Origin of the sequence: Actinoplanes sp. NPDC049598 (assembly GCF_040675435.1) — a bacterium.
Classification (GTDB): domain Bacteria; phylum Actinomycetota; class Actinomycetes; order Mycobacteriales; family Micromonosporaceae; genus Actinoplanes.
Window position 1 is genome coordinate 32870 of the sequence record NZ_JBFAOX010000016.1, and the last position, 57671, is coordinate 90540.

At 69.8% G+C, this 57671-nt stretch carries 50 protein-coding genes and 2 tRNA genes (1 of these 52 cut by a window edge); 34 read left to right on the top strand and 18 right to left on the bottom strand.

Features of this window, described 5'->3' with window-relative positions:
- Nucleotides 1-1712: 1712 nt before the first annotated feature.
- The 8 genes from AB0J66_RS31495 to rpmH form a co-directional block, all read right to left on the bottom strand.
- Complete coding sequence (locus AB0J66_RS31495) at nt 1713-2747, bottom strand: ParB/RepB/Spo0J family partition protein (RefSeq protein WP_364668340.1); 1035 nt, start codon at nt 2745-2747, stop codon at nt 1713-1715.
- Entirely contained in the window at nt 2744-3691 is a 948-nt protein-coding gene (locus AB0J66_RS31500) for a ParA family protein (protein ID WP_364668715.1), read from the bottom strand. The genes AB0J66_RS31495 and AB0J66_RS31500 overlap by 4 nt, the downstream gene beginning before the upstream one ends.
- Before the next feature lie 1587 nt (nt 3692-5278).
- Complete coding sequence (gene rsmG / locus AB0J66_RS31505; RefSeq protein WP_364668343.1) at nt 5279-6013, bottom strand: 16S rRNA (guanine(527)-N(7))-methyltransferase RsmG; 735 nt, start codon at nt 6011-6013, stop codon at nt 5279-5281.
- 318 nt (nt 6014-6331) lie between these two features.
- Nucleotides 6332-6892 carry a R3H domain-containing nucleic acid-binding protein gene (locus AB0J66_RS31510; protein ID WP_364668345.1) on the bottom strand — a complete coding sequence of 187 codons (561 nt, stop codon included), beginning with the start codon at nt 6890-6892 and terminating at the stop codon, nt 6332-6334.
- 144 nt (nt 6893-7036) lie between these two features.
- A complete protein-coding gene (gene yidC, locus AB0J66_RS31515) occupies nt 7037-8083 on the bottom strand; it encodes a membrane protein insertase YidC (RefSeq protein ID WP_364668348.1) in 1047 nt (348 codons plus the stop codon).
- Between the two features lies 1 nt (nt 8084).
- Entirely contained in the window at nt 8085-8342 is a 258-nt protein-coding gene (gene yidD, locus AB0J66_RS31520; protein ID WP_097329387.1) for a membrane protein insertion efficiency factor YidD, read from the bottom strand.
- Nucleotides 8339-8695 (bottom strand): ribonuclease P protein component, encoded by a 357-nt coding sequence (gene rnpA, locus AB0J66_RS31525; RefSeq protein WP_364668351.1) that lies wholly within the window; start codon nt 8693-8695, stop codon nt 8339-8341. Before rnpA ends, yidD begins: the two co-directional genes overlap by 4 nt.
- 38 nt (nt 8696-8733) lie before the next feature.
- Complete coding sequence (gene rpmH / locus AB0J66_RS31530; protein WP_097329385.1) at nt 8734-8871, bottom strand: 50S ribosomal protein L34; 138 nt, start codon at nt 8869-8871, stop codon at nt 8734-8736.
- 586 nt (nt 8872-9457) lie between these two features.
- On the opposite strand from rpmH, the gene dnaA reads away from it, so the two are divergent.
- The 5 genes from dnaA to AB0J66_RS31555 all read left to right on the top strand — a co-directional run bounded on the left by dnaA (nt 9458) and on the right by AB0J66_RS31555 (nt 16493).
- Nucleotides 9458-11215 (top strand): chromosomal replication initiator protein DnaA, encoded by a 1758-nt coding sequence (dnaA, locus tag AB0J66_RS31535; RefSeq protein ID WP_364668354.1) that lies wholly within the window; start codon nt 9458-9460, stop codon nt 11213-11215.
- 1174 nt (nt 11216-12389) lie between these two features.
- A complete protein-coding gene (gene dnaN, locus AB0J66_RS31540; protein WP_364668356.1) occupies nt 12390-13523 on the top strand; it encodes a DNA polymerase III subunit beta in 1134 nt (377 codons plus the stop codon).
- A gap of 40 nt (nt 13524-13563) precedes the next feature.
- Nucleotides 13564-14439 (top strand): phosphogluconate dehydrogenase (NAD(+)-dependent, decarboxylating), encoded by an 876-nt coding sequence (gene gnd / locus AB0J66_RS31545; protein WP_364668358.1) that lies wholly within the window; start codon nt 13564-13566, stop codon nt 14437-14439.
- 7 nt (nt 14440-14446) lie between these two features.
- Nucleotides 14447-15577 carry a DNA replication/repair protein RecF gene (gene recF, locus AB0J66_RS31550; protein WP_364668361.1) on the top strand — a complete coding sequence of 377 codons (1131 nt, stop codon included), beginning with the start codon at nt 14447-14449 and terminating at the stop codon, nt 15575-15577.
- Between the two features lie 430 nt (nt 15578-16007).
- Nucleotides 16008-16493 (top strand): DciA family protein, encoded by a 486-nt coding sequence (locus AB0J66_RS31555; RefSeq protein WP_364668717.1) that lies wholly within the window; start codon nt 16008-16010, stop codon nt 16491-16493.
- A 15-nt stretch (nt 16494-16508) separates the two neighbouring features.
- Here AB0J66_RS31555 and AB0J66_RS31560 read toward each other — a convergent pair whose 3' ends face one another.
- The gene (locus tag AB0J66_RS31560) at nt 16509-17075 is read right to left on the bottom strand and encodes a hypothetical protein (protein ID WP_364668363.1); all 567 of its coding nucleotides are present in this window, start codon (nt 17073-17075) and stop codon (nt 16509-16511) included.
- A gap of 539 nt (nt 17076-17614) precedes the next feature.
- On the opposite strand from AB0J66_RS31560, the gene gyrB reads away from it, so the two are divergent.
- The 10 genes from gyrB to AB0J66_RS31610 all read left to right on the top strand — a co-directional run bounded on the left by gyrB (nt 17615) and on the right by AB0J66_RS31610 (nt 27378).
- Entirely contained in the window at nt 17615-19561 is a 1947-nt protein-coding gene (gene gyrB, locus AB0J66_RS31565) for a DNA topoisomerase (ATP-hydrolyzing) subunit B (protein WP_364668366.1), read from the top strand.
- Nucleotides 19562-19666: 105 nt separating this feature from the next.
- A complete protein-coding gene (gene gyrA / locus AB0J66_RS31570) occupies nt 19667-22174 on the top strand; it encodes a DNA gyrase subunit A (protein WP_364668368.1) in 2508 nt (835 codons plus the stop codon).
- 3 nt (nt 22175-22177) lie between these two features.
- The gene (locus AB0J66_RS31575; RefSeq protein ID WP_364668371.1) at nt 22178-23077 is read left to right on the top strand and encodes a DUF3566 domain-containing protein; all 900 of its coding nucleotides are present in this window, start codon (nt 22178-22180) and stop codon (nt 23075-23077) included.
- An 80-nt stretch (nt 23078-23157) separates the two neighbouring features.
- A tRNA-Ile gene (locus AB0J66_RS31580) sits at nt 23158-23231 on the top strand.
- 173 nt (nt 23232-23404) lie between these two features.
- Nucleotides 23405-23533, top strand: coding sequence for a DLW-39 family protein (locus AB0J66_RS31585; RefSeq protein ID WP_364668720.1), 129 nt, complete (start codon nt 23405-23407; stop codon nt 23531-23533).
- A gap of 37 nt (nt 23534-23570) precedes the next feature.
- Nucleotides 23571-23646, top strand: a tRNA-Ala gene (locus AB0J66_RS31590).
- 537 nt (nt 23647-24183) lie between these two features.
- Nucleotides 24184-24861, top strand: a complete 678-nt coding sequence (locus tag AB0J66_RS31595) for a DUF6461 domain-containing protein (protein WP_364668374.1) — start codon at nt 24184-24186, stop codon at nt 24859-24861.
- 64 nt (nt 24862-24925) lie between these two features.
- Nucleotides 24926-25462 (top strand): helix-turn-helix domain-containing protein, encoded by a 537-nt coding sequence (locus tag AB0J66_RS31600; RefSeq protein WP_364668722.1) that lies wholly within the window; start codon nt 24926-24928, stop codon nt 25460-25462.
- Between the two features lie 89 nt (nt 25463-25551).
- A complete protein-coding gene (locus AB0J66_RS31605) occupies nt 25552-26844 on the top strand; it encodes a cyclopropane-fatty-acyl-phospholipid synthase family protein (protein WP_364668377.1) in 1293 nt (430 codons plus the stop codon).
- A 132-nt stretch (nt 26845-26976) separates the two neighbouring features.
- Nucleotides 26977-27378, top strand: a complete 402-nt coding sequence (locus AB0J66_RS31610; protein ID WP_364668379.1) for an NUDIX hydrolase — start codon at nt 26977-26979, stop codon at nt 27376-27378.
- A 5-nt stretch (nt 27379-27383) separates the two neighbouring features.
- On the opposite strand, the gene AB0J66_RS31615 is transcribed toward AB0J66_RS31610, so the two are convergent.
- Entirely contained in the window at nt 27384-27848 is a 465-nt protein-coding gene (locus AB0J66_RS31615; protein WP_364668381.1) for a hypothetical protein, read from the bottom strand.
- Between the two features lie 129 nt (nt 27849-27977).
- On the opposite strand from AB0J66_RS31615, the gene AB0J66_RS31620 reads away from it, so the two are divergent.
- Nucleotides 27978-28529, top strand: a complete 552-nt coding sequence (locus tag AB0J66_RS31620) for a YbaK/EbsC family protein (protein ID WP_364668724.1) — start codon at nt 27978-27980, stop codon at nt 28527-28529.
- A gap of 25 nt (nt 28530-28554) precedes the next feature.
- On the opposite strand, the gene AB0J66_RS31625 is transcribed toward AB0J66_RS31620, so the two are convergent.
- The 4 genes from AB0J66_RS31625 to AB0J66_RS31640 are packed head-to-tail and all read right to left on the bottom strand — an operon-like array spanning nt 28555 to nt 31810.
- Complete coding sequence (locus AB0J66_RS31625; RefSeq protein WP_364668384.1) at nt 28555-29187, bottom strand: DsbA family oxidoreductase; 633 nt, start codon at nt 29185-29187, stop codon at nt 28555-28557.
- Nucleotides 29188-29198: 11 nt separating this feature from the next.
- On the bottom strand, nt 29199-29633 hold the full coding sequence (locus tag AB0J66_RS31630) for a SufE family protein (protein ID WP_364668386.1): 435 nt from the start codon (nt 29631-29633) through the stop codon (nt 29199-29201).
- A gap of 22 nt (nt 29634-29655) precedes the next feature.
- Nucleotides 29656-30048 (bottom strand): CBS domain-containing protein, encoded by a 393-nt coding sequence (locus AB0J66_RS31635; RefSeq protein WP_364668389.1) that lies wholly within the window; start codon nt 30046-30048, stop codon nt 29656-29658.
- A 28-nt stretch (nt 30049-30076) separates the two neighbouring features.
- Nucleotides 30077-31810, bottom strand: coding sequence for a proline--tRNA ligase (locus AB0J66_RS31640; protein WP_364668391.1), 1734 nt, complete (start codon nt 31808-31810; stop codon nt 30077-30079).
- A gap of 137 nt (nt 31811-31947) precedes the next feature.
- Here AB0J66_RS31640 and AB0J66_RS31645 point away from each other — a divergent pair, with 137 nt between their 5' ends.
- From AB0J66_RS31645 to AB0J66_RS31700, 12 genes are all read left to right on the top strand, one after another.
- Nucleotides 31948-32721 carry an SGNH/GDSL hydrolase family protein gene (locus tag AB0J66_RS31645; protein WP_364668394.1) on the top strand — a complete coding sequence of 258 codons (774 nt, stop codon included), beginning with the start codon at nt 31948-31950 and terminating at the stop codon, nt 32719-32721.
- A gap of 36 nt (nt 32722-32757) precedes the next feature.
- Nucleotides 32758-33657, top strand: coding sequence for a sulfurtransferase (locus tag AB0J66_RS31650; RefSeq protein ID WP_364668397.1), 900 nt, complete (start codon nt 32758-32760; stop codon nt 33655-33657).
- Nucleotides 33658-33723: 66 nt separating this feature from the next.
- Entirely contained in the window at nt 33724-35463 is a 1740-nt protein-coding gene (locus tag AB0J66_RS31655) for an HSP90 family protein (protein ID WP_364668400.1), read from the top strand.
- On the top strand, nt 35460-38114 hold the full coding sequence (locus tag AB0J66_RS31660; protein ID WP_364668403.1) for a tetratricopeptide repeat protein: 2655 nt from the start codon (nt 35460-35462) through the stop codon (nt 38112-38114). Before AB0J66_RS31655 ends, AB0J66_RS31660 begins: the two co-directional genes overlap by 4 nt.
- Nucleotides 38115-38187: 73 nt before the next feature.
- Nucleotides 38188-38793: a TetR/AcrR family transcriptional regulator gene (locus AB0J66_RS31665; RefSeq protein ID WP_364668406.1), complete on the top strand. Its 606-nt coding sequence runs from the start codon at nt 38188-38190 to the stop codon at nt 38791-38793.
- Between the two features lie 5 nt (nt 38794-38798).
- Nucleotides 38799-40127 (top strand): biotin carboxylase N-terminal domain-containing protein, encoded by a 1329-nt coding sequence (locus tag AB0J66_RS31670; RefSeq protein WP_364668409.1) that lies wholly within the window; start codon nt 38799-38801, stop codon nt 40125-40127.
- Nucleotides 40128-40134: 7 nt separating this feature from the next.
- Nucleotides 40135-41013 carry a hydroxymethylglutaryl-CoA lyase gene (locus AB0J66_RS31675; RefSeq protein WP_364668412.1) on the top strand — a complete coding sequence of 293 codons (879 nt, stop codon included), beginning with the start codon at nt 40135-40137 and terminating at the stop codon, nt 41011-41013.
- Between the two features lie 143 nt (nt 41014-41156).
- Nucleotides 41157-42203 carry a hypothetical protein gene (locus tag AB0J66_RS31680; protein ID WP_364668415.1) on the top strand — a complete coding sequence of 349 codons (1047 nt, stop codon included), beginning with the start codon at nt 41157-41159 and terminating at the stop codon, nt 42201-42203.
- A gap of 253 nt (nt 42204-42456) precedes the next feature.
- The gene (locus tag AB0J66_RS31685) at nt 42457-43839 is read left to right on the top strand and encodes a chaplin family protein (protein WP_364668418.1); all 1383 of its coding nucleotides are present in this window, start codon (nt 42457-42459) and stop codon (nt 43837-43839) included.
- 232 nt (nt 43840-44071) lie between these two features.
- On the top strand, nt 44072-45592 hold the full coding sequence (locus AB0J66_RS31690) for an acyl-CoA carboxylase subunit beta (protein ID WP_364668420.1): 1521 nt from the start codon (nt 44072-44074) through the stop codon (nt 45590-45592).
- Between the two features lie 21 nt (nt 45593-45613).
- A complete protein-coding gene (locus tag AB0J66_RS31695) occupies nt 45614-46768 on the top strand; it encodes an acyl-CoA dehydrogenase family protein (RefSeq protein WP_364668726.1) in 1155 nt (384 codons plus the stop codon).
- A gap of 88 nt (nt 46769-46856) precedes the next feature.
- Nucleotides 46857-49280: a helix-turn-helix domain-containing protein gene (locus tag AB0J66_RS31700; RefSeq protein WP_364668423.1), complete on the top strand. Its 2424-nt coding sequence runs from the start codon at nt 46857-46859 to the stop codon at nt 49278-49280.
- Between the two features lie 374 nt (nt 49281-49654).
- Here the strand turns inward: AB0J66_RS31700 and AB0J66_RS31705 are convergent, their stop codons facing one another.
- Nucleotides 49655-50149, bottom strand: a complete 495-nt coding sequence (locus AB0J66_RS31705; protein WP_364668426.1) for a MarR family transcriptional regulator — start codon at nt 50147-50149, stop codon at nt 49655-49657.
- 102 nt (nt 50150-50251) lie between these two features.
- Here AB0J66_RS31705 and AB0J66_RS31710 point away from each other — a divergent pair, with 102 nt between their 5' ends.
- Both AB0J66_RS31710 and AB0J66_RS31715 read left to right on the top strand, forming a co-directional pair.
- Nucleotides 50252-50830 (top strand): YceI family protein, encoded by a 579-nt coding sequence (locus AB0J66_RS31710; RefSeq protein WP_364668428.1) that lies wholly within the window; start codon nt 50252-50254, stop codon nt 50828-50830.
- Between the two features lie 157 nt (nt 50831-50987).
- Nucleotides 50988-52442, top strand: a complete 1455-nt coding sequence (locus AB0J66_RS31715; protein ID WP_364668431.1) for a glutamate--cysteine ligase — start codon at nt 50988-50990, stop codon at nt 52440-52442.
- Between the two features lie 161 nt (nt 52443-52603).
- On the opposite strand, the gene AB0J66_RS31720 is transcribed toward AB0J66_RS31715, so the two are convergent.
- On the bottom strand, nt 52604-54001 hold the full coding sequence (locus AB0J66_RS31720; RefSeq protein WP_364668434.1) for a Hansenula MRAKII killer toxin-resistant protein 1: 1398 nt from the start codon (nt 53999-54001) through the stop codon (nt 52604-52606).
- Between the two features lie 167 nt (nt 54002-54168).
- Between AB0J66_RS31720 and AB0J66_RS31725 the strand changes: the two genes are divergently transcribed.
- Nucleotides 54169-55065, top strand: a complete 897-nt coding sequence (locus tag AB0J66_RS31725) for a PASTA domain-containing protein (protein WP_364668436.1) — start codon at nt 54169-54171, stop codon at nt 55063-55065.
- Here the strand turns inward: AB0J66_RS31725 and AB0J66_RS31730 are convergent.
- Entirely contained in the window at nt 55062-55361 is a 300-nt protein-coding gene (locus AB0J66_RS31730; RefSeq protein ID WP_364668439.1) for a hypothetical protein, read from the bottom strand. The two genes, AB0J66_RS31725 and AB0J66_RS31730, sit on opposite strands and share 4 nt — an antisense overlap.
- Before the next feature lie 386 nt (nt 55362-55747).
- Here AB0J66_RS31730 and AB0J66_RS31735 point away from each other — a divergent pair, with 386 nt between their 5' ends.
- The 3 genes from AB0J66_RS31735 (at nt 55748) to AB0J66_RS31745 (ending at nt 57407) form a co-directional block, all read left to right on the top strand.
- Complete coding sequence (locus AB0J66_RS31735; RefSeq protein ID WP_364668441.1) at nt 55748-56629, top strand: helix-turn-helix transcriptional regulator; 882 nt, start codon at nt 55748-55750, stop codon at nt 56627-56629.
- Nucleotides 56593-56817 (top strand): DUF397 domain-containing protein, encoded by a 225-nt coding sequence (locus AB0J66_RS31740; protein WP_364668443.1) that lies wholly within the window; start codon nt 56593-56595, stop codon nt 56815-56817. The genes AB0J66_RS31735 and AB0J66_RS31740 overlap by 37 nt, the downstream gene beginning before the upstream one ends.
- Before the next feature lie 116 nt (nt 56818-56933).
- Nucleotides 56934-57407: a hypothetical protein gene (locus AB0J66_RS31745; protein ID WP_364668446.1), complete on the top strand. Its 474-nt coding sequence runs from the start codon at nt 56934-56936 to the stop codon at nt 57405-57407.
- Here AB0J66_RS31745 and AB0J66_RS31750 read toward each other — a convergent pair.
- On the bottom strand, nt 57404-57671 hold the 3' end of the coding sequence (locus AB0J66_RS31750) for a hypothetical protein (protein ID WP_364668449.1). Its footprint extends 329 nt past the window's final position; only the last 268 of its 597 coding nucleotides appear in the window; the start codon falls outside the window, past its right edge; it ends in the stop codon at nt 57404-57406. The genes AB0J66_RS31745 and AB0J66_RS31750 overlap by 4 nt on opposite strands.

The following is a 57671-nucleotide window of genomic DNA, read 5'->3' on the forward strand; positions in this document are numbered from 1 at the left end:
CGCTCCCGGCTCCCGGCTCCCGGCTCCCGGCTCCCGGCTCCCGGCTCCCGGCTCCCGGCTCCCGGCTCCCGGCTCCCGGCTCCCGGCTCCCGGCTCCCGGCTCCGAAGGAGGATACGTCCATCCCTTCATCGGTTTCACGTGAAACGAAGGGCCGGCCAGAAGACTCGTCCAAAGGGGTCGTCATTAGGGAATGGAGTCGGCGGGGGACGGGAAGCCACTCAGATTGTGGCGCTCGCCGCCAGCGCCAGGCGACCCAGTCGAACGCGTGGGGAAGCCAAGGCGTTGCGCCGCAAATGATTAACAAGACGGACCGAGCAACAGGCCGTGTCTCTCCCGCCGCGGCGTTGTAAGAGCCGGTCGTTTCACGTGGAACCAGGCCACCCGGATACCGCCACTGCGTCTGATCCCTCAGCAGGACGGAGCATCGCAAGTCATCGTCGAGCGCTCCACGACACCGTCATCGCGATGCTCTAGCGCTCCAACAACTCCGCTATAGCGGCACATGCATCTGGACCCGACCCGTCCCCGCTGTCACCTTGAGGCCGCCAAGTTGAGTCGGCCACTCCGTAGCTCTGCCTAGAGGCCGCAGCTACATCATGCCGAATGAGCGAGAAGCGCCCCGACGGCAAAAACCGACCACCGCCCGAGCCGACACATAAATCCTCGAACCCCGCGTTGTTGACCAGACTGCTGACGTCGACGGGATGGCTCAGACAACGACGGCAAATATTCAGCAGAGGGATGATCTCTCGTTTCACGTGAAACCGAAGCGCCAGAACCGGCTGATCATGGTCTGATCGTTCGTGTGGGCGAAGTCGACCCCATGCTGCTTCCCCATGCCGTCCCCGTGGACGGCGACTCGGATAGGCCTCTCGGCGATCTTGCCGGGAGGCAGGCTGACGCAACCGCCGCGAACTCTAGGAAGTGGACCGCAATACCGAGGCGTCCGCGCTTGACTGGGCCGTAGATTCAGATCGGCATGAGGGCCAGTCAGGAATCCTCTGCCCCCGTCGGCAGCGAAGGCCATCCGGCTTGGATCGGCCAGGCACGGCACCCGGAGCCTTCATCGGTAAGCGAACCGCCGGATGCTTCTTGGCATCGGCCTGCACAGCTGTCCTTCGCCCAAGGGAGGGGCCATCCGGACCAGGGTGAGACGCTCGAAAAGGCCCGCCGGGGCAGGGTGAAGTGCGCCGGCGTGATCCCGACCGCCTCAACCGACACGTTCGGGCTCGGCGATCGCACACACCTACGAGTCCACTCGGACGCTGCGACCTCTATGACCAGATGCGAGAGACCGCGAATCGCGAACCGCCTCAAGGATGTACGACCCGGAATCGCGACGCCTCGTTCTAGTCGGCAGCGTATCGCCACTCATGCCGACGACCGCCTAGAAGATAAGAACCTGGATACACCATCCTCATCCCGGACGCCGCCTCAAACTAGCTTTCTGCATCAATACCTACATACCTACATTGTGATATAAATCTGTTTGCCCTTAGCAAAACACTTAAGTCGGACGTCAGAAACCGGGCAGCCGCCCGCTCACCCGAGGTTCGAAATCCCAGGAGAATGGCTCTGACAGAACCGGATCTGAGCCGATTCGGAGGCACTCTCCGGAAGAGATCGCCGCCCATCAACAACAAACGTCGGAAAAAGAAATCGGGGCGCTCGACCGCCGTCGCGCACCCCGATAGACGATCCAGTCGGCGGTCTACTCCTCGCCGCCCGCGCCTTCCTCGTCAACGCCGATCATGCCGACGATCCGCTCCAGGTCGTCGACCGTGGCGAACTCGATCGTGATCTTGCCTTTGTTGCGGCCGATGTCGACCTTCACTCGGGTGTCGAAGCGGTCGCTCAACCGATCGGCTAGATCGTTCAGCGCGGGCGCGTGCACCTTGGCCCGACGCGTAGGCGCCGCCTTTTTGGCCGGCCCGTCCGCAATCGCCAGCGACACCAATTCCTCGGTAGCCCGCACCGAGAGACCTTCGGCGACGATCCGCAGCGCCAACTTCTCCTGCGCCTCCGTGTCGTCCAACCCCAGCAGCGCCCGCGCGTGCCCGGCCGACAGGACTCCCGCAGCCACTCGGCGCTGCACTGGCGCCGGCAGGTTCAGCAGCCGGATCGTGTTGGAGATCTGCGGCCGGCTGCGCCCGATGCGCTTGGCCAGTTCCTCGTGCGTGGCGCCGAACTCCTCGAGCAACTGCTGGTACGCCGCCGCCTCTTCCAGCGGGTTCAGGTTGGCCCGGTGGATGTTCTCGAGCAGCGCGTCCCGCAGCATCGCGTCGTCGCGGGTCTCCCGGATGATCGCCGGGATGTTTTCGCGCCCAATAGCCTGTGCCGCTCGCCAGCGCCGCTCACCCATGACGAGCTCGTACCGGCCGTTGCCGAGCTCTCGCACCACGATCGGCTGGAGGAAACCGACCTCCTGAATGGAGGTCTTCAGCTCATCCAGCGCCTCGTCGTCGAAGACGTGCCGCGGCTGTTTGGCGTTCGGCTCGATCGAGCCGACGGGAAGCTCGGTGAATCGAGCCCCCGGCACCGGCGCCAGCTCAGAATCCGATGGTTCCGGAGAAGCGGATGCCGCAGGGGAGGGGGCCGGCGGAGCAAAAGCGGGCGGCGCCGAGACAGGCGACGCCGCAGGCTCAACCGAGGCCGGTGCCGACGCCGGAACCGCAGCCGGCGCCGGAGCCGTCGGAATCAACGCGCCCAGGCCGCGGCCCAGCCCGCCCCGCGGACGGTTCTTCATGCCGTGCCTCCCGTATTGACGCCACGCATCGCGATCTCCAGGGCGGCCTCGAAGTAGCTGGTAGCGCCCCTTGATCCCGGATCGTAGGTCATCACGGACTGCCCGTAGCTCGGAGCCTCCGAGACACGCACGTTACGGGGAATGACAGCGTTGAGCACCTTGCTGCCGAAGTGGTTCCGAACGTCCTGCTCAACCGCGTCGGCGAGACGGGTCCGCCGGTCGTACATGGTCAGCAGAATGGTCGAGACATCGAGCGTCGGGTTCAGGTGCTGCCGTACGAGATTGATGTTGTTGATCAGCTGGTTCAGCCCTTCCAGCGCGTAGTACTCGCACTGGATGGGGATCAGAACCTCCTGCGCCGCACAAAGCGCATTGACCGTCAACAGGCCCAGCGACGGCGGGCAGTCGATGAAGACGTAATCGAACTTCTCCGGGTGGGCCGCGATGGCCCGAGCCAGACGGGACTCGCGCGCGACCACCGAGACCAGCTCGATCTCCGCACCGGCCAGGTCGATGGTCGCCGGCACGCACCACAAATTCGGGATGCCCTCGACGCCTTGTGCCACCTCCGACAGTGGCACATTGTCGATCAAGCAGTCGTACACGTCAGGGACGCCAGCATGATGAGGGACATTGAGACCCGTAGAGGCGTTCCCCTGTGGGTCGAGGTCGACGACGAGGACACGGTTGCCATGCAGCGCCAGGGCGACCGCCAGGTTCACGGTCGTGGTGGTCTTGCCGACGCCACCCTTCTGGTTCGCGACGCAGAGCACCCTCGGGTGGTCCGGGCGCGGCATGGTGATCTCGCCGCTCGGGTTGAGGATCTGCACAGCTCGCAACGCTTCCATGGCTAGAGGTGGATCGTCTTCATCCCGGCTCGGCGTTTCACGTGAAACATGCTCGTCCGAGGCGATGGGGCCACCCGAAGAAGGAGCAGCCGACACCGGAGAGGCCGAAACCGGGGCAGCGGACACCGGCGACGAGGCGGTAGACGGCACATCGGCCGGAGGTGACGCCGGCCTTCCGTAGATCTGCCCGGGGTATCCACCACCGGCCCGAGGAGCCGGAACGCCGTCTGAAGTGTTGTAGGCGCCACGCTGACTCATGTCGGGCGTCCGATCGCAATCGAGAGGTGACTCGGTTTCACGTGAAACACCGTACTCATGCACCGTTTTATCCCTGTTAGTGAGGAACGGGTCGGTCGGCGACACGTGCGTTCCGGTGGCAGAAGACCGGACCACACTATCGACGCCCGGCCAGCCTACGGCCGTCGGGCGAGCCTCGCCACGGCCATCCGTCCGATGAGGCACCGGCGACGATCCCTCCGGTGCCGCATAGACCATCACCCCGGGAACGAGCCGCAACGCCGCCCCCATCCCGTCCCCACTTCGGAACTCAACGGCCGACCCCGCGCCTCCAGCGATCTCGCTGCCGACACGGCCCTCTGCCGCCTCTCGCGCTCCTCGCGAGTCCCCCTCTTCGGCTGTACGCCGGGAAGCCGCACCCGGCCGGGCCGTCTCATCGTCTGCGTCCCGATCGAGGCCGTGATCTAGCACCTCCGAGATGCTCGCTGCCGCGTCTTGCTCGCCGCCCCCCACACCGGTCGGCCCCATCCGGACACCATCGCGAGAAGGGGCTCTCAGCCCCTCGAACAGAACAACCGACGAGGGAGATGCCACCCGCTGATCAGTCGGACCGATCAACACAGAGACGACCATGCCACCCACCGACGCCCCAGAGGCTTCAACCTCGGTCTGCGGCCCGGTGGACGACATCGGCACCGACGCAGCCACGTCCGAGCCGAGAGAGCCGAGAGAGCCGGGAGCACCGGGAGAACCGGAACGAACGGGAGCGCCGGAGAAGCCGGAAGAACCGGGAGGCCCAGACGGACCGGGAGAACCGGGAGACCCAGACGGACCGGGAGAACCGGGAGACCCAGACGGACCGGGAGAACCGGGAGACCCAGACGGACCGGGAGAACCGGGAGACCCGGACGGACCACGAAAGCTGGAAGAGCCGGAAGGACCGAAAGGAACTGCCTCACGCCCCTTCTTCCCACGCCGCCGCTTCCGCTGAGCCGGCGCTACCGAAGCCCCGTTGCCGCGCCCATCCTGCTCAGCAAGCACGGGCGGAGCCGAGGGTTCGTCCGCGAACGCCGTACCCCGTCCAGACGAAGGCCCCGATCCAGAGGATAAGGAGGGGCCATTCGGCGAAGTTCGTCCAGACGCAGACGAAGGACTCCGCCCGGGGGAAGAACCAACCACGGCCGAGGGTGCCGACCCAGACGACGAAGCGGAGCCACCCGACGGATCCGCCTCAGACCCGGAGCCAGACCAAGAAGCCAACCCCGGCTGAGGGACGGCCGTGGGCGAGGGAGCCGGCCCCGACCGAGGCGTAGTTCCAGCGGATCCAGCCGCCCCGGGCTGGGAGCCACGGCCGGGTTGGGCGGCGGATTCGGGCTTCGGATCAGGGGATGGCTGGTCGGGACGCTTCGGTTTCGGGTTTCGGTTGCGTGCGCCCCGCCTGGACATCTATCCCCTCCGTGGTCTCCCACGCCCGGTCTTGCGGTCGCCGGAACGGCCGCGGGCCGGGCTCGCCGCCCGGCTGGGCGGCTTCGGCCTCGACTGCACGACGACCTCCACCACCGTGGTGGGCGGCTCGATCAGGCCCTCCCCACAGAGGTGGATCTCCGGTTCGGCTCCGCCCAGATCGGCGATCGCCTGCCGGTGCTCCGCGGCCTCCTCGGCGGCCGAAGCGCCCTTCAGCGCCAGCAACCTGCCACCGACGCGAGCCAGCGGAAGGCACCAGCCGGCCAACCGGTCGAGCGGGGCGACCGCCCGCGCGGTGACGATGTCGGCGCCGGCGGGGGGCCCGTCGACGACATCCTCGGCGCGGCCCCGGACGACCGTGACGGCCGCGTCGAGACCCAGTGCGGTCACCGCCTCCGACAGGAACGCGGTGCGTCGTGCCAGCGGCTCGACCAGGGTGATGCGCAGGTCCGGCCGGGCCACTGCCAGCACGATACCGGGCAAACCGGCACCGGACCCCACGTCGACCACCGAAGCCCCGATTGGGATGATCTCGGACACCACGGCACAATTCACCAGGTGCCGCTCCCAGATCCGCGGCGCCTCCCGCGGCCCGATCAGCCCTCGAACCACCCCGTCGGTGACCAGCAGCCGCGCGTACTCCGTCGCCAGCCCCAGCCGATCCCCGAACACCCGCGCCGCCGCCTCGGCAACTTCCGCCGGCGGCTCGTAAGCCACCGGGCGCGAGATCGGCGCGGAAGGAGAGGCCGCCGCGGAGGGGGACGGAGAGTCCGCAACGGCAGGGGACGACGCCGCGGAAGTCCCAGGCGAGGCCGGAGCAGAAGCCGACCCCGAAGACAAAGAACGGGCATCCCCGCTACCCGAAGAGGCACGCTTCCCCGGAAACGCGACCGGCCGTCGCGGCCCTAACCGCGCCGGCGCCGACCTCGAGGACGACGCCGCGGAAGAGGAAGAAGAAGCCGGGAACGAAACCGGCCCGGGCGATCCCTCACCCGGGCCGGTTTCCCCCGCGCTGGCGCGTGGGTCAGTCATTCGTCAGTCCGCCACCCGCACCACGATGCGCCGGTTGGGCTCCACGCCCTCGGACTCGCTCTGCACCCCGGAGATCGCGTTGACCACGTCGTGCACGCACTTGCGCTCGAAGGCCGACATCGGCTCGAGCCGCACCGGGTCGCCGTGCTCCTTCACCTTCTCCACCGCGTTGCGGGCCACCGCCGCGAGCTCCTTGCGGCGCGACGCCCGGTACCCGCCGATGTCGAGCAGCAGGCGCGACGGCGAGCCGGTCGCCCGGAAGATCGCCAGCCGGGTCAGTTCCTGCAGCGCCTCGAGCGTCGCCCCGCGCTGGCCGACGAGCGGCTGCAGCCGGCCGCCCACCACCTCGACCATCGGGCGCCCGGCCGACACGAGCTCGTCGATGTCGCCGTCGTAGTCGAGGATGTCGAGCAGCCCCTCGACGTAGTCGGCCGCGATCTCGCTCTGGCGGAACAGGTCGCCGTCCGAGGCCACGCTCTCTGACGTCTTGGTCTCTTCGGTGGAGGCGGCGTCCGCGGGCGCGTCGCCGGAGACTGACGATTCGGGCGTGCTGGTGTCGGTCACGGTCTCATCTCCGTAGTCAATCGGGCCGGACCTGCTCGGTCCGCTGTTTCCGCGGCGAGTAATTGAGGGTGCCGCGGGGAGGTCGAGGTAAGGGGAGCGCTCGGGCGCCGTTCCGAAGGACCACGGAACAGCCCCGAGCCGCGATCATCCCTTGGGTTTGCTCGCCGGTCGGGCGCCCTTCTTGGGATTCACCGGTTTGGCGCCCGGCTTCGGGGCCACCGCCTTGGTCTCCACGACGGGCGGCTGCGGTTCGGGCTGGTTCTTCTTGCCGAACAGGCCACCGCTGCGGCCGGGCTGGACCGGGCTCTTCGGGGCGGTGCCGCCACCGGCGGGCTTCTTGGCCGGCGGGCCGGTGGGGCGGGTCGGGCGGGCCGGGGCCGAGGCGTTCTTCTTGGCCATCTGCGGCGGCGGGAACTTGCGGAGCACCCACTGCTGCTGGCCGAGGGTGAACAGGTTGTTCGTGACCCAGTAGATGATGACACCGATCGGGAACAGCGAACCCGAGACGAGCAGCGAGAGCGGGATGCCGTAGAGCATCAGCCGCTGGATCATCTTCTGCTGCGGGTCCTCGGCCCAGCCGGTCTTGAGGATCATCTGACGGCTGGTCAGGTACGTCGTCGTCATCATGATCAGCACCAGGATGCCGGCGATGATCTTGACGGTGGTGCCGTTGGCCTCCAGCGCCGCCAGCTCCGACGCGCTGGAACCGAACTTGGCCGGCAGCGGCGCCGTGAACAGCGAGGCGTGGGTCGCGCTCTCGAACTGCTCGACCGTCCACCCGTACAGCGTCTTGCCCTGGTTCTCGGGGTTGAGCCGGCGCAGGGTGTGGAACAGGCCCAGGAAGACGGGGATCTGCAAGAACATCGGAAGGCAGCCCATGAGCGGGTTGGCCTTCTCCGTCTTGTAGAGCTCCATCATTTCTTTCTGGAGCGTCTCGCGGTCACCCTTGTGCTTCTCCTGCAGCTCCTTGACCTTGGGCTGCAGCGCCTGCATGGCCCGCTGGCTCTTGATCTGCTTGACGAAGACCGGGAAGAGGATGACCCGGACGGTCACCACCAGGAAGACGATGGCCAGGACCCACGACCAGTTCGTGCCGAGGAACCGGCCGTCCGGGACTCCGATGAAGTCCCAGAGAGCATGCCAGCGCAGGAGGATCCACGAGATGGCGTAGTAGATCCAGTCGAGACTCAATTCAGGCTCCAGTCACATCGGCAGGACGGTGACGGATCGGGTCAGGTACCGGGTCGTACCCGCCAGGATGGAAGGGGTGGCAGCGCAGGAGCCGCCAGACCGTCAACCCCGTCCCTCGCACGGCGCCGTGCTTGTGGAGCGCCTCCAGGGAGTACGCGCTGCACGAGGGATAGAACCGACAGCGGGCCGGCAGCACCGGACTCACATAACGACGGTACGCGACCACCAGCGCCGTCAGCACACGGGCGAGCACGCTCATCGCGGCCGCCGGGGCTTGCGCGCCGACGCCAGCGCGCCGTCGAGATCGGCCGCCAGGGTCGCGAAGGACGCCTCGGCGGCCGGGGGCAGAGCCCTCACCACCAGCGTCGATCCGCCGGGCAGCCCGTCCAACCGGGGCCGGACCAGATGCCGGAGCCGGCGGCGGACCTTGTTACGGACCACCGCATTCCCGACAGCTTTGGATACGACGAAGCCGGCGCGCGCCGCGGAGGCTTGCACCGGCTCCTCGATAAGCAGATGGACGACAACCGTCCCGCGACCAGCCCGGCGACCGCCGCGGATAGCGGCGGCGAAGTCGGAACTACGCCGCAGTCGCTGCGCCGCGGCCAGCACGACTACCTGGCCATTTCCGGGCCCGACAGGCGGTCGGCTCAGGCCGACAGCTTGTCGCGGCCCTTGCCACGGCGAGCAGCCAGAATGGCCCGGCCGGCACGGGTGCGCATGCGCAGCCGGAAGCCGTGGGTCTTGGCGCGCCGGCGGTTGTTCGGCTGGTAGGTGCGCTTGCTCACGTCAGAACTCCGTCTTCGTACAACACTGAAGGGGGCATCAAAGCTGCAAGACGCCACTTTAGCAGAACGCGGCGGAGCAACCGCTCGACCCTACGCAGGGCGACCGCGCCGGTCAACCATATCCTTGATCGGCACGCCGACCGGGAGATCAACGCCCCTGACCGGGGATGGGAGTCTGCGCGCGTTGTGAATCTTTTCCTGCGGTCGGGCCCTTGCCCGCCGATCCGGGAGTTGATGCTGCAGCGACCTCGCTGTTAGCGTGCCCGTTTGCTGGTCATCAGCGGTGTACGCATACCACGACGAGTCGGCCAAAACCAGACAAGCAGGTGAATCGTTCGGCACGGTGAGCCTGCGAAACCGCGCCGTTTCAGGCTCCGGGGTCTGCCGACCATCCGGCCGGGGAAGCGACCACCGACGCGTACACAGGGGTTGTGGATAACCTGTGGACAGCCGGTGGCGCCGAGCGTCTTCAGCACGTTAAATGTTGTGCTGGGTTGGGGGAGACGTCGAGTGCCTGGGGGCAGCGACGAGCGGTAGAGCCGGACAAGGTCCACCGGGGGTCGGTGGCGATGGGGGTGGCGCGGCGGTGGCCGATCAGGTCGACCTGAGCGGTGTGTGGAAGGCGACGCTGGATGAACTGGCCGACGAGATCTCGTCGCGTCAGCAGCGCGCCTATCTGCAGCTGACTCAGTTGCGCGCCATCGTCGAGGACACGGCGCTGCTGGCCGTCCCGGACGCCTTCACCCGCGACGTCATCGAGTCCCGCCTGCGCCCGGCGATCACCGAGGCGCTGAGCCGCCGGCTGAACCGGCCGATCCAGGTCGCCGTCACTGTCAAGCCCCCGGAGGACGGAACCGGTCTGCCCGGCAAGGTTTATGGCACACCGGTCGAGCAGGCGCCGGACGAGCCCGGTGAGGCCCAGCCCCGGCACTACGCCGAGCCGCCCCGCCCGCCCGACCCCCCGGCCTACGACCCTTATCCGCCGGGTTCCGCTCAGCGGCCCGCGGCCACCGGTCCGTACGGCGTCCCCACCGCCCGCGGCGGCCAGGAGGCGCTGTTCGCCGACCCGATGCCCCAGCCGCCGGCGATGACCCGGCCGCCGGCGCCCGAGAAGCCGGAGTCGAACGAGCCGCCCGTGCACCGGATGGCCGCCGACCCGGCCCAGCTGCGCGACAACCAGCGCCGCCCGGACGACCGCCAGCCCCAGTTCGGCCCCGAGCGCGACGACACGCTCCCGATGCGCGGCGGCGACAACGGCCCCGGCCGCTCGCCGCACGACATCCGCCCGTCGAGCAACCCGCGCGGCACCAACGACGGCAACCGGCTCAATCCGAAGTACATGTTCGAGACGTTCGTCATCGGCTCGTCCAACCGCTTCGCGCACGCGGCCGCCGTCGCCGTCGCCGAGTCACCCGCGAAGGCGTACAACCCGCTGTTCATCTATGGCAGCTCCGGGCTCGGCAAGACCCACCTGCTGCACGCGATCGGTCATTACGCGACCACCCTCGGTCATGCGCGGAGCGTCCGCTACGTCTCGACCGAGGAATTCACCAACGACTTCATCAACAGCCTTCGCGACGACAAGACGCAGGCGTTCCAGCGGCGCTACCGCGACGTCGACATCCTGCTGATCGACGACATCCAGTTCCTGGAGAACCGCGAGCGCACGCAGGAGGAGTTCTTCCACACCTTCAACACGCTGCACAACGCGAACAAGCAGATCGTGATCAGCTCGGACCGCTCACCTCGCCAGCTGGCCACGCTCGAGGACCGCATGCGCACCCGCTTCGAGTGGGGCCTGCTGGCCGACATCCAGCCGCCCGACCTCGAGACCCGCATCGCGATTCTGCAGAAGAAGGCCGCTCAGGAGCGCATGTACGCGCCCGACGACGTCCTCGAGTTCATCGCCTCCCGCGTCTCCAACTCCATCCGGGAGCTCGAGGGCGCCCTCATCCGGGTCACCGCCTTCGCCAGCCTCACGCGCAGCGCGGTCCAGCTGGCCCTGGCCGAGGAGGTCCTGCGCGACTTCATGCCCGACGGGGCCGGCCCGGAGATCACCGCCGACCAGATCATGGTCTCCACCGCCGACTACTTCGGCGTCAGCCTCGAGGATCTGCGCGGCCACTCCCGCAGCCGGGTGCTGGTCAACGCCCGCCAGGTCGCCATGTACCTGTGCCGCGAGCTCACCGATCTCTCGCTGCCGCGCATCGGGCAGGCCTTCGGCGGCCGCGACCACACGACGGTCATGCACGCCGACCGCAAGATCCGTCAGCACATGGCCGAGCGGCGCTCGCTCTACAACCAGATCGCCGAGCTCACCAACCGGATCAAGCAGAACACCTGATCGTCCCGGCCTGAGCGGCCTCTCTCGCGCTTTCCCCCGGCGGTACGCATCCGCCTGTCCACAACCGCAACCACGACCACCCGCCTGCGCCAGCCCGGCCAGTCGGTGGTCCGGCTCCGCGCTGCGCCGCCGGGTTGCGCTGCCGTCCCCGGCCTATACCCACAACCCCACAGGCGCACCCCGACCAGGCCAAACGCGCCTCATCCACCGGTTGTCCACAGGCACCCACAAGCCGACGCCCACCGCCGGCGCGGCCCCCAGATTCCCCACGACGTCGCCCGCAGGTGGCAAGGCGGCCGACTGAGTGCGCGCCGCCGCCCGACCCACGTTTGTCCACACCCGATCGGGGTTATCCACACCCATTCGTGTCGCCCAGAGGGGCGATTTCCCCGTATTCCTCAGCCTTTGTCCCCAGCCTGTGCATAACTCCGCGACCCCTCGGCCCCGGTTTCCCACAGGCCACCCGTCGATGCGCCCGACAACCCGTCGCCGCCCTCACCCATCCCCGGGCCCGATTGTCAACGCCGGAACGCAACCGTTTCGTGCCAACGTTGTCCACACTAATCCACAGCCGTCCACAGGGGTTTATCCCCAGCGGTGGAGAACTCCCCGATCCGTTCTCCACAGATGTGGACCAGCCCTGGGGAAATCGATGTGGACAGACACGAAGAGTCACAGTTGATCACACAGCCTGTGGACGGCTGTGGATTTCCTGTTGAAGGTTCTGGGGACGACGAGCCGGTAGCGTTGCTACGCCGTCCACAGGCCGGGGGATAAAACCCGTGGATATCCGGTGGATAACCGGTGGACAGCGGTGGACAACCGCCCGTCGGGTCCGCGACTGTGGATGAGGACCGGGGTTTGTACCCTGGTTTCCCACCTGTGAACCACAGGTGGATAACCCTCTGACCAGCAGCAACGCGGGTTTTCCACACTATGCACAGGCCCTATGAAGACGACTAGATATCTCTTCTAAGAGAACAAAAAGCAATGAACGGCGTTGTGGATGTTGTGGGTGATCCGCTTCGAGCCGTCGTTCGTCAGCTTGATCGAGAAACCCGCACCGGGGCCGGAGCGACGCCGCTCCGTCGCCCGCAATAAGGTTCGTGGGGGTCTCAAGCCCTGCCACATGGTCGAAGCTCCACCAACATGAGGAAGCGACGCGGAGGACAGCATGAAGTTCCGGGTGGAGCGAGACGCACTCGCCGATGCCGTGGCCTGGACAGCCAAGAGCCTGCCCAGCCGCCCGTCGGTGCCGGTTCTCGCCGGCGTCATGCTGCGCGTCACCGACAGCAGGTTGCAGGTCTCCGGCTTCGACTACGAAGTCTCCAGCCAGGTGACCGTCGAGGTGCAGGCCGACGCCGACGGCGCCGCCCTGGTCTCCGGCCGTCTGCTCGCCGAGATCACCAAGGCCCTGCCGGCCAAGCCGGTCGACATCGCCGCCGTCGGCGCGCATCTGGAGCTGGTCTGCGGCAGCGCCCGCTTCACGCTCCCGACCATGCCGGTCGAGGACTACCCGAGCCTGCCCGAGATGCCCTCGAGCACCGGCACGGTCGACGCGGCCGCCTTCGCCGCCGCCGTGGCCCAGGTCGCCATCGCGGCCGGGCGGGACGAGACGCTGCCGATGATGACCGGCGTGCGCATCGAGCTGAACGGCTCGACGATGGCCATGCTCGCCACCGACCGCTACCGGCTGGCCATGCGCGAGATGGAGTGGAACCCGGACGACTCCGAGATCAGCCTCAACTCGCTGGTGCCGGCCAAGACCCTCAACGACACGGCCAAGACGCTCGGCCCCCTGGGCGGCTCGGTCACGCTGGCGCTGGCCCAGGGCAACGCGGGCGAGGGCATGATCGGTTTCGCCGGTGGCACCCGCCGCACCACGAGCCGCCTGCTCGACGGGGCCAACTACCCGCCGGTGCGCTCACTGTTCCCGGCCAGCAGCAACGCGCAGGCCCAGATCAGCGTTTCCGGCCTGGTCGAGGTCGTCCGCCGGGTGGCCCTGGTGGCCGAGCGCACCACTCCGGTGCTGCTGAGCTTCAGCGAGGACGGTCTGGTCGTCGAGGCCGGTGGGACGGAGGAGGCGCGGGCCAGCGAGGCCATGGAGGCCACCTTCACCGGCGAGCCGCTGACCATCGGCTTCAACCCGCAGTACCTGATCGACGGTCTGCAGAACCTGGGAGCGCCGATCGCGGTCTTCTCCTTCGTCGACGCGTTCAAGCCCGCTGTGATCTCGCCCGCAACGGAAGAGGGCGAAATCATCCCCGGATACCGCTATCTGATCATGCCGATCAGGGTAACCCGCTGATACTGGGCCTGAGGGAAACGCACGATCTAGGGGGAACACCATGCAGCTCGGCCTCATCGGTCTCGGCCGAATGGGTGGAAACATGCGCGATCGCATTCGCGCGGCCGGTCACGAGGTAGTCGGCTACGACCACCACCCGGAGAACAGCGACGTGGCCAACCTGGCCGAACTGGTCGAGAAGCTCGCCGCTCCGCGGGTCGTCTGGACCATGGTGCCGGCTGGCCAGATCACCGAGGACACCATCAACGAGCTCGCGGACCTGCTGTCCGAGGGCGACATCATCATCGACGGCGGCAACTCGAAGTTCACCGACGACGCCCCGCGCGCCGAGCGGCTCAAGCCCAAGGGCATCCACTACCTCGACGTCGGCGTCTCCGGCGGCATCTGGGGCAAGACCAACGGTTACGCCCTGATGGTCGGCGGCGACGAGGCCGACGTGCAGCACTGCCTGCCGATCTTCCAGGCGCTCAAGCCGGAGGGCGAGTTCGGTTTCGCGCACGCCGGCACGCACGGCGCCGGCCACTACGCCAAGATGATCCACAACGGCATCGAGTACGGCATGATGCAGGCGTACGGCGAGGGCTACGAGATCCTCATGGCCTCCGAGCTCGTCCACAACGTGCCCGCCGTGATCAAGAGCTGGCGCGAGGGCAGCGTCGTCAAGTCGTGGCTGCTCGACCTGCTCGACCGGGCGCTCGACGCCGACCCGGAGCTGGACAAGATCAAGGGCTATGTCGAGGACACCGGTGAGGGTCGCTGGACCGTCGACGAGGCCGTCCGCCTCGCCGTGCCGGCCCACGTCCTGGCCGCCTCGATCTTCACCCGGTTCGAGTCCCGTCAGGACGACTCGCCCGCGATGAAGGCCGTGGCCGCGCTGCGCAACCAGTTCGGCGGTCACGCCGTGAAGTCCGTCTGAGCGAGCCGTGTACGTACGCCGGGTCGAGCTGACCAACTTCCGCTCCTACGAGCGGGTCGCGGTCGATCTCGAACCCGGCGTGTCCGTGCTGGTCGGCCAGAACGGCATGGGCAAGACCAATCTGATCGAGGCACTCGGTTACGTGGCCACTCTGGACAGTCACCGGGTGGCCACCGACGCCCCGCTGGTCCGGGCCGGCGCGGCCAGCGCGGTCGTCCGGTGCGCGATCGTCCACGAGGGACGCGAGCTGCTGGTCGAGCTGGAGATCGTGCCCGGCAAGGCGAACCGGGCCCGGCTCAACCGGTCCCCGGTGCGCCGCCCGCGGGAGATCCTCGGGGCGCTGCGCATGGTGCTGTTCGCCCCGGAGGATCTCGAGCTGGTCCGCGGCGACCCGTCGGAGCGCCGCCGCTACCTCGACGACCTGCTCGTCGCCCGCCAGCCGCGCTACGCCGGCGTCCGGGCCGACTACGACCGGGTGATCAAGCAACGCAACGCCCTGCTGCGCACCGCGTACCTGACCCGCAAGGTCGGCGGGAACCGCGGCCAGGATCTGTCCACGTTGGCCGTCTGGGATCAGCACCTGGCCCATCACGGCGCCGAGCTGCTGGCCGGCCGGCTGGAGCTGGTGGCGGCCCTCGGGCCGCATCTCACCAAGGCATACGACGCCGTCGCGGCCGGCCGGGCCTCGGCCGCCATCGCCTACGCGGCCAAGCTCGGCGACGGCCTCACCCCGGACCGCCCCGCCCTCGAGCAGGCCCTGCTCGACTCGCTGCAGGAACGCCGGACGGCCGAGATCGAGCGCGGCGTCACCCTGGTCGGCCCGCACCGCGACGACCTCGCCCTCAACCTCGGCGACCTGCCGGCCAAGGGCTACGCGAGCCACGGCGAGTCCTGGTCGTTCGCCCTGGCGCTGCGCCTGGCCGCCTACGACCTGCTGCGCTCCGACGGCATCGAGCCGGTGCTGGTGCTCGACGACGTCTTCGCCGAGCTCGACGGCGGCCGGCGCGAGCGCCTGGCCGCCCTCGTCTCGGACGCGGCCCAGCTCCTGGTCACCTGTGCCGTCCCCGAGGACGTGCCGGCCGCCCTGCGCGGCGCTCGCTACGACGTCACCACCGGGTCGGTGGCCCGTGCCGGCTAGAGGCGACGACGACCCGGCCCGCCGGGACGGCAACCGGGCGCACCGCGACGACGACCCGGCCCGCCGGGACGACCGGACCCGCCACGACGACCTCGTGCGGGAGCGCAGCCGGCACGACGACCTGATGCGTGAGCACCGTCCGCCCGCGGACGGTGACCGGCCCCAGCCGCCATCCACAGCGGAGCGGTTTTATCCACAGGCCCGGCCGGACAGCCTGACCCGCGAGGAGCTCGGGGTGGCCGACGACGGCTGGTACGAGGCCGAGACCGCGGCTGCGGCGCACCCGGAACGGTCACGATGGCGCTCGGAAGATCCCGCCGGACGCCCTTCCAGGCCCGCTGAGGCTTCAGAAGGCGAGAATGCTGGGTCCACCCAGGGTGGCGGCGAACCGAAGGCTCAGGAAGGCTCTGAAGGCCCTTCGGGTCCCGAGCTGGCCCGGGCCGTGCTCGACGCGGCCCTGGCCCGGCGGCGCGAGAACCTGGCCCGCAAGCCGCGCCGTGGCCCGACCGGCGCCAAGGGCGAGAAACGGCTGCGCGGTTACTCCGGTGCTGGGCCCGACCCGCGTGACCCGCAGTTGTTCGGCGACGTGCTCGGCCGTCTGATGAAGGCTCGGGGCTGGGAACGCCCCAAGGCCGAGGCCACGGTCTTCGGGGCCTGGGAGAAGGTGGTCGGCCCCGAGATCGCCTCGCACAGCCGGCCGGTCAAGCTCGACGCCGGCGTGCTGACCGTCGAGGCCGAGTCGACCGCCTGGGCCACCCAGCTGCGCCTGCTGGCCGCCACCCTGCTGCGCAACATCGCCGGCGAGGTCGGCCACAACGTCGTCACCAAGCTCAACATCCACGGCCCGGCCGCCCCGTCCTGGAGCAAGGGCCCCCGGCGCGTTCAGGGCCGGGGACCCCGGGACACGTACGGCTAGGTCTGGCCCTGGCTCTCAGTAGTCGGCGAAGACGGCGAAGCCGCGCTCGGCGCAGCGCCGGTAGAACCCGGCCAGGATGGCCAGTTCGGAGCGGGCGAAGCTCCAGTGCGGCGCGTTGCCGGCGTCGTCGCGCAGGGCGGCCAGGCGCTGATCGAGCCAGCGCAGCTGCTGTTCGGCCAGCCGGCCGGCCGAGACCGCGTTGCGCATGACCTCGGCCACCGTGTCGAAGGTGACCAGGTCGCCGTACTTCTCGTGGCCCTCGACGAAGCGCTCGAGGCCGCCCGCGATCCAGGCGCAGCCGTCCGGGTCGATCACCGGGTCCTCGTCCTCGGCGGCCGCCTCCGTCGCGTACAGCACGCCGCCCAGCCCGAGGAGCAGATCCACCAGCTCGGTGTACGCGGTCGCCCGCACCGTGCCGGTCTTGGCGATGTGCAGCGCCAGCGCTCCCGTGGGCGCGGCGATCTCGGGGGCGTCGGCGATCGCCCCGAAGTCGACGAACTCGGCGGGAGCTACCGGGTCGTAGTACTGGTTGGTCCGCGGCCAATGCACCGCGACGTTCTCCAGCCCCTTGTCGTGCGCCATTGGGGGCCATCCCTCCTAGACCGATTCGCGGCCGTCCGGCCAAGCACCGGCCCGCGCGGGGAGGTTACGACACAAACCCCCGCCGCTGGGAGGCAGTGTCGCAGCGCGTGGCCGCGGGACCCGGCAGGCGCGCCCCAGCGATCGGCGGCCGGATCACTTGCCGTTGCGGGCGGTGCCCGTTCCGTGTAGGGGAGGACTTAGGACGCGCCCTAAATCCGGCTACGGCAATCTGAGGCACCCGGAAGGGGTGCCGGACCCTCACCAACTCGATTCGGCGGAGTAGAATCGATGGAGACCGGGAAAACTTGAGTGTCAGGATCGCGGACGGCCGGATCAGGCCGTCTGCGGTCACGCTACGCGGTTTTTCCAGCCGATCACGATCCGCGGGCCGTCCGCGGCGACCGGCGAGCACGGTTCCACCGGTGGTCCGCTTCTCCCCGCGGGTTGTCATCTGTGGCCGACCCTGCGCGCCGCCGCCCGCCGCGCGCCCGCCTCCCTGTACGGGGCCTCACCGCCCCGTCACGAGAAAGTGGCCGAGGGTGACAGAGAACAACCAGGAATACGGTGCCGGTCAGATCACCGTCCTCGAGGGCCTCGAGGCGGTCCGCAAGCGCCCGGGCATGTACATCGGCTCCACCGGCGAGCGCGGTCTGCACCACCTGGTCTGGGAGGTTGTGGACAACGCGGTCGACGAGGCGATGGCCGGCTACTGCGACACCGTCGACGTGGTCCTGATGGCCGACGGCGGCGTCTCGGTCACCGACAACGGCCGTGGTTTCCCGGTCGACCTGCACCCGAAACTGAAGAAGCCGGGCGTCGAGGTGGCCCTGACCATCCTGCACGCCGGCGGCAAGTTCGAGGGCACCGCCTACAAGGTGTCCGGCGGCCTGCACGGCGTCGGCGTCTCGGTCGTGAACGCGCTGTCGACCAAGATGCACGTCGAGATCCACAAGGACGGCTTCGTCTGGCGGCAGGACTACACCGCGTCCAAGCCCGGCACGCTGGAGAAGGGCGAGCCGACCGCCACCACCGGCTCGACCGTGCAGTTCTGGCCCGACCCGACGATCTTCGAGACCACCGAGTACGACTTCCAGACGATCTACCGGCGCCTGCAGGAGTACGCGTTCCTCAACAAGGCGCTGACCATCAACTTCACCGACGAGCGCTCGGTCGAGGACGACGGCGAGCACCGCAAGGTCACCTTCATGTACGCGGACGGCATCTCCGACTTCGTCCGCCACCTCAACGCCACGAAGACCCCGATCCACAAGTCGGTCATCGACTTCGGCGCCGAGTCGGCCGAGGAGGGCATGGCAGTCGAGGTCGCCATGCAGTGGAACGAGTCGTACGGCGAGTCGGTCTACACCTTCGCCAACTCGATCAACACGCACGAGGGCGGCACCCACGAGGAGGGCTTCCGGGCGGCGCTGACCAGCATCGTCAACCGTTACGGGGCCGAGAAGAAGTTCCTCAAGAGCGACGAGAAGCTCTCCGGCGAGGACATCCGCGAAGGCCTGGCCGCGATCATCTCGGTCAAGCTGGCCAACCCGCAGTTCGAGGGCCAGACCAAGACCAAGCTCGGCAACACCGACATGAAGAGCTTCGTGCAGCGCGTGGCCAACGAGCAGCTGGCCGACTGGTTCGACCGCAACCCGACCGACGCGAAGATCATCATCACCAAGGCGTCGCAGGCGGCCCGGGCCCGTATCGCCGCCCAGCAGGCCCGCAAGCTGGCCCGCCGCAAGTCGCTGCTGGAGTCGGGCTCGATGCCGGGCAAGCTGGCCGACTGCCAGTCGACCGACCCGCGGGTCTCCGAGCTGTTCATCGTCGAGGGCGACTCGGCCGGCGGCTCGGCCAAGCAGGGCCGCGACAGCCAGATCCAGGCCATCCTGCCGATCCGCGGCAAAATCCTGAACGTGGAGAAGGCCCGCATCGACCGGGTCCTGAAGAACAACGAGGTCCAGGCGCTGATCACCGCCATGGGCACCGGCATCCACGACGACTTCGACATCGCCAAGCTGCGCTACCACAAGATCGTGCTGATGGCCGACGCCGACGTCGACGGCCAGCACATCCAGACGCTGCTGCTGACCCTGCTGTTCCGCTTCATGCGACCGCTGGTCGAGCAGGGCCACGTCTACCTGGCGGCCCCGCCGCTCTACAAGATCAAGTGGAACAAGCGCGGCGACGACGCGCAGTACGCGTACTCCGACCGCGAGCGGGACGGCCTCATCGCGCTGCGCCAGCAGAAGAAGCCGAACGCCAAGCCGGACGACATCCAGCGGTTCAAGGGTCTCGGCGAGATGAACTTCCACGAGCTCTGGGACACGACGATGGACCCGGCCACGCGCACGCTGCGTCAGGTCACGCTCGACGACGCCGCGGTGGCCGACGAGCTGTTCAGCGTTCTCATGGGCGAGGACGTCGAGGCGAGGCGCTCGTTCATCCAGCGCAACGCCAAGGACGTGCGGTTCCTGGACATCTAGGTTGCCGAGTATCCACAGCGTCACCCTACTTTCCACAACGTTATCCACAGCGATACGTGGGCACTTGCCGTATATGTCTGGTTTCACCTTGAGTAAGGGTTAACAGTGACTGACACTCCAGAGCCCCCCGACGGCGACGTCCCGGAGATCCCCGGCGGCGTGACCCAGCGCGTCGAGCCCGTCGGCCTCGAGGTCGAGATGCAGCGCTCGTACCTCGACTACGCGATGAGCGTGATCGTCGGCCGGGCGCTGCCCGACGTCCGCGACGGCCTCAAGCCGGTGCACCGCAAGATCCTCTACGCGATGTACGACTCCGGCTTCCGGCCCGACCGCGGATACGTCAAGTGCGCCCGCGTCGTCGGCGACGTCATGGGCAACTACCACCCGCACGGCGACTCGTCGATCTACGACGCCCTCGTGCGGATGGGGCAGCCGTGGTCGCTGCGCTACCCCCTGATCGACGGCAACGGCAACTTCGGCTCGCCCGGCAACGACCCGCCGGCCGCCATGCGCTACACCGAGTCGAAGCTGTCGCCGCTGGCGATGGAGATGCTGCGTGACATCGACGAGGACACCGTCGACATGCAGGACAACTACGACGGGCGTACGCAGGAGCCGACGATCCTGCCCGCCCGCTTCCCCAACCTGCTGGTCAACGGCTCCGAGGGCATCGCGGTCGGCATGGCCACCAAGATCCCGCCGCACAACCTGCGCGAGATCGCCGGCGCCGTGCAGTGGCAGCTGGACAACCCCGACTCCGACGAAGCCACCGCGCTCGAGGCCATGCTCGAGATCGTCAAGGGTCCCGACTTCCCGACCTACGGCCTGATCGTCGGCCAGCAGGCGATCCAGGACGCGTACCGCACCGGCCGCGGCTCGATCCGCATGCGCGCCGTCGTCGAGGTCGAGGAGGACCCGCGCGGCCGCCCCTGCCTGGTCGTCACCGAGCTGCCCTACCAGGTCAACCCGGACAACCTGGCCGAGCGCGTCGCCGAGCTGGTCAAGGAGGGCAAGCTCACCGGCATCGCCGACATCCGGGACGAGTCCTCCGGCCGTACGGGCATGCGGTTGATCCTGGTCCTCAAGCGCGACGCGGTCGCCAAGGTCGTGCTGAACAACCTGTACAAGCACACCCAGCTGCAGGAGACGTTCGGCGCGAACATGCTCGCCCTGGTCGACGGCGTGCCCCGCACGCTCAACCTGGCGCAGTTCATCCGCTACTACGTCGACCACCAGATCGAGGTCATCCGCCGGCGGACCGCGTTCCGCCTGCGTAAGGCCGAGGAGCGCGCGCACATCCTGCGCGGCCTGGTCAAGGCGCTCGACATGCTCGACGAGGTCATCGCCCTGATCCGGCGCTCGCCGACGGTCGAGGACTCGCGCCAGGGCCTGATGCAGCTGCTCGACGTCGACGAGGTGCAGGCCACCGCGATCCTCGACATGCAGCTGCGCCGCCTGGCCGCCCTCGAGCGCCAGCGCATCATCGACGAGCTCGCCAAGATCGAGCTCGAGATCGCCGACCTCAAGGACATCCTGGCCAAGCCGGAGCGCCAGCGGGCCATCGTCTCCGACGAGCTCGGCGAGATCGTCCAGAAGTACGGCGACGAGCGGCGCACGCAGATCATCCCGTTCGACGGTGAGGTCTCCATGGAGGATCTCATCGCGCGCGAGGACGTTGTGGTGACCATCACACGTACCGGTTACGCGAAGCGCACGAAGGTCGATCTGTACCGGTCGCAGAAGCGTGGCGGCAAGGGTGTCAGCGGCGCCACGCTGCGGCAGGACGACATCGTGTCGCACTTCTTCGTCATCTCGACGCACGACTGGATGCTGTTCTTCACCAACAAAGGCCGGGTCTACCGGGCCAAGGCCTACGAGCTGCCCGAAGCGGCCCGGGTGGCCAAGGGCCAGCACGTCGCCAACCTGCTGGCTTTCCAGCCCGACGAGCACATCGCGCAGGTCATCCAGATCCCGAACTACCAGGTCGCGCCATACCTTGTGCTCGCCACTAAGAATGGCCTCGTGAAGAAGACCCGCCTCGAGGAATTTGACTCCAACCGCAGCGGTGGCATCATCGCCATCAACCTGCGGGAGGACGACGAGTTGGTGGGCGCGGCCCTGGCGGCATCGGAGAACGATCTGCTGCTGGTCTCCAAGAAGGCTCAGGCCATCCGGTTCAACGCCACCGACGAGGCGCTGCGACCCATGGGCCGGGCCACCTCGGGCGTGATCGGCATGCGGTTCAGCGACAACGACGAGCTGCTCGCCATGGAGGTCGTGCGCGACGGCATGGATGTGTTGGTCGCCACCAACGGTGGGTATGCGAAGCGCACGCCGATCGAGGAGTATCCCGTGCAGGGCCGGGGTGGCAAGGGTGTGCTCACCGCCAAGATCACGGAGCGCCGTGGTGGACTGGTGGGCGCCCTCGTGATCAGCCCGGAGGATGAACTATTTGCCATCACCAGCAATGGTGGTGTCATCCGGACTCCCGTGAAGCCTGTACGGCGCACGAGGGATCGGAACACAATGGGGGTCAAGCTGATGGACCTCCCAGAAGGTGTAACCATCGTGGCGCTTGCTCGCAATGCCGACGAGCCTGACGAACAGGACTAGTTGATGCCGGAGACACAGGCGAAGTCGGGGGCCACGGGGAGCTCAGCGACTCCGGACGAAGCGGCCAAGAAAGACGCCGCCAAGAACGGACGCGAGTCAGCCGCGGCTCGTACGGCGGCCCCCGCCGAAGCCCCGTCCCCGCCGAAGTTCACCCGGGCGCCGGGCATGGCCCCGCCCCCCGGTGAGCCCAACGCCGACAGTGACGACACGAAACGCCCCACCGGCGGCATCGTGAAAGGCTCGGCCAGTGTGCCGACCGTCACCAAGGGCAAAGGCGCTGCCCCCGGCAGCACCTCGGGACGTGTCAGCGTGCCCGGAGCCGCCAAGCCCGGCGGCGCCGGCACAGGCCCGCAGCAGCGCCCCGGCGGCGCCGCCGCGGCGCCGGCACCCGGGCAGACCACCTCCGGCAAGGCCCGCCCGGCCGGCCCGCAGCAGCAGCCCCAGGGCGGCAACGCGGTCGGCGCGGCCCGGGTCACCGAAGCGGTCCGCTCGGCCCGCACCACGGTCACCTCGGCCGCCGCCCGCGGCCCGCGCCGGGCCCGGCTGAACCTCAAGCGGATCGACCCCTGGTCCGTGATGAAGTTCTCCTTCGCCGTCTCCGTGGTCCTGTTCATCGTCGTGGTGGTCGCCACCTCGGTGCTCTACCTGGCGCTGGACGCCATGGGCGTCTGGGGCGAGGTCAACACCAGCCTCAAGGAGCTCGTCACCGCCACCGGCAGCGACAGCACCGACTCCAGCGGCGGCTTCCAGATCACCGCCTGGGGCGTCATCGGCACCTCCATGCTGATCGGCGCCGTGAACGTAGTCCTGTTCACCGCCCTGGCCACCCTCGGCGCCTTCATCTACAACGTCTGCGCCGACCTCGTCGGCGGCGTCGAACTGACCCTCGCCGAGAGGGACTGACACCAAGCACAACGGGTTGGGGGCCACCCCCGTTTTGGCGGCCCCCAACCCTGTGCGGTAACCTTCGGTGTCGCTTCTGAGGGGCTATAGCTCAGTCGGTTAGAGCGCAGAGCTGATAACTCTGAGGTCGCTGGTTCGATTCCAGCTAGCCCCACGCGCGACAGGCGACCTGTGTCCGCAAAGTGCGCGGACCTGGGTCGCTTGTCATATCTGCCTGGGGGGCGACCCCCAGACCCCCACGTTGCGGTGGGCGCGGTGAGTGATTTGGTTGCGCTCTCGCCTCTTCTGCGGCTGGAGGGCTCGCAGACAACTTTTCTGGGGGTCGTGATGCTCAAGAAGCTTCTGATCGTGGCTGGCGTTGTTGGCGCGGCGGCTCTGGTGTTCAAGAAGGTCAAGGCGTCGAGCGACGAGCGGGCGCTGTGGCACGAGGCGACGACCACGCCGGATCTCCGCTAGCGCCGGTGGTCGGCAGCGGTCGTAGACTGCTGGTCGAGGGGCCCTAGCTCAACTGGCAGAGCACCGCCTTTGCAAGGCGGGGGTTAGGGGTTCAAGTCCCCTGGGCTCCACCACAACCGAAGACAGATACGGCTCCCACCCGCCTAGCGGGCCGGGAGCCGTTTTGCTTGCCCCCGCCAGCAACCCGCCAGGCGGCCTGCGCCAGGCCAGCGGCACAGCCGACGGGAAGGCCAGGAACGCGGGCTGGGGGGAGGCCGGGAGCGCGGGTGGCGCGGGTTGTGGGGGAGGCCGGGAGCGCGGGTGGCGCGGGTTCTGGGGAAGGCCGGGAGCGCGGGTGGCGCGGGTTCTGGGGAAGGCCGGGGGCGCGGGCTGTGGCAAAGGCGGGAGCGCGGGGTGCGGGAAAGCCCGGGAGCACGGGCGGCGCGGGGCCGTTGGGAAGGCCAAGGACGCGGGTGGCGCGGGCCGTGGGGAAGGCCGGCTGGGACCTGAGCTGCGGCGGTGACTGGGGGCCGCGAGGGCAGGGATCACCCAAGCCCGTCCTTGCCCTTCAACCAGATCCCAGCAGCGATGGCCCGGGGTCTGGGGCAGCGCCCCAGGGTCTTCCCCCTCCAGGACAGCCCAGACACCCCCAACGTGATCTACTAACCGCCGTGCGCCGTAGAAACGTTCTTGGACTAGCAGCCCTGGGCCTGCTGTCAGCCTGCGGCGACAAATCGGCGACCAAAACAGAGCCCACCCCCTCCGCCGCTGCGATCGACCGTCACCCGACCGCAGCCGACTACGAGTGGTTCACCCAGGTCAAAGACCTGAGCAAGGGCTACTGCTTCGTCTGGGCGGCCACCATCAGAACCCCCGAGGTCCTGAAACGCCTCCACGGCAAAGAGCTCGAACGCATCGTCTGGCAGCAACTGGTGGGCGCCGGCGACGGCCAGCGCATCACCACCGACAAATACTTCTTCGGCGTCACCCGGGTCGACAACAGCTCGCTCATCATCGAGGACAACGGCACCCTAGGGCTCGCCGACCAGCTCCTCTCCGAGCTCTCCGTAGGCACCACAGTCGTCTGCAACTACCGCGGAGCCGACAACCACAGCCGCTTCCTGGTCATGACCGACCGCGTAGTCGAGCTCGAATTCGACCCCGCCACCGACGGTCGGCGCCTGGGCACCCGCGCCTCCGAGCTCGCCCCGATGATCAACGCCGTCGGCTACACCCCGGCAACCCGGCAAGCCGCCTCGTTCGCGCTTGCTGAGCGCCTGACCGGCGTACCGCTGACCCTGGATCTTCTGAAAGAGCGCACCTACGCCTTCAGCTCAGCCCCTCGCTGAAAGAAGCATCACCCGTTCGGTTGTTGCAGTCCCCGACCGACCACGACAATATCCACGTGTGACGATGCGCACAGCCGAGTTTCTCAGCATCGGTGAGGCCGCGGTTCTTCTGCGGTTCCCGAGACGCCGCGTGCTGGATCTCTGCGCCCGGGGGCTTCTGCCGTATGTCAATGTCGGCCCGCAGCGGCGGGTGCGGCGATCCGATGTGGAGGCTCTGATTCACCCTGTGCTGACCAGGGAGCAGACCGAGCAGCTGTGGCTGCATCGTGCGATCGCGGCCAAGCTGGCCGCCCACCCGCCGGCCGTTCTGGCCGCCGCGGCGATCAATCTTCGGCGGCTGCGCACCCTTCACCCCGCCGGCCAGGAATGGGCTTGGCTCGATCGGTGGGAGGGTCTGCTGGACAACGGAGTGCTCGCCGTCATAGACACTCTGACTTCTCCGGCGCAGTATGCGGTTCAGTTGCGCAGCACGTCTCCCTTCGCGGGTGTGCTGTCGGAGGCGGAACGGCGGGCGGTCCTGACGGCCCTCGCCGAAAGCCGCCGTGACCAGGCAAGACCCATGCGCCTGGAGACCCTCGAGCGGGTCATGCGCGCAGTGTGAGTCCTCGATCACAAAAGTAGATCAGGGCCTTATGTATCTCGGGTTCGCAGGCAGATAGTGGAGATCGTCTGCGCCCCCGGGAGGTACCGATGCCGACGACCATTCCGCATCTCAACACAGCCACGCGGCTCAAGGATCTGCTCGAAGCGCTGTTACAAGCGCCGATGCCTGTACGGATCCGGGCCTGGGACGGCACCGAGGCCGGTCCGGCCGGCACCCCGGTGGTGATTCTGCGCAGCCGGCGGGCCCTGCGCCGGATCATCTGGCAGCCCAACGAGCTCGGGCTGGCCCGGGCGTACGTCTCGGGCGAGCTCGACGTCGAGGGTGATCTGTACGACGCGCTGACCCGCCTGGCCGCCCTGATCTGGCGGGCGCCGGAGCTGAGGGACGTCCCGATCCGGTCCGTCTTCGGCGACCTGGTGCGGCTCGGCGTGCTCGGCACCCAGCCCAAGCCGCCACCGGAGGAGATGGTCGTCACCGGCAGCCGGCACAGCAAGCGGCGGGACCGGCAGGCGATCAGCCACCACTACGACGTCGGCAACGACTTCTACCGGATCGTCCTCGGGCCGAGCATGGTCTACTCCTGCGCGTACTGGGTCTCCGACGAGCCCGGCTACGGGCTGGCCGACGCGCAGCGCGACAAGCTCGACCTGATCTGCCGCAAGCTGGGCCTGGAGCCGGGCATGCGCCTGCTCGACGTGGGCTGCGGCTGGGGCAGCCTGGCCATCCACGCCGCCCGCGAGTACGGCGTACGGGTCCTGGGCATCACGCTCTCGACCGAGCAGGCCGACTTCGCCCGTAAGCAGGTCGCCGAGGCCGGTCTGACCGAGCAGGTCGAGATCCGGGTGCAGGACTACCGCGACCTCGACGACGGCCCGTTCGACGCGATCTCCAGCGTCGGCATGGCCGAGCATGTCGGCACGGGGCCGTACCTGGAGTACGCGCAGATCCTCCACGGCCAGCTCAAGCCGGGCGGCCGGCTGCTCAACCACCAGATCTCCCGGCTGCGCCTGGCCGAGAAGCAGCCGCACCAGCAGCGGTCCTTCATCGACGCGTACGTCTTCCCGGACGGCGAGCTGGCCCCGGTCGGCACGACGGTCACCCTGCTGGAGCAGGCCGGCTTCGAGGTACGCGACGTGCACGCGCTCCGGGAGCACTACGGCCGCACGCTGCGCGCGTGGGTGGCGAACCTGGAGTCGGACTGGGCCGAGGCGGTGGAGCTGACCAGCCCGGGCCGGGCCAGGGTGTGGCGGCTGTACATGGCCGCGTCGGCGCTGGCCTTCGAGCGGGCCGGAATCGGGGTGAACCAGGTGCTAGCGGTCAAGGAGCACCGGGACGGTACGAGCGATATGCCCGCTACGCGGAGCGCCTATTCGGTGTGATCGATGCTGTCACCGGGCGCGTGTCCTTTTCGGTCGGTGACAGTTCGATTACCCAGAAACGAATCCGGACGTTGTCCACAGGTTTTTCCACTGGTCGTGCGTGAACCCCGTGGGGCCGGTTAGCCTGCGACCGTGGACGAACGAAAACGGGCCGCCGCCGTGATCGTGCGGGACGGCCGTGTGCTGATGGTGCACGAGCGGAGCCGGCGATCCGGTGGCGGCGAGTGGTGGACCCTGCCCGGTGGCGGTCTGGAGCCCGGCGAGACCGCCGAGCAGGCCGTCCGGCGTGAGGTCTTCGAGGAGACGGGCCTGGTCGTGGGCGAGGCCCGGCACATCCTCGAGATGCCGTACCCCTCGGGGATGACCTCGGTGTTCTCGGTGACCGTGGCCGACGGCGAGCCTCGGGTGGGCGTCGACGACGGCTTCGGGCCGGAGCCGCTGGGGCTCGACTGGCTGCCCGCGCCGGAGCTGCCGATCGAGACGAACGGCGGCGTGCCGGTCCCGCCGATGATCGTCGTGCTGCCGGCCGCTTAGGGCGGCTACCGGGGCCCAGCGGTCCCGGAAGGCGCTGAGGCGGCCGCGGCGTGGTTCGACGTCGCAGTCTCGATGCGGGCCGCGGCCTGATCCGAGGTCATCGAGGGCTCGGCCGGCGGCCTCTTCCCGGCGCGGCGGCGCTCGGTGACGAAATAGACGCAGGCGGCGGCGTAGGCCACCGCGAGTCCCAGGCCGACGAGACGTTCCGAGCCGGTCTGCAGGATCGACATGTCGAGGGCCAGTTCGGCCCAGAGCCCGAGCAGCACGGCGTTGACCGTGTCGGACCGGCTCCAGCGCGCGGGGCGGCCCCGGCGGGCCTGTCGCTTGATCTCCACCGCCAGGGAATGGCCAAGCCCGGCCGTGAGGACGGCCAGCAGGAACGTGGCGAAGACCGAGTGGGTCCCGCCGCCCGAGGCAGCCACCATCGCGGTGCCGCCGGCCAGTAGGGCCAGGCCACTGACGGTACCCACGCGGGCGCTTCTGCGTTCCTTCACAGTGTTTGATAGTCGGCAGAAAACGGCGCCGTCTGAGAGGTGTGGGCCACCCGGGAGGGAGAGGACTAGTTGGCGCCCGCGGATTGAGCGAGGATGGCGTGCGTGATGGGAAGCCTGAAGCTCGAACCCGCCCAGTCCCGCCCCGACCTGCTGGCCCCGCCGGTCTCCAAGGCCCTGGCTGTGTGGCCGGAGGACGCTCCGGTCGACGCCGATCAGGTGCTGGTCGCCCCGATCGACCCGGAGCTGGCCGACACGGCGGCGTTCTGCGAGGCGTACGACGTGGGCCTGGACGTCTCGGCCAACTGTGTGATCGTCGCCGGCCGGCGCGGCGAGGTGACCCGCTACGCGGCGTGCATCGTGCTGGCCACGACCCGGGCCGACGTCAACGGCGTGGTGCGGCGCTACCTGGACGCGCGCAAGGCCAGTTTCGCCCCGATGGACGACGCGGTGCGGTTGACCGGCATGGAGTACGGCGGGATCACCCCGATCGGCCTGCCCGCCGACTGGCCGATCCTGGTCGACGCCCGGGTGGCGGCCACGCCGCACGTGATCGTCGGATCAGGCGTGCGGCACAGCAAGATCGCGATCGCCGGCCCGGCCCTGGGCGCGCTACCGGGGGCCGAGGTGATTCCGGACCTGGCCAAGATGATTGACTGATATCAATCGTGTTTCACGTGGAACATCATCGACCCGCGTCAACGGCCTCACGGCGGGCGATCTCTTCCAGGGCGGTCAGGATCGTGGCCGAGTCCTGGGCGCCCTGGATGGCGTACTTGCCGTCCACCACGAAGAACGGGACGCTGGCGATGCCGAGCTCACGGGCCTCGGTCAGGTCGGTCTCGACGGCGCTCGTGCCGGCGTCGGTGTCGAGGTAGGCCGCGGCCGCGGTCTCGTTCAGGCCGATCGAGCCGGCCACGCCGGCCAGCGCCTTCCGGGAGCCGACGTCGACACCGTCGGCGAAATGGGCCCGCTGCAGTGCGTCCAGCATGTCGGCCTGGCGGCCCTGGCTCGCGGCCCACGCGATCAGCCGGTGGGCGTCGAACGTATTGGCCGCGATGGCCCGGTCGTAGTCGATGGTGATGCCCTCGGCGGCGGCGATCGAGGTCACGTGGGCGAGCATCTGATCGGCGTTGCCGAACTTCGCCGCCATGGCCTGCTTGATCGGCAGCGGAGCGGGCACCGGCGTCGCGTCGAGCTGGAACGCCCGGTAGGTGACGGTGACGTCGCCCGGGTGCTCGGTCAGCGCCTCCTCGAGGCGGCGCTTGCCGAGGTAGCACCAGGGGCAGACGACGTCGGCCCAGACCTGAATATCCACGGGAGGGAACCCTAACGTGCCGCGACCTGGGCGGCGATCTGGCGCTTGAGCCGGGCCAGGATGGCCGAGCCGCCGCGGATGCGCAGTGGGCTGATCGCCTGGGCCAGGCCCATCCGCGCGTACAGATCGTCGGGCACGGCCAGGATCTCGGCCGTCGTCGCGTCCTGCAGGCCCTCGGCCAGGATGCCGGCGAAGGCACGGGTGGTCGGCGCCTCCGGCGGGCAGTCGAACCAGGTGACCACGGTGTCGTCCGGCTGCACCGTCGCCTTGAGGAAGAACTGGGTCTGGCACTCCGGCACCTGCTCCATGCCGTCGTGCCCGGCCAGGTCGGCCGGGAGCGGCGGCATGGAGTCGGCGAACTCGAGCAGCATCTCGAGAACCACGTCGCGGGGCGCCGAAGCGAACTCGTCGACGATCTCGGCGAGCTTCGGGGGCATGTCGGTCACAGAGCGACCCTACGCGGAGAAGTCAGGCCGGCGCGGAGGTAGGCAGCAGCGCCACGTCGCTCAGGCTGATGATGCCGACCACTTTGCGATCGGCGTCGCAGACCAGCAGCCGGCGCACGCCGCGCTCCCGCATCGCCTGCACGGCCTCGTCGATGGTGGCCGACTGCTCCACCATGATCAGCTCATGGGAGGTGATGTCGCCGAGCGACGTCGTCTTGACGGGCAGATTCTCCGCTATCGCCCGCACCACGATGTCGCGGTCGGTGACCACGCCGATCATCGTCGGGCCCTTGGTCACCACGACGTCGCCGATGGCGCGATCGCGCATGACCTGAGCGGCCTCGTCCAGCATGGTCGCCTCGGGCAGATAGACGACCTGCCGAGTCATGACATCGGCGACCGATGGCCTCGCCATGCGCACACCTCCCGTGTTGTGAATGGAGTTACCCGAGTGCAGCCGTGATTACACGCGGTATGTCCGTGATCGGCACCTCTTCGCGGGAACCTGTGCGGCGATCGCGAAATTCGGCGAATCCCTCGGCCAGCCGGCGGCCCACCACGACGGACCGGGCGATGCCGATGAGCTCGGCGTCGGTGAACTTCACCCCGGGCGACACGTTCGGCCGGTCGTCGACCAGCACCCGCAGCCCGGCCGCCCGCAACGTGGCGCCGAGGGCCAGCGCCGCCTCGATCTGGCCGTCCTTGCCGGCGGCCACGAGGTGCACGTCGGCCGGGGCGACCTCGTCCGGCCAGAGCAGGCCGCGCTCGTCGTGGTGCTGCTCGGCGATGGCGGCGACCGCGCGCGAGACCCCGATGCCGTACGACCCCATGGTCGGCCGGACCGGTTTGCCGTCGGCCCCCAGCACGTCCACCTTGAACGCGTCCGTATAGCGCCGGCCCAGCTGGAAGATGTGCGCGATCTCGATGCCGCGCCGGATGGTGAGCGAGCCGTCGTCGCAGACCGGGCAGGGGTCGCCCGCGCGGACCTCGGCCGCCTCGATCGTGCCGTCGGGCGTGAAGTCCCGGCCGGCGACCACGTTGATCGCGTGCTTGCCGGGCTCGTTGGCGCCGGTCAGCCAGGCCGTGCCCGGCGCCACGCGCGGGTCGGCCAGGTAGCGCACCTTGATGCCCTGCGGGCCGATGTAGCCCTTGACCAGGTCGGGCCGGGCCGCGAAGTCGTCGAAGAGGGTGGCCGTGGCCGGGGCGAGCGCGGCGTCGAGCCGCTTCGGGTCGACTTCACGGTCACCGGGCACACCGATCACCAGCAGTTCGTCCTCGGCGCCGGGGCGGTGGACGGTGACGACCACGTTCTTCAGCGTGTCGGCCGCCGTCCAGTCGCTGCGGCCGCCGAGGGCCCGCGCGTTGGCCAGGTCGACCAGCGAGGCGATGGTCGGGGTGTCCGGGGTGTCGTGCACGGTGAGCTCGCCGGCCGTGGACGAAGAAGTAGGCGGCACAGGGGTGACGACCGCTTCGGTGTTGGCCGCATAGGAGCACGAGGTGCAGCCGACGAACGTGTCCTCGCCCACGTCGCTGGCCGCGAGGAACTCCTCGGAGGCCGAGCCGCCCATGGCCCCGGACACTGCCGAGACGATCGTGTGGTCGAGCCCGATCCGCGCGAAGGTGCGCTGGTAGGCCGCGCGGACCGCGCCGTAGGCCGAAGCGAGCTCGGCGTCGGTGAGCGCGAACGAATACGCGTCCTTCATCAGGAACTCGCGGCCGCGCAGCAGCCCGGCCCGGGGCCGGGCCTCGTCGCGGTATTTCGTCTGGATCTGGAACAGCATCAGTGGGAAGTCACGGTAGGAGCTGGTCATGTCCTGAACGAGCAGGGTGAACATCTCCTCATGGGTGGGCGCGAGCAGGTAATCGCCGCCCCGCCGGTCCTTGAGCGTGAAGATGTCGTCGCCGTAGTCGGTCCAGCGGTGGGTCGTCTCGTACGGCTCGCGGGGCAGCAGGGCCGGGAACGACACCTCCTGCCCGCCGATCGCGGCCATCTCCTCCCGCACGACCGCGGTGATCCGGTCGAGGACGAGCTTGCCCAGCGGCAGCCACGTGTATCCACCCGGGGCGGCGCGGCGGATGTACCCGGCGCGCAGCAGCAGCCGATGACTCGGCACCTCGGCCTCGGCCGGCTCCTCGCGAAGGGTGCGGAGCAGCAAGGTGGACATTCGCAACAGCATGCGCAGCAGCGTAGAGAGGCTGTGCGACGAAGGACACCGGTTTAAGTCGTGTCGTCATCGTCACGCTTCCGCGCTCCTTACATCGGTGGAAATGTGTGCCCTACGAGCAAAATTCAGGGTGCGTTAAGGGGGCTGCCATGGCGTGGCAGAGCTTCGTGGCAATGGGGGACAGCTTCACCGAGGGGCTGAACGATGCTTACCCGAACGGGACGTTCCGAGGCTGGGCCGACCTGGTGGCGGCCCGTCTGGCCGTCGACTCGGGGCCCGACTTCGGTTACGCGAACCTCGCGATCCGCGGCAAGTTGATGGGCCAGATCGTCGACGAGCAGCTCGAGCCGGCGCTCGCCATGAAGCCCGATCTGGTCAGCTTCGCGGCCGGCGGCAACGACTCGCTGCGGCCCCGTGTCCACCCGTACGAGCTGGTCGAACGCATGGAGCAGGTGGTCGCCCGGGTAAGGGGCACGGGGGCCGACATGATCCTGTTCCGTTTCGCCGACGTGACCGTCAATCTGCCCGCGGTGCTCGGCCGGCGGGCCGCGGTGCTCAACGACGGGGCCCGGGCGCTGGGGGAGAAGTACGGCGCGTACGTCATCGACCTGTTCGCCGACGACGCCTTCCGCCACCCGCACATGTGGGCCCCGGACCGGCTGCACCTCTCCCCGGCCGGTCATCGCCGGGTGGCCGGCCACGTGCTCAACGCGCTCGGCGTCGGCTGTGACGACCAGTGGATGCTGGTGCCGCCGAACCCCGAGCCCACCCCGTGGCTGCTGGCCCGCGGCGCCGACCTGCGCTGGGCCCGCGAGCACCTCGCCCCCTGGGTCGGCCGGCACCTGCGCGGCCACTCGTCGGGCGACCAGGTCATGGCCAAGCGCCCGGAACTGGCCCCGGTGAGGGCCGACATGGCGGCCTGACGCTGAGCCGCCCGATGAGGGGATAGCGTGACAACCATGTCCGTTGCGAACGATCCGGCGCCCACCCTCCAGGCCTACGCGCACCCCGACAAGCTCGTCACCACCGAGTGGCTCGCCGCCAACCTCGACACCCCCGGTCTGGTGGTGGTCGAGTCGGACGAGGACGTGCTGCTCTACGACACCGGCCACATCCCCGGCGCGGTGAAGGTCGACTGGCATCTCGAGCTCAACGACCAGCTCACCCGCGACTACCTCGACCCGGCCGCCTTCGCCGCGCTCCTGTCAGCCAAGGGCATCGGCCGCGACGACACGATCGTCTTCTACGGCGACAACTTCAACTGGTGGGCGGCGTACGCCCTCTGGGTCTTCGAGCTCTTCGGTCACCGCGACGTCCGGCTGCTCGACGGCGGCCGGCAGAAGTGGGTGGCCGAGGGCCGTCCGCTGACCCGCGACCGCACCGAGCGGCCGGCGGCCGACTACCCGGTGCCGGTGCGCAACGACGCCGAGATCCGCGCCTTCCGCGACCAGGTCATGGCCCACATCAGCAGCGGCCGTCCACTGGTCGACGTGCGTTCCCCGCAGGAGTACACGGGCGAGCTGACCCACATGGAGGCCTACCCGCAGGAGGGCGCGCTGCGCGGCGGGCACATCCCGGGCGCGGTCAGCAAGCCGTGGAAGTCGGCGGCCAACGAGGACGGCACCTTCAAGCCGGCCGACGAGCTGACCAAGATCTACTCCGACGAGCTGGGGCTCGACTCGAGCGACGACATCATCGCCTACTGCCGGATCGGTGAGCGGTCGAGCCACACCTGGTTCGTGCTGCACCACCTGCTCGGCTACCCGCAGGTCCGCAACTACGACGGTTCGTGGACGGAGTGGGGCAACCTGGTCCGCGCCCCCATCGCCAAGGGCAGCGAGCCGGGCGGCCTCTCCTAGCGCAAGAAACGGGGCGGCCGGAAAACCGCCCCGTTCTTGTCGGTCCCGGGCGGTACCTTGTCCGCCGTGAGCAACACGTTCCAGGTCGATCTCCGGGGCATCGTCGATCTGCTGAGTCACCACCTCTACGCGAGCCCACGCGTCTACGTCCGTGAGCTGCTGCAGAACGCGGTCGATGCGATCACCGCCACCGGCGATCTCGCGTCGGGCTCGGTGACCATCACGACCGGCGACCACGGCCTGCGCGTGGCCGACAACGGCATCGGGCTCACCGAGGCCCAGGTCCACGAGCTGCTGGCCACGATCGGCCGCAGCTCGAAACGCGACGAGCTGGGCTTCGCCCGCCACGAGTTCCTCGGCCAGTTCGGCATCGGCCTGCTCTCGTGCTTCCTGGTCGCGGACGAGATCCGCGTCCACACCAAGCGCGCCGGCGCTGAGCCCGTGCTCTGGACGGGGTATTCCGACGGCCGCTACGACGTCCGCGCCGGCGAGGAGCGCGAGCCCGGGACGACGGTCACCCTGCTGCCGCGCCGCGGCTCCGAGTCCTTGCTGAGCGGTACGACCGTTCGCGAGCTGGCCGAGCTTTACGGTTCGCTGCTGCCCGTGTCCGTCGAGGTCGACGGGACGCGGGTGACCAGCGGCGCCGTCCCGTGGGAGCGCGGCGATGAGGCCCTGGCGGCGTATGCCCAGGAGGTCTTCGGTTTCCGTCCGTTCGACGCGGTCGAGCTCAGCGTGCCCGAGGCCGGCCTGACCGGCGTCGCGTTCATCCTGCCGACGCCGGTCAACCCGGCCACCCGCGGCGGCCACCGTGTCTACCTCAAGCGGATGCTGCTCTCCGAGAGCGTCGAGGGCCTGCTGCCCGAGTGGGCGTTCTTCGCCCGCTGCGTCGTCGACAGCACCGAGCTGCGCCCCACCGCCAGCCGCGAGGCACTCTACGACGATGGCCTGCTCGCCGACACCCGGGAGGCCATCGCCGACCAGCTGCGCGGCTGGCTCGTCCGGCTGGCCGCCACCGACCCACGGCAGCTGTCCCGCTTCCTCGGCATCCATCACCTCGGCGTCAAGGCCCTCGCCCTGCACGACGACGAGATGCTGCGCCTGGTCGAGCAGTGGTACGCCATGGAGACCAACATGGGCCAGTTGACGCTGGCCGAGTTCCGCGAGCGGTGGGGCGTGATCCGCTATGCCGCCACCACGGACGAGTTCCGCCAGCTCGCCGCCGTGGCCGCGGCCCAGGAGGTCGCCCTGATCAACGGTGGCTACGTCTACGACGCCGACCTGATCGAGCGGCTGGCCACAGTGGACTCCGAGGTGCGGGTCGAGCGACTCGAGCCGTCCGACCTGGCGACCCGGTTCACCGAGGTCGACCTCGAGACCGAGCTGCGGTTGCGCCCGTTCCTCACCGCCGCCCAGCGCCGTCTCGACCGGCTCGGCTGTGAGGTCCAGGTCCGTGCCTTCGACCCGGCCACGCTGCCCGCGCTCTACCTGGTGAGCCGGTCCGCCGCGTTCCACGAGGAGTTCAGCACCGGCCGCGACCGGGCCGACGACCTGTGGGGTGGCGTGCTCGACGCGCTGGCCCACACGGCGCCGGCCGACCGTCCGCAGCTCGTGCTCAACCACCGCAACGCGCTGGTGCGCCGAGTGATCGGCATCGCCGATCCCGAGCTGATCGGTCTGGCGGTCGAGTCGCTCTACGGCCAGGCGCTCATGCTGGGCCACCACCCGATCCGGCCGGCCGACGCCGCCCTGCTGACCACCTCGTTCCTGGGCCTCCTGGAGCGCGCCGTCTCGGAGGAGGAGCGATGAAGACCGCCGAGGAGCTGTGGGAGCTGATCTCCCAGGCCGAGGACATGCCGTACGGAGCCGCCCAGATCGCGCTCGTGGAGCAGATCCTGCGCCACGTCGACGGCCCCGCCGACCCGCATCTGGCCTTCGTGACCCGGTTGACCGCCACGAACGCCTACATCTACGGCGGCGAGCCGGCCAAGGCGTTCGTCACCTTCTCCTGGTGCATCGCCGACTTCGACCGCAACCCGCAGCCGTACCACCAGCGGGCCCAGCACAGCCTGCTGTGGCTGTTCAAGAGCATGGTCAACGCCCTGACCAAGTTCCCCGAGGTGCCGCTGGCCCGGACGTACGCGGTGCTCGACGACATGGAGCGGCGCTATCGCGAGCACGGCGCCGGACTGGGCGCGCTCTACAAATACCGCTACATCGTCGCCGACCACATCGGTCTGCGCGACGACGCCGACGCCTGGTACGAGAAGTGGCAGGCCGCCCCGCGCGACCGGCTCTCCGACTGCGTCGGCTGCGACCCCACCGACGTCGCCGCCTACCTCTCCACCCGGGGCCGCTTCGCCGACGCCGTCGAGCACGCCGACCCGGTGCTCGCCGGGACGCTCAACTGCATCGAGCAGCCGCAGGCGATCCTCGAGGAGCTGATGGTTCCCTACCTGCTGACCGGCCGGGAGTCCGACGCGGCGGACGCGCACCGCCGGTCGTACCGTCGGCAGCGCGCCAACCTGGCCGACATGGAATCGGTGGCCGGCCACATCGCCTTCTGCGCCCGCACCGGCAACGAGCACCGAGGTCTGGAGATCCTCCAGCGGCACATCGACTGGCTTGACAAGGCGCCGTCGCCGATGGCGGCCATGGAGTTCGCGGCCGCCGGCGGCCACCTGCTGCGCCGGGTCACCGGCCTCGGCCACGGCGACGCGACCGTACGCCGCCTGGGCCGTCCCGAGATCACGGCGGCCGGGCTGGCGACCGAGCTCGAGACCCAGGCGACCGAGCTGGCCGCCCGGTTCGACGCCCGTAACGGCACCACCGCCCAGAGCAGCCGGATCGCCGAGTGGCTGGTCCGTGAGCCCTTCGGGGTGACCCTGGCCCTGTCGCCGTCGGCCCGGACCACCACCACGCCGCCTCGACCGGACAAAAAGGACACGACGCCCGAGGTGCCGGCCGGGTTGAGCGCCTCCGTGCTCCTCGACCTGGCCGAGGAGCACGTCGGCGAGGACCGCGACGAGGCGGCGATCGCGACTCTGGCCGCCTTCGACGCCCGTTTCCCCACGCCGTCGCTCGAGGAGGCCGGTCGGCGGGCGGCGTTGCAGGGTGTGGTCAGTGACTGGCGGCGTGACCCGCAAGGGGTCGAGGCGGCCTGGCGCGAAGCGGTCGACCTGCTCACCCGGGCCGGCGCCGCCGAGCGGGCGGCCGCGGCCGGTGGTCGCCTGGGCATCCTGTGCTGCCTGACCGGCCGCCAGGAGGAGGGCATCGCCCTGGTCCGGGCCGAGGTCGCGCGGATGACCGGGCACGGCGACGACCGGCAGCGCTCCAGCGCCTGGTCCCGGCTGGCCATCGCTCAGTTCACCGGGGACGACTTCACCGCCGCTCGCGAGAGCCTCGACCGGGCCGACGAGGCGGCCATCGCGGCCGGGCTCCCTCGCCATCAAGCTGTGCACGACGTCTGGCGGGCCCGCGTCGCGCTGGCCCTCGAAGACCCGGAGGAGGCGCTGGCCGCCGCCACTCGGGCCCGGGACTTCTTCCGCGAGCACGGCCCGGCGGGCCGGATGGCCGAGGCCGCCATGATCGTCGCCGATCTGGCCACCGACCCCGAGCAGGCGGTGGAGGCCTTCGGCCAGATGCTGGCCGCCGACGAGCCCCACCTGACGCTGATGGCCCGGGCCGGTCGCGGCCGCGCGCTGCTGCATCTCGGCCGCCCCGCCGACGCTATCGCCGACCTGGTCGAGGCGGCCGCCCTGGCCGCCGAGCACGACCAGGAGCAGGCCGGCGCCTTCGTCCGGCAGGACCTGGCCCGTGCCTATAAAGAGGCCGGCCGTCCGATCGAGGCGGCCGAGGTGGCCGAGGAGGCGCTGCTGCGCTTCGAGCGGCTCGAGCTCGGCGCCCCGGCCGACGACGTGCGTTTCCTGCTCGCCGGGCTCTACCGCGAGATCGGCGACAACCAGGGCGCCCTGGCCCTCTATCGCGCCTTGATCGAGGGCCTGGCCGGCAACCCGGCCGGGCGCGGTCAGGTCGGCGAGCAGGCGGGCGCGCTGCTCTACGACATGGACCGCGACGCCGAGGCGGCCCAGACGTTCGAGGCCGCGGCCCGGGCGCTGCACGAGGCGGGCGACCTGATCGGCGAGCTGCGGGTGCTGCGCCGCCGGGTGAGCGCCCTGCACTACGCCGACGACGCGCCCACCGGGCTGGCCGTGGCCGACGAGGCCGAGAAGCTCTACGCTCAGCTTCCGCCCGGGACGGCGGCCGAGCCGAACGCGATCTGGCAGCGCTCGATGGTCGCCCGCGAGGCGGCCGGCCTGCTGATGGCCCGTGGCCGGCACGCCGAGGCCGTGACTCGTCTGGAGCCGTTGCCGGAGCGTCTGCGGGCGATCGGGGCGGAGGAGGACGCGGCCACGATCGAGACCATGCTGGGGGAGGCCCGCCATCCTTCAGGGGAGTAAAGAGGTCCTACCGGCGAGTAGGATCCTTAACGCACGTTAAGCACATGCCTTGACAGAGGGTTAGAGTGACCTCGTGACAACGGTTGATCAGCAGCAGCGCCCGGGGCCGCCCGCTCCCCGGCGCCGGTCGCGCCGGGACGAGATCCTGGAGATCGCGGTGGGCCTCTTCGCGGCCCGTGGATATCACGGTGTCTCGATGGACGACATCGGCTCGGCCGCCGGCGTGACCGGCCCGGCGCTCTACCACCACTTCGCCGGCAAGGAGGCGATGCTGGTGGCGGCGCTCATCCCGGTCAGCGAGGGCCTGCTGCACGGCGGCGAGGCCCGCGTCGCCCTGCACCCCGAGGACGCCAGCGCCGCGCTCGCCGACCTGATCGACTTCCACGTCGAGTTCGCCCTGGCCAACCCGGCCGTCATCGCTCTGCACCTGCACGAGCTCGATCGGCTGCCCGAGGAGCCGCGGCGCCAGATCCGCCGGCTTCAGCGCCTCTACGTCGAGGAGTGGGTCGGCGTGCTGGCCAAGCTGCGTCCCGAGCTCGACGCGGCCGAGGCCCGGGTGCTCGCCCACTCGGCGTTCGGCCTGATGAACTCGACGCCGTTCCTCGGCGGCGAGGTCGATCGCCGGCGCCGGGCGGCGCTGCTGCGCGAGGCCACGATGCACGCGCTGACGGGGCGCTGAGGCCGATGATCGAGTCGCTGCTCGTCGCGAACCGGGGCGAGATCGCCCGCCGGATCGTCCGGACCGCCCGGCGGCTGGGCATCCGCACGATCGTGGTCCACTCGGAGCCCGACGCCGGGATGCCGTTCGTGACCGAGGCCGACGAGGCGATCTGCGTCGGCCCGGCCAACCCGGCCCAGAGCTACCGCAACGCCGAGGCCATCCTGGCCGCCGCGAAATCGACCGGGGCCCAGGCCATCCACCCCGGTTACGGTTTCCTCAGCGAGAGCGCCGAGTTCGCCCGGGCCGTCGAGGCCAACGGCCTGATCTGGGTCGGCCCCGGCCCCGAGGCGATCGCCGCGATGGGCGACAAGATCAACGCCCGCAACATCATGGCGGCGGCCGGCGTGCCGGTCGCGCCGGGCTCGCACGACCCGGCGGCCACTGTGGAGGCTGCCGTCGAGGCCGCCACCGAGATCGGTTACCCGGTGATGGTCAAGGCCGCCGCCGGGGGCGGCGGCATGGGCATGGCGGTCGCCGGCGACGAGGCCGCCCTGCGCACCGAGTACGACAAGGTCCGCGTCTTCGCCGAGCGCATGTTCGGCGACGGCTCGGTGCTGATCGAGCGCTACTTCCCCCGGGTCCGCCACGTCGAGGTGCAGATCCTCGGCCTGGCCGACGGCCGGGTGATCGCCCTGTCCGAGCGCGAGTGCTCGGTGCAGCGCCGCAATCAGAAACTGGTGGAGGAGTCGCCCAGCCCCGCGGTCACCCCCGAGCTGCGTGAGCGTTTCCTGGCCGCCGCGGTCCGGGCCGGTGAGGCCGTCGGCTACCGCAACGCGGGCACGGTCGAGTGCCTGCTCGACCCGGCCAGCGGCGAGTTCTTCTTCCTCGAGATGAACACCCGCCTGCAGGTCGAGCACCCGATCACCGAGCTGATCCACGGCATCGACCTGGTCGAGGAGCAGCTCCGGATCGCGTCGGGCGAGCTGACGGACCCACCGCGAGCCACCCGCGGCCACGCGATCGAGATGCGGATCAACGCCGAGGACCCGAAGCGGTTCTTCCCCGGTCCCGGGCCGATCACCACCTGGGTCGAGCCGTCCGGCGAGGGCGTCCGCGTCGACTCCGGCTACGCCGAGGGCACGGCGGTCACCCAGCACTACGACTCGCTGATGGCCAAGTTGATCGTCTTCGGCGCCGATCGCGAGGAGGCTCTCGCGCGGGCGCGCGTGGCCGTGAGCGGCTTCCAGATCGCCGGCCCCAAGAACAACCTGCCCTTCTTCGCCGAGCTGCTGGAAAATCCGGAGTTCCTCTCCGGCGACTACGACACCGGCATCGTGTCCCGGATGAGGTGATCCGCCGATGACGTCCGTGAGCATCCGAGAGGTCGCGCCGCGCGACGGGCTGCAGAACGAGGAGCCCATTCCGACCGAGGCCAAGGTCGCGCTGATCGACGCGCTGAGCGGGACGGGGGTCCGCCGGATCGAGGCCGTCTCGTTCGTGCACCCCAAGGCCATCCCGCAGATGGCCGACGCCGACGAGGTCTGGTCCCGGGCCACGAAGAACCCGGAGATCCGCTACTCCGCGCTGATCCCCAACACCCGGGGCGCGCAGCGGGCGATCGCGGCCGGCTTCCGTGAGATCGAGGTCGTCGTGTCCGCTTCGGACACGCACAACCGCCGCAACCTCAACCGGTCGACCGACGAGTCGCTCGACGACATCGCCTCCCTCATTCCGTTGATCCACGAGGCCGGCGCGACGGTCGAGGTGATCGTCGCGACCAGTTTCGGCTGCCCGTTCGAGGGCGACATCGATCCCGAACGGGTGGCCGGCATCGTGGCCCGGGTCCGGGCCGACGGGGCCGACCGCATCGCCTTCGGCGACACGACCGGCATGGCGACTCCGCGCCGGGTCCGTGACCTTCTCTCGACCGTCCGTCCCGACCTCCTGCACTTCCACAACACCAGGGGTACGGGTCTGGCCAACATCCTGACCGCGCTCGAGCTCGGGGTGACCGAGTTCGACGCCAGCGCCGGCGGGATCGGGGGCTGTCCTTATGCGCCGGGCGCCTCGGGCAACGTGGCGACCGAGGAGGTCGTCCACATGCTCCACGACATGGGCATCGAGACCGGCATAGACCTGGAGAGACTGATCGAAACGGCCGCCCTGGCCGAAAAACTCCTCGGCCGTACCCTTCCGTCCGGTGTTCTACGCGCCGGACCACGCACCAGACTGGTGTGATTTCGGCCGCAGATCGTTGCGATCAGTTTTCCCATTCGCCGGCGTGACCGCCGTCCCTTCGTTTCGTTACCAATACCGAGTGGCCGATATCGCCGAATGCGGCGGATCCGCCATCGGATCGGGTCAACGACGAGGGGCGGATCATGACGGAACTGGGGGTCGGGCGTACGCGCACGGCGTGCCCACTGCCGTCCGTGCCGCCCGCCGGCGACTCCTCGCCCGTGCCGCCTCACATCCAGGGGGCGGAGTGGCGTACGGAGAGCCGCGCACGCCGGCACACCGGATCCCGGTGGGGCCTGCGAGTCCTCGTCGTCGGCGGCCTGGCCGGTGCGGCCTGGCTGCTCACCGGTGCTGCCGCGCACGCCGCGGACCGGGTCGACGGGCCGGACGGCTCGTTGCTCGGCTCCGTCATCGGCGCCGACACCACAACCCCGGTCACCGATCTCCTGCAGGCGGCTGTCGAGCCGCTGGAGGCCGAACGGCCGGACCACGAGAGACACATGACCGACATCCTCGACGTTCCCCGGCGGGTTCTCTCCCATCCGGCGGAGACTGTCGACGAGGTCACGCAGCAGGACGACGGGACCCCCGTCGACGACGCCGTGAGCGACGTCGACCAGGTCCTCTCGGATGTCACCGGCACAATCCGCCTCATCGGCGGCCCGGAGACCCCGCAGCGGCTCGCCGCGGTGACGGACGCCATCACCGAGACCGAGAGCCCGGCCGGCGACCGGCCGGAGCCCTCGACGGCCGACCGGCAGCCCGAACCGCGGCCGGTCAGTGCCATCACGGCGAGCCCTGTCACGAGCACCAAGACCTTCCGCGCGGCGAACGCCGGCCATCACGCCGTCGTCGCGGTCAAGCACGGCAAGGTCTCCTCCACGAAGTCGGCCCGCCGGCACCACCACCACGCCCGCGCCGCTCAGGCGGCGAAGGTCGGTGGGCCGGAGAAGGTCGAGGGGGACAGCACACCCGGCGGTGACGAGCCGGCCGCTCCTGTGCGGCTGCGCCTCGGGGACGTCAGCGGCACCCCGACCAGCGGGTCGGGGACTCCGACGGAAGGTGGCTCCGCGGCCTTCCTGCCGGCCGCGATCGTGAGCAGCACGATGGCCAGCCATCTGGCTGCGATCGCGTCCGATGTCGAGGCCCGGCAGCACGATGCCGAGGCACCGACCGTCTCCCCTGACTGAGTGATCACGCTCGGCGGTCCGCCCGGCCGCCGGCGACCAGCCCGATTCCCGAACCGCTTGCGAACAAGCGGCGAATCGTAGACGCCTGAAATCACTCGCACCGCACCGATGCGCCTTGTGGGCGCACGTCGACAAGCGGAGTCAGGGCAGAAGGAAACCGAGCCAGGGCACCGCTGCGCCCGAAAACGCATCGCCCTCAATTGAATACGCATGCATTTTTGCCGGACCATTCTTGAAAGGCATTTCTTTTCTCATGAAGACTTGGGTTCGTAAGACTCTGAGCGTCGGCGTCCTGGCCGCTGGCGCCCTGCTGTTCGCCCCGGCCGCGGCGCAGGCCGACGTCATCCAGTCGAACGGCGACAACAACGGGATCCTGAACGGGACCCAGCTCGCCGTCCCGGTCCGGGTCCCGGTCAACGTCGTCGGCACCTCGGTCGGCATCCTGGGCGTGGCCGACTCGCGCGGCGCCGGCATCAACTCCCTGGAGAGCGGCCGCCGCGGCGTCCAGTCCAACGGGGACAACAACGGCATCCTGAACGGCACCCAGGCCTACCTGCCGGTCAACGTTCCGGTGAACGTCGTCGGCACGGCGGCTGCGGTCGCCGGCCAGGCCCGGGCCCAGGGCGTCGGCGTCAACAAGCTCGAGAGCGGCCGCACCACCGAGCACGGCTGGCGGGACCGCGACGGCGACATCCAGTCGAACGGCGACAACAACGGGATCCTGAACGGCACCCAGCTGTACGCGCCGATCGACGTCCCGATCAACGTCTGTGGCACCTCGATCGCGCTGCTCGGCGCGGCCGACAGCCGGGCGCTGTGCGTGAACAGCCTGGAGAGCGGCTCGGTCAAGGGCAAGTCCCGGACCAAGGAGAGCGCCTGGCAGAGCAACGGCGACAACAACGGGATCGCCAACGGCACCCAGCTGTACGCGCCGATCAGCCTGCCGGTGAACCTGTCGGGCACCTCGGTCGCCGTCCTCGGCGCCTCGAGCTCCCGCGCCGTCTCCGTCAACAAGCTGGAGAAGGGGACCGGTCACCACGACGACTTCATCCAGAGCAACGGTGACAACAACGGCATCCTGAACGGCACCCAGATCGGTGTTCCGATCAACGTGCCGATCAACGTCTGCGGCACCTCGGTCGGCATCCTCGGTGCCGCCCAGTCCTCGGCGGCCTGCGTCAACGACCTCAGCGACCGGGACGGCCGCGACCGCGACCGTGGCGGCTTCTGGGGCGACGACCGGGACGGCTTCTGGGGCGGCGACGACGACTGGGACGGCGACCACGGCCACGGCCACGGCCGCCCGGGTCACCACGGCCACGGCGACGACGACGACTTCGGCGGCGCGCAGGGCGAGGACCCGAACGACTACAAGGGTGCCGGCGGCGTCAAGGGTGACGGTGGCGTCCGCGGCGACAAGCCGGGCTACACCAAGGACGACGAGGAGCCCGCGGCGGCCCAGGGCGAGGAGCCCGCGGAGGAGCCGGTCGCCGGCTACACCAAGCCGGCCGCGACCGGTTCGAACAGCAAGGCCACCGGTGGCCGCAAGGCGATGACCGAGGGTTCCCCGGTGACCGACCTGGCCGGCTCGGTCAGCGACGCCACGGGCCTGGGCCTGCTCAACACGCTGCGCTGATCACCCGCACAGACCGGGTCGCGCCGGTCCCAGGACGCGACCCGACGACGCCAGGAGGCGTCGAGCAGTAACCGGTGTTCCTCCACGACGCCGGGGCAGTGAAACGGACGGGAGTCTCCGCGATCGGCGGAGGCTCCCGTCCGTCGTTGCCGCGACCTTGACGGATGGGCTACCCTAACGGTCGTTAAGCCCTAACGATCGTTCAGTCTGATCTTTCAGGTAGGGAGCCCCGGTGGAGGACGATCTCGCCCAGGCGCGCAAGCGGGTGCTGGCCGGCGGCGCCGAGCGCTACCACGCGGCCAACGCGGCCAAGGGCAAGCTCTTCGCCCGCGAGCGCATCGCGCTGCTGGTCGACGAGGGTTCCTTCGTCGAGGACGGCCTGTTCGCCAACAGCCTGGCCGACGGCCTGCCGGCCGACGGCGTGATCACCGGGGTGGCCCGCCTCGACGGCCGCGACGTCTGCCTGATGGCGAACGACTCGACGGTCAAGGCCGGTTCCTGGGGCGCCCGCACGGTCGAGAAGATCATCCGGATCATCGAGCGCGCCGTGGAGTACGGCGTACCGATGATCTATCTCGTCGACTCGGCCGGCGCCCGCATCACCGACCAGGTCGACCTCTTCCCGGGCCGCCGCGGCGCCGGCAAGATCTTCCACACCCAGGTCCGGGCGTCCGGCGCGATCCCGCAGGCCTGCGCCCTGTTCGGCCCGTCCGCCGCCGGCGGGGCCTACATGCCGGCCTTCTGCGACATCGTGGCCATGGTCGAGGGCAACGCGAGCATGTATCTCGGCTCCGACCGCATGGTCGAGATGGTCACCGGGGAGAAGACGACCCTCGAGGCGATGGGCGGCGCCAAGGTCCACTGCACCGAGTCCGGCGTCGGCCACTTCCTCTGCAAGACCGAGCAGGACGCGCTCGACGTCGTACGGACGTACCTCTCCTATCTGCCCTCCAATTGGGAGGGTCGCCCGCCGGTCGCCGAGCCGCGCGCGACCACCGGCGCCGACCTCGCCGCCCTGGTCCCGGCCAGCGAGCGCCAGGCCTTCGACATGCGGCGTTACATCAAGGGCCTGGTCGACGAGGGTTCGTACTTCGAGATCCAGGCCCTGTGGGCCAAGGAGCTCACGATCGGGCTGGCCCGCCTCGACGGCGAGGTGGTCGGCGTCGTCGGCAACAACTCGATGTTCAAGGGCGGCGTGCTCTTCCCCGACTCGGCCGACAAGGCGAGCCGCTTCGTGCAGCTCTGCGACGCCTTCAACATCCCGCTGCTGTTCCTCTGCGACGTGCCGGGCTTCATGGTCGGCTCGGCGGTGGAGAAACAGGGCATCATCCGGCACGGCGCCAAGATGGTCACCGCGATCTCCGAGGCCACCGTGCCCAAGATCTGCGTCGTGGTCCGCAAGGCCTACGGCGCCGGTCTGTACGCGATGGCCGGCCCCGGCTTCGACCCGGAGGCCACGATCGCCCTGCCCACCGCCAAGATCGCGGTGATGGGGGCGGAGGCCGCGGTGAACGCCGTCTACGCCAACAAGATCGCCGCCCTGCCCACCGACGAGGAGCGCGCCGCCTTCGTGGCCGAGCGCCGCGCCGAGTACGAGCAGGACATCGACATCATGCGGCTGGCCAGCGAGCTGGTCGTGGACACCGTCGTCGAGCCGGGCGACCTGCGCGACGAGCTCATCCGCCGCTACCGCGCCGCGCGGGGCAAGGACCGCGGCTTCGCCCGGCGCCGGCACGGCGTCACGCCCGTCTGACTTCTGAAGGAGCACGTCATGGTGGACTTCCGGCTCGGCGAGGAGCAGGAGGCGCTGCGGGCCAGCGTCCGGGACTTCGCCGTGGAACAGGTCGCTCCGGTCATCGCCGAGCACTACGAGCACAAGACCTTCCCGTACGACCTGATCCGCCAGATGGGCAAGATGGGCCTGTTCGGGCTGCCCTTCCCCGAGGAGTTCGGCGGCATGGGCGGTGACTACTTCGCGCTCTGCATCGCCCTGGAGGAACTGGCCCGGGTGGACAGCTCGGTCGCGGTCACCCTCGAGGCCGCGGTCTCGCTCGGCGCCATGCCGATCTACCGCTTCGGCACGCCCGAGCAGAAGGAGCAGTGGCTGCCCCGGCTGACGACCGGTGAGGCCCTGGCCGGCTTCGGCCTGACCGAGCCCGGCACCGGCTCCGACGCCGCCGGCACGACCACCCGCGCGGTGCTCGACGAGTCCACCGGCGAGTGGGTGATCAACGGGACCAAGGCCTTCATCACCAACTCCGGCACCGACATCACCTGCCTGGTCACCGTCATGGCCGTGACCGGCGTCAACCCCGACGGCTCGAAGGAGCTGTCCACGATCATCGTGCCGTCCGGCACGCCCGGCTTCACCGTGGCCCCGGGTTACTCCAAGGTCGGCTGGTGCGCGTCGGACACCCACGAGCTTTCCTTCGACGACGTACGGGTTCCCGCCGGCAACCTGCTCGGCGAGCGCGGCCGCGGTTTCGCCCAGTTCCTGCGCATCCTCGACGAGGGGCGGATCGCCATCGCCGCGCTCTCCGTCGGCCTGGCTCAGGGCTGCGTCGACGAGTCGGTGAAATACGCCGGCCAGCGCACCGCCTTCGGCCAGACGATCGGCAACTATCAAGCCGTCCAGTTCATGATCGCCGACATGGAGCTGCGCGCCCACACGGCCCGGCTCGGCTACTACGACGCCGCCGCGCGCATGCTGGCCGGCGACGACTTCAAGCGGTATGCGGCGATCGCCAAGCTCAACGCCAGCAACGCCGCCATGGAGAACAGCCGCTGGGCGACCCAGGTCCACGGTGGATACGGCTTCATGAACGAGTCGGCTGTCGGCCGCTTCTACCGCGATGCGAAGATCCTGGAGATCGGCGAGGGAACCTCCGAGGTCCAGCGCATGCTGATCGCCCGCGGTCTGGGCCTATAGGACTAATCGGTTCTATAGATACGTCCGCTTTCCGACACGAGCGGATCTCTGCTCGCGGAGTGCGGAAACCCTGCTTAACGTCGGTTTCATGGCGGCTGACGACGGGGACGACCGGGGTGGTTCCGGCTTCGCCGCCGTGCTGCGCCGGCACCGGCTGCGGGCGAAGCTGACCCAGGAGGAGCTGGCCGCCCGGGCCGCGATCGGTGTCCGCACCGTCCGCGATCTGGAGCGGGGCCGGGCGTCCCGCCCCCAGCGCACCACGGCCGAGCTGCTCGCGGCCGCCCTGGGCCTGGCCGGCGCCGACCGCGAGACGTTCCTGGCCGCGGCCCGCGGCCAATCACCGGAGGAGCCGCCGCCGACCGGGTTCCTCCGGGTGTTGCAGACCGTCGAGCTGATCGGCCGCGACGACGACATCGACGAGCTCAGCCGCCTGCTCAGCGACCCCGACGGCCCCCGCGGTCTCACCCTGGTCGGCATCGCCGGCGTCGGCAAGACGAGCCTCGCCTTCGTGGTCGCGCGCCGGGTCGCCCGGGCCTATCCCGGCGGGGTGGCCGGCGTCGTGATCACCGACGGCAGCACGGTGGGGGAGATGCTCGGCAGCATCGCCGCCGAGTTCGGCGTCGGCCGCCCCGACGACCTGCGGGACAAGCTGGGCGGACGGCCCGCGCTGCTGTTCGCCGACGCGGTCGAGCGCTCGCCCGAGGCCGCTGCCGAGAGCCTCGGCCGCCTGCTGGAACGGCTGCCCGAGCTGCGGTTCATCGCCACCGGCCGGCATCCGGTCGGCCTGCGGGCGGAACGCGTCCGGCCGGTCGTACCGCTGACCGCGCCGCCGCCCGGCACCGCCAACGCCCTGCCGGAGGTGGCGGCCTACCCCGCTGTAGGTCTTTTTCTTCAACGACTGGGCCGTGAGCTGGAGGCCGACGAGGTCCCGGCGCTGACCGCCCTGGTCCGTCGTCTCGGCGGGCTGCCGCTCGCGATCGAGCTGGCCGCCGCGCGCGGGCGCGTGCTGACCGTCCCGGAGATCCTCGACCGCTACGGCGACCGCGTGCTCGACCTGGACCGCCCCGGCTCCGGGCTGCCCGCCCGCGAGACGGTGGTGTCGCTGCGCGAGGCCGTGGCGGCCAGCTATCGCCTGCTCAACGCCGACGAGCAGCGGGCGCTGCGCCGGTTGGCCATGTTCCGCTACCGCTGGTCGATCGAGCTCGCCGAGCAGCTCATCGACGACGGCCGGGCCGACGTGGTGCATCTGCTGGACCGGCTGCTCGAGCTCGGTCTGCTCAGCGTGCGCGGCCGCCGGGCCTACCGGTTCCGGCTGCTCGACGTGGTGCGCGACTTCGCGGCCGAACGGGCCGCGGCCGAGGGCGAGCTGACCGAGGCCCGCCGGCGGCACGCGATGGCGCTGGCCGATCTCGCCCAGCGCACCGCGCCCGACCTGATCGGCGTGCGGCTGGCCGAGGCGGCCGACCGGCTCGACAGCGTGGCCGGTGACCTGGGCACCGCCCTGGCGTTCGCCGCCGGCGAGGACCCGCACACCGCGCTGCGCATCGCGGCCGCGCTGCCGCGCTGGTGGCGCTTCCGGGGCCGCGACGTGACCGGGCGGCAGTGGCTGCGCCGGCTCGTCGACGACCCGCGCACCGCCGACGCCGACCCCGCGGTCCGGGCCTGGGCCCGCATCGGCCTGGCCCAGCTCGCGCTCGAGCACGGCGCGGGCGCGGAGGAGATCGGCTCGGCGGCCGCCGCCCTCGCGGAGTTCGAACGGCTCGGCTCGGCCGCCGGCCAGCTCACCGCGCACACCCAGCTCGCCTCGCTGTGGATGACCACCGGCGGGTTCGGTGAGGCGCGCCGCCACGGTGAGGCGGCCCTCGTGCTGGCCCGTCGCGGCGGCCGGACCAGGGACATGGCGATCGCCGAGAACAATCTGACCTGGCACGAGATCCGCGAAGGAGATTTACCGGCGGCGCGTCGCCGCCTGGCCGCGGTCGACGAGCTGGCCGGCGCCTGCGGTGAGTTGCGGCTCCGGGCGGTGGCGCTGGCCAACCTGGCCGAGGTGGCCCGTTTGGACGGACGGCCCGACGAGGCCGAGCGGCTGGGGCGCAGCGCGATGACCGAGCTGATCGAGCTCGGCGATCCCAACCACCGGCGCCGGCTGCTGGCCACGATCGGGCAGGCGCTGGCCGAGTCGGGCCGGGTCGCCGAGGCCGAGGCGGTACGTGATCTGCTGCGCCCCGAAGGTGACTCACCGCCGGACGGCCCGGCCGCCGTGGTCGAGGCGGCGATCGCGCTGCAGCGGGGCGAGAACAAGCGGGCGGCCGAGTGCTTCGCCGCGGCCGCCGACGCGTACGACGGGGGTCATGATCCTCGCGACACCGTCGAGGCGCTGGTCGGCCTGATCGTCAGCACGCCGGACCCGGCGGAGCGGGAGGCCACCGAGCGCCGCCTGCGGGAACTGTGCCGCGTCGGGGGAATCACCCTGCTGCCTCGGGATCGCGAGCGGCTCGGCCGCCTCTTCTAGCCGCGCCCACCTGGCGCGGCTCTCTCGGCGGCCCGGCTCCGCGCCCACCTGGCGCGGCTCTTCGCGGCCCGGCTCCTCGCGTGATCTCGGCGTCGGCCGGCATCGCGGGCCACGCGGCAGGAGGAGGGGCGGCGACGGCCGGCGATCGTGCCCCCCACGCGCCGGCCGTCGCAGCGCCCCACCAGTTAAGCGGCGAGAACGAAGCTCCCCCGTAAGCCCCGCACGCGCCTCGGTCGCGCCGCATCCCCCTTGCGCGGATCACAGTAGCCGCGCGCCGCCGCAAAACCGGGGGCATTTGTCCCTTTTGGTCACCGGGTCGCCCGATCCTGCCGGTAGTTCTGCCGGTTGATCCCCGGTCGCGCGACGGGCGGTGATCAGGCCGCTGCGGCCGGTTCCGCGCTGTCCGTGCTGCCCGCCGTGGCGCACGGATTGACCGCGTCCCGGATGCGGCGCAGGGAGGTCATCAAACCGTCGAGCTCCGCGGGGCTCAGCTGGCCGATGAACCACTGCTGGATCAACTCCATGTGGCCGGGCAGCACCTCGTCGAGCCGCTGCCGGCCGGCCTCGGTGATCACCGCGTAGGAACTGCGACGGTCGGTGGCACACGCCTCGCGCACGACCAGCCCGTCGCGGTCCATCCGGTCCACGACGCGGGTGACGCCACTGGTGGAGAGGGAGGTCTGACCGGCCAGGTCGGTCATGCGGAGCCGGTGACCAGGGGAGCGGGCAAGTCTCATCAACACCTCGAACTCGACGGCGGAGAGACGGTGTTCCTCGAACTGGGCGGCGAAACGATTGGTCAGCCCCGTGAACGCCTCGGCGAACAGCCCGATGGCGGTGAAGCGGGGGTCATCCAGGTTCGTACTCACATGACCATCGTACACGGCCCTTGACAGGTGGAATATTGCTTGGCATATAGTTGCTGTGTCACACAAACACCGAACGTCCCGTGCCTGAGAGAAGGAATTGTCATGACCGAGTCCGTCGCCAGCACTCGCGCCTTCGAGGGTCTCCAGATCCCCGCCGCCGGGACCTACGACCTCGATGCCGCGCACAAGCGCGTCGGGTTTGTGGCTCGACACCTCATGGTCAGCAAGGTTCGCGGTCAGTTCGCCGAGGCCAGCGCCGTCATCACGATCGCCGAGGACCCGCTGCAGTCCTCCGTCACCGCCTCGATCAACGCCGCCAGCATCGAGACCGGCCAGGTCGACCGCGACAACCACCTGCGCAGCGGCGACTTCTTCGAGTCGGAGAAGTACCCGACCCTCGAGTTCCGCAGCACCGGCATCAAGAGCCACTCGGGCGCCGAGTTCGTCCTCGACGGCGAGCTCACGATCAAGGGTGTGACCAAGCCGGTCGAGCTGGTCGTCGAGTTCGAGGGCGCCGGCACCAGCCCGTACGGCCAGTCGGTCTTCGGTTTCAGCGCGAGCACCGAGATCGACCGTGAGGACTGGGGCCTCACCTGGAACATGGCGCTGGAGAGCGGTGGCGTCATGGTCAGCAAGAAGATCAAGATCGAGATCGAGGGCGAGGCCGTCCGCCGCGCCTGATCATCCTCAGTGGAGCCGCCGTCCGCATGCCAGGACGGCGGCTCTTTCTTGACTGGTGTTAACCCTCGCCGGGATGGCAAGGTGGACCGGGCGTACAGGTTCGCTCACAGAGTGGTGATCGACGTCCGTTTCGTCCCTGGCCGTGCCGGGAGGGTAAATGACCGTCGGTTTCGCCCCCGAGGATCGCGTGCGCTACCGCCGCAAAGTGCGGCACTGCCTCGACGCGTTCGCCCAGATGCTCGACCAGGGCGCCTTCGAGACCCGGGACGGGATGACCGGGCTCGAAATCGAGATCAACCTGATCGACGCCGACGCCCGGCCCGCCATGCGCAACGCCGAAGTCCTCGCCCGGCTCGACGACCCGGTCTTCCAGACCGAGCTCGGCCAGTTCAACCTCGAGCTCAACGCCCCGCCACGCGCGCTCGCCGGCCGTGGACTGGCCGACTACGAGCACGAACTGCGCGACAGCCTGGATCGAGCCGGGGCCAAGGCCGACTGCCGCCTGGTGATGATCGGCACGCTGCCCACCGTCACCCCCGACGACGTGGTGCTGGGCAACCTCTCCGCCAACGAGCGTTACCGCCTGCTCAACGACGAGATGGCAGGCGCGCGGGGCGAACAGTTCCGCGTCGACATCCACGGCGTCGAGCGGCTGCAGAGCGCCAGCGACTCGATCACCCCCGAGGCCGCGTGCACCAGCGCGCAGTTCCACCTCCAGGTGCCGCCCGACCGCTTCCACCGCTTCTGGAACGCCGCCCAGGCCATCGCCGGCCCGCAGGTGGCGATCGGCGCCAACTCGCCCTACCTGTACGGCCGGCGCCTGTGGGCGGAAACCCGGATCGCGCTGTTCCAGCAGGCTACGGACACCCGCCCGGACGAGCTCAAGGCCCAGGGCGTACGACCCCGCGTGTGGTTCGGCGAGCGATGGATCACCTCGGTGTTCGACCTGTTCGAGGAGAACGTCACCTTCTTTCCTCCACTGCTGCCTCTCCTGGAGCCGGAAGACCCGTTCGAAGTGCTCCGGGCCGGCGGCGTCCCCCGGCTCGGCGAGCTACGCCTGCACAACGGCACGGTCTACCGGTGGAACCGGCCGGTCTACGACGTCGTCGATGGCCGCCCTCACCTGCGCGTGGAGAACCGCGTCCTGCCGTCCGGCCCCACCGTGATCGATCTGCTGGCCAACGCGGCCTTCTACTTCGGCGTGGTCCGCCAGCTCGCCGAGGAGGAACGCCCGATCTGGTCCCGCCTGCCGTTCGCGGCGGCCCGCGACAACTTCCACGCCGGCGCCCGCGGCGGCATCGAGGCGACCATGACCTGGCCCGGCCACGGCGAGATCACGGCAACCGACCTGGTCCGCACCGTCCTGCTCCCGAAGGCGTACGACGGCCTCGACCGCTACGGCGTCGACCCCGCCCTCCGCGACCGCCTGCTGGCCATCATCGACGACCGCTGCCGCCTGGCCCGCAACGGCGCCACCTGGCAGACCGATTTCGTCCGCCACGCCGAGGAGCGCCGGGGTCTCGACCGCTCGGCCGCCCTGCGCGAGATGCTGCTCCGCTACTGGACCCTGCAACAGACCAACGAGCCCATCCACACCTGGCCCAGCGACTAAGGCCTGTTTCATAACTGAGGCGGGGCTGCGGCGAGGCCCAGATTCCGCCTGGCGGCGTCCCGTGGAGGCCTGGTTACAACACCGGTAGCCAGACCTCCACGGTCCACCGCCAGACGAAATCTGGACCGCGCCTCGCACCCACCCCAGTTATGAAACAGGCCTTAGGCGTCGGCTGACGGCTTCGGGTTGATCTGCGCGACGGTGGGGGTGGGCGGCGGGGGTGTGACCGTCGACTTCGAAGCCGGTGCCTTCTTCGGGCGGGGGCGCGGCGTGGGGCGGGCCGCGGCGGCGATCTCCGGGTCGGTGGCCACGGGCTTCTTGATCTCGGCCGAGTCCTCGTCGGGGGTTGGGCTCGGTGGGGTCTTCGGGCGGCCGAAAAGCCTGCTCTTGGCCTTGGGCGGCTCGTCCGGCCCCGTCGCGGGAACGGTCGCCGGCTCAGCCGGCTTGGCCACCGGAACAGCTGCGGGCGGCCTGGACGCAGGGACTGCAGCGGGCTTAGGCGGCGCGGCTGAGGGCTTGGCCGGCTTCGCTACGGGCTCAGGGGGAACGGGCTTGGCGGCGGGCGCCGATTTCGGATCGGACTCCGGAGCTGGGCGCAGGGTGGGTGTGGGCGCCGGGACGGGGGTGTAGGGGGTGGGAGTTGCCGGGTGGGGGGTGCGGCGGGAGCGGCGGGCCGAGATGGTGCGGGTGATGGCTACGGCCAGGGCGGAGCCGGCCAGGCCGGTGAGGACGGCGTACGGGGCGATCAGGTAGGCCGACTCGATCGGGCCCAGGGCGCCGGTCAAGCGCGGGGCCAGGGCCAGGAAGGCCACGGCGACCAGGAGCGGGCCGGCGGCGCCGGAGGTGGCGGCGCCGGCGCCCAGATCGCCGCGGCGGGCGAAGGGCGCGGCGGCGATCGCGCCGAGCAGGAAGGCGGCGCCCAGGGTGAGCAGGGCGCTCGGCCAGTAGATGGTGCCGTAGCGGCCGCTGGAGGCGACCTCGGCGAACTGCCAGCTCGTCAGGTAGGTGGCCGAGGTGCGGTGGGCGGCCAGTTCGACGACTGTCGCGGCGATGGCCAAGCCCCACAACCAGATCGTGGTGGCGATCAGATTGGCCGCCACCGGCGCCGACGACACGGCCCAGATCGCGACCACCAGGCCCAGGAGCAGCCCGATGGCGGCATAACCCCCGGCCAGCACCTGCGGAGTGAGCGTGTCGGCGCGTACGGCCGAACGAGCCGGAAGCGCGATCAGCGCGACCGTCACCAAGGCCCCCAAGGCCGCGCAAGCGGCGAGGGCGAAACGCCAGGCGCCGGTGGACCGCGGACCCGGACCACCGCGGACCCGGCTGCCGATCACCGCGCCGAAGACCGTGGCGCTCGCGGTGATCCAGGTCGCCCAGCCGAGGCTGCCCAGCCACACGCTGTCATCCGGGGTCGTGGCGGTCGGCCAGACCACCACGCCGAGGCCGTAGCCCAGACCCAGCTGGGCGGCGCCGGCGCCCGCGGCCACTCCGGCGGCGGTGGCGACCCGCGTGATCCAGCCCTCGTCGGCCGCAGTGCCGGCCCGTTTGTCGGCCATGCCGGGCACTGTAGCGGTAAGCGCCGATGCCTGCTAATCCGTCGGTAACCGCCCGGATGGCCGTTTCACCCGAGCTCACCTGGTGTGTTTGTCCCGCGGAGGCCAGACACGTCCCCCAAGATTCGATACGTTGACCCCTGCGGGTGACCTAGCCGGAGGAGTGGCTGATGTCCGACGAGAGCGACGAGAAGCGACGTCCCTCGGCCGACGGCTCCGCCCCGGAGAAGGACGACGCCACCAAGCTGGATCTGCCCGCCGTCGAGGACGACGCGACCCAGGTCGCGCCGGCCAAAGCGACGGCCGCCGTCCCGCCGCCGTCGGACGAGGACACGCTCACCGGCGGCAGCCGACCGGACGACACGCTGGACGACGTCCGGACAGTGCCGGCTTACACCGACAAACCGACCACCGTGCTGCCGGCCGACGACTGGGCGCCCAGCCGGGCCAACCCGGCCTGGTCGGGACGGGCCGAAGTGCGCACGCCACAGCCGGGCCGCGGATATCCCGAGGTCGACTGGTCGGCCGCCGCCGAGCCGGCGCCGGGCGGGCGGGACCGCTGGTGGATGCCGATCGTGGTCGGCCTCATCGCGCTGGTGCTGCTCGGTGTCCTGGCCTGGGCGATTTATCTGATCGTGCAGAACTCGGACAACGACGAGGCGCCGGCGCCGGCCGTGACCGCGTCCTCGGCTGCCGCGCCCACCCGGAGCGCCACCGCGACCACGCAGGCGACCACGCCGAGCTCCGCGCCGGCCACCACGACGACGGCACCGTCCCCGACCACGACCGAGCCGACGATCACCGAGGTGCCGGTGCCCGCGCTGCGCGGCCTGACGCTGGAGGCGGCCCAGGCCGCGCTGAACGCGACCGGCCTCAACTACCGGATCAAATACCGCGCGGTGGACGCGCCGGCCGGAACGGTGGTCGACAGTGACCCGGCGGAGGGGCAGGAAGTACCACCGGACACTGTCGTCACGCTCGTGGTCGCCGGCGACGGCGCGACGACCGTACCGACGAGTGCGGCCACCACCGGCGCCACCGAAGGCACCGGCACGGACGGCGACTAGCGGTTGGCGCGAGCCGCCCGAGCCTGGATCGAGCCGCTTCCGAGGCCCGGCTGCCGGCCGTTGCGGGTCCGGGGGTCGGGCGCCTTGCCGACGGCGCGCAGACCGCTGACCTGCACGAAGATTGATCGTCGCTCGACCGCGTCGCCCGTGGGGTTGAGCTCGTAACCGTCGAGCCAGATCCAGCCCTCGTACGTCGGCCAGTCATGGACCCGGATGACACGGAACAGCATCGGTGCCGCGAACTGGACGCTGGCTGCTTTTGTCACGTGTATGACATCACCGGACCGAGGTAACACGTCTACTCCTGCCCTGAAAGTCGTCTCAGGTGAACCTTGACACGGAAGCAACAAGTGTGCACGGCGAAAACGCCATTGCAAGCATCCGACGATGCCAATCATCGAAAGCGTTGCGGAACGTCACCATGACCGATCCTGACGGACGGCCTCAACTGGATCAGTCCAATTCGGACCCGACGAGCATCGACACCGCGTAATCGGCGCCGCATCGCTGCACTGAGCCGCGGTTGGCCGCATCCTCCAAGTTGACAGAGTGATACGAGCCATACCGAAAAGATTGCACCACGAGTCCGATCGATGCAAGTTGCATGTCAGCCATCCGTGATTGTTGGTCTTGGCGGCCGTCAACTTGAATCATTAAATGATCGACAGGGAGACTGGTGCTCGTGAATCAGCATCGCAGTCCCACCATTCGCCGCCGCCGGCTCGGGGTCGAGTTGCGCCGGCACCGGGAGGCGGCCCGAATCACGATCGACATGGTGGCCGAGCGACTCGGATGCTCAACGTCCAAAGTGTCCCGGATCGAGACGGGTCACACGAGCGCCACACCGGCTGATGTCGGCGCCATGCTGGACATTTATCGCGTAACCGCCGTGGTGAAGCAAGAGCTTGTCCAAATTGCCCGAGAAGCGCGACAAAAGGGATGGTGGCATCCCTTTTCTACGGTTTTGAGCGGCGCCTATGTGGGACTCGAGGCGGCCACCAGGTCCATACGAACGTACGAACAGCAGGTCATCCCCGGTCTTCTGCAGAGCGAAGAGTATGCAATTGCGATGATTCGGGCCGCCCGACTGGGGGACAACGACCAGGAAATCGCGCAGCGGGTGCGCGTCCGGATGGAGCGGCAGTCGTTATTGATTCAGGACGATCCGATCGATCTTTGGGTGGTGCTCGATGAGGCGGTGGTGAGCCGGCCGGTCGGCGGCGACGCGGTGATGCGCGATCAATTGGCGAAATTGATCAACGCCGCGCGGTTGCCGAACGTGACGTTGCAGATCTTGCCCTTCGCAGTCGGTGCGCATGCGGGCATGGACAGCACGTTCGCCATTCTCGAGTTCGAAGAGGAGGGGGACGCGGACGTGGTCTACATCGACAACGCGACCGGCGGACTGTTTCTGGAGAAGGCCGAGGAGCTCGGCAAGTACATCTCCATCTTCGAGAGCATCCGGACGACGGCCCTCCCCCCGGAGGAGTCCATCGAGATGATTGAAATGCTGGTAGAGGAGCCATTGTGGAAGTCGAATCGAAGGGTTTCCGGCTCGATCTGAGCCGCGCACAGTGGTTCAAGAGCACGCGCAGCGGCCCCAACTCCGACAACTGCGTCGAAGTTGCCTTCGTGGACGAGGCCATCGCGGTGCGCGACTCCAAGAACCCGAACGGGCCTGCACTGATCTTCACCGCCGCCGAATGGGACGCGTTCGTCGGCGGCGCCAAGGACGGCGAGTTCGACCTCTGACCTCACGGTCGGAGTCGCAGTGCGGCCGGCCCTCCCGTCGAGCGGGAGGGCCGGCCGTAGTCATTTCCGCGCTCGCCTCGTTGAACCGCGAAACGCCAGCGAGGCAAGGCAGACAGATGACGATTGGTTCGGACAACCTCAGCAACGGCTCCTCCTCCACCGCGCAGGACAGGTTCAGCGGCGGAGTCAGCGCCTACCGCCAGAACCGGCGGGACGCGCTGTCGGACACCGACGGCGAGCTCGTGTCGCGCAGCAGCTCCTCCGGGCTGCCGACCCGGTCACCCGGCCGTTCCCACAGCATCGACGCGCGCAGCATCGACTCACACAGCATCGAACCCACCAGCCCTCTGGACCGTGCGGCCAAGCTGCCGTCGCTGGACCTGCAGGGCCTGTCGGAGCCGGTGTTCCCGTCCAGCGGCTGGCCCGACTCCGGGTCGCAGTCGATGGCCGACCACCCGCTGCTCCGCGGCCTGCTCATGGAGCTGCCGGCGCGGGGAACGCTGCCGCCCTCGGACTGGCTCGACCGCTGGTTCGAGGCCGCGCGCTCGATCCTCGAGCTGCTTTACGTGCAGGAAGCCAAGAAGAACTAGCGGATGTCCGCCGGGACCTTCGGCCGGCTGCGCCCCATCGGGGCCAGCACCAGCACGCTGAGGCGGCTGTGGCGCAGGGCGGCCCGGACCCCGATGGCCAGGACGGCCACCCCCACCACGGTGATCGCGATGCCGGCCAGGTCGGCCCCGGGCACCTCCACCACGCGCGCGGCGATCGGCAGTCCGAGCAGCGTGGCCAGCGCGGTCACCTGCAACGGGACCAGAATCAGCGGATGCGCGGCGGCGGCCCGCAGACCCGGCGGG

What these genes read in the sequence shown, in the direction of transcription:
- AB0J66_RS31495 (WP_364668340.1), bottom strand. Translation starts at nt 2,747, where the DNA reads ATGAAGAACCGTCCGCGGGGCGGGCTGGGCCGCGGCCTGGGCGCGTTG.
- yidD (WP_097329387.1), bottom strand. Translation starts at nt 8,342, where the DNA reads ATGAGCGTGCTCGCCCGTGTGCTGACGGCGCTGGTGGTCGCGTACCGT.
- dnaN (WP_364668356.1), top strand. Translation starts at nt 12,390, where the DNA reads ATGAAGTTCCGGGTGGAGCGAGACGCACTCGCCGATGCCGTGGCCTGG.
- gnd (WP_364668358.1), top strand. Translation starts at nt 13,564, where the DNA reads ATGCAGCTCGGCCTCATCGGTCTCGGCCGAATGGGTGGAAACATGCGC.
- AB0J66_RS31560 (WP_364668363.1), bottom strand. Translation starts at nt 17,075, where the DNA reads ATGGCGCACGACAAGGGGCTGGAGAACGTCGCGGTGCATTGGCCGCGG.
- AB0J66_RS31575 (WP_364668371.1), top strand. Translation starts at nt 22,178, where the DNA reads ATGCCGGAGACACAGGCGAAGTCGGGGGCCACGGGGAGCTCAGCGACT.
- AB0J66_RS31585 (WP_364668720.1), top strand. Translation starts at nt 23,405, where the DNA reads ATGCTCAAGAAGCTTCTGATCGTGGCTGGCGTTGTTGGCGCGGCGGCT.
- AB0J66_RS31600 (WP_364668722.1), top strand. Translation starts at nt 24,926, where the DNA reads ATGCGCACAGCCGAGTTTCTCAGCATCGGTGAGGCCGCGGTTCTTCTG.
- AB0J66_RS31605 (WP_364668377.1), top strand. Translation starts at nt 25,552, where the DNA reads ATGCCGACGACCATTCCGCATCTCAACACAGCCACGCGGCTCAAGGAT.
- AB0J66_RS31620 (WP_364668724.1), top strand. Translation starts at nt 27,978, where the DNA reads ATGGGAAGCCTGAAGCTCGAACCCGCCCAGTCCCGCCCCGACCTGCTG.
- AB0J66_RS31635 (WP_364668389.1), bottom strand. Translation starts at nt 30,048, where the DNA reads ATGGCGAGGCCATCGGTCGCCGATGTCATGACTCGGCAGGTCGTCTAT.
- AB0J66_RS31640 (WP_364668391.1), bottom strand. Translation starts at nt 31,810, where the DNA reads ATGCTGTTGCGAATGTCCACCTTGCTGCTCCGCACCCTTCGCGAGGAG.
- AB0J66_RS31645 (WP_364668394.1), top strand. Translation starts at nt 31,948, where the DNA reads ATGGCGTGGCAGAGCTTCGTGGCAATGGGGGACAGCTTCACCGAGGGG.
- AB0J66_RS31650 (WP_364668397.1), top strand. Translation starts at nt 32,758, where the DNA reads ATGTCCGTTGCGAACGATCCGGCGCCCACCCTCCAGGCCTACGCGCAC.
- AB0J66_RS31660 (WP_364668403.1), top strand. Translation starts at nt 35,460, where the DNA reads ATGAAGACCGCCGAGGAGCTGTGGGAGCTGATCTCCCAGGCCGAGGAC.
- AB0J66_RS31670 (WP_364668409.1), top strand. Translation starts at nt 38,799, where the DNA reads ATGATCGAGTCGCTGCTCGTCGCGAACCGGGGCGAGATCGCCCGCCGG.
- AB0J66_RS31675 (WP_364668412.1), top strand. Translation starts at nt 40,135, where the DNA reads ATGACGTCCGTGAGCATCCGAGAGGTCGCGCCGCGCGACGGGCTGCAG.
- AB0J66_RS31680 (WP_364668415.1), top strand. Translation starts at nt 41,157, where the DNA reads ATGACGGAACTGGGGGTCGGGCGTACGCGCACGGCGTGCCCACTGCCG.
- AB0J66_RS31685 (WP_364668418.1), top strand. Translation starts at nt 42,457, where the DNA reads ATGAAGACTTGGGTTCGTAAGACTCTGAGCGTCGGCGTCCTGGCCGCT.
- AB0J66_RS31700 (WP_364668423.1), top strand. Translation starts at nt 46,857, where the DNA reads ATGGCGGCTGACGACGGGGACGACCGGGGTGGTTCCGGCTTCGCCGCC.
- AB0J66_RS31710 (WP_364668428.1), top strand. Translation starts at nt 50,252, where the DNA reads ATGACCGAGTCCGTCGCCAGCACTCGCGCCTTCGAGGGTCTCCAGATC.
- AB0J66_RS31715 (WP_364668431.1), top strand. Translation starts at nt 50,988, where the DNA reads ATGACCGTCGGTTTCGCCCCCGAGGATCGCGTGCGCTACCGCCGCAAA.
- AB0J66_RS31720 (WP_364668434.1), bottom strand. Translation starts at nt 54,001, where the DNA reads ATGGCCGACAAACGGGCCGGCACTGCGGCCGACGAGGGCTGGATCACG.
- AB0J66_RS31725 (WP_364668436.1), top strand. Translation starts at nt 54,169, where the DNA reads ATGTCCGACGAGAGCGACGAGAAGCGACGTCCCTCGGCCGACGGCTCC.
- AB0J66_RS31745 (WP_364668446.1), top strand. Translation starts at nt 56,934, where the DNA reads ATGACGATTGGTTCGGACAACCTCAGCAACGGCTCCTCCTCCACCGCG.